The organism is Pseudomonas frederiksbergensis (assembly GCF_001952935.1).
GTDB classification, from domain to species: Bacteria; Pseudomonadota; Gammaproteobacteria; order Pseudomonadales; family Pseudomonadaceae; genus Aquipseudomonas; species Aquipseudomonas frederiksbergensis.
Genome location: NZ_CP018319.1, coordinates 4678086 through 4734352 on the forward strand (window position 1 = coordinate 4678086; position 56267 = coordinate 4734352).

At 54.5% G+C, this 56267-nt stretch carries 56 protein-coding genes, 5 pseudogenes and 1 riboswitch (2 of these 62 cut by a window edge); of the genes and pseudogenes, 33 read left to right on the plus strand and 28 right to left on the minus strand.

Annotation, left to right across the window (positions count from 1 at the left end; all coding sequences use genetic code 11):
• Window positions 1-2176 carry the 5' portion of a cation-transporting P-type ATPase gene (locus PFAS1_RS21840; RefSeq protein WP_156886741.1) on the minus strand. It extends 557 nt beyond the left edge of the window, so the window shows 2176 of its 2733 coding nt (coding positions 1-2176); the start codon lies at window positions 2174-2176; its stop codon lies beyond the left edge, outside the window.
• A gap of 839 nt (window positions 2177-3015) precedes the next feature.
• On the opposite strand from PFAS1_RS21840, the gene nhaA reads away from it, so the two are divergent.
• The 5 genes from nhaA to PFAS1_RS21870 all read left to right on the plus strand — a co-directional run bounded on the left by nhaA (window position 3016) and on the right by PFAS1_RS21870 (window position 9529).
• The gene (nhaA, locus tag PFAS1_RS21850) at window positions 3016-4209 is read left to right on the plus strand and encodes a Na+/H+ antiporter NhaA (protein ID WP_076030471.1); all 1194 of its coding nucleotides are present in this window, start codon (window positions 3016-3018) and stop codon (window positions 4207-4209) included.
• A gap of 163 nt (window positions 4210-4372) precedes the next feature.
• On the plus strand, window positions 4373-5827 hold the full coding sequence (locus PFAS1_RS21855; protein WP_076030472.1) for a TrkH family potassium uptake protein: 1455 nt from the start codon (window positions 4373-4375) through the stop codon (window positions 5825-5827).
• Window positions 5828-6071: 244 nt separating this feature from the next.
• Window positions 6072-7025, plus strand: a complete 954-nt coding sequence (locus tag PFAS1_RS21860; RefSeq protein WP_076030473.1) for a TAXI family TRAP transporter solute-binding subunit — start codon at window positions 6072-6074, stop codon at window positions 7023-7025.
• An 81-nt stretch (window positions 7026-7106) separates the two neighbouring features.
• Window positions 7107-9134 carry a TRAP transporter permease gene (locus PFAS1_RS21865; protein ID WP_076030474.1) on the plus strand — a complete coding sequence of 676 codons (2028 nt, stop codon included), beginning with the start codon at window positions 7107-7109 and terminating at the stop codon, window positions 9132-9134.
• Complete coding sequence (locus PFAS1_RS21870) at window positions 9131-9529, plus strand: DUF1850 domain-containing protein (RefSeq protein ID WP_076030475.1); 399 nt, start codon at window positions 9131-9133, stop codon at window positions 9527-9529. Before PFAS1_RS21865 ends, PFAS1_RS21870 begins: the two co-directional genes overlap by 4 nt.
• 67 nt (window positions 9530-9596) lie before the next feature.
• Here the strand turns inward: PFAS1_RS21870 and dctM are convergent, their stop codons facing one another.
• From dctM to PFAS1_RS21895, 5 genes and pseudogenes are all read right to left on the minus strand, one after another.
• Entirely contained in the window at window positions 9597-10880 is a 1284-nt protein-coding gene (dctM, locus tag PFAS1_RS21875) for a C4-dicarboxylate TRAP transporter large permease protein DctM (RefSeq protein ID WP_076030476.1), read from the minus strand.
• Window positions 10877-11509 (minus strand): TRAP transporter small permease, encoded by a 633-nt coding sequence (locus PFAS1_RS21880; protein ID WP_076030477.1) that lies wholly within the window; start codon window positions 11507-11509, stop codon window positions 10877-10879. Before PFAS1_RS21880 ends, dctM begins: the two co-directional genes overlap by 4 nt.
• 67 nt (window positions 11510-11576) lie before the next feature.
• Window positions 11577-12572: a TRAP transporter substrate-binding protein gene (locus PFAS1_RS21885; protein WP_076030478.1), complete on the minus strand. Its 996-nt coding sequence runs from the start codon at window positions 12570-12572 to the stop codon at window positions 11577-11579.
• Window positions 12573-12892: 320 nt separating this feature from the next.
• Window positions 12893-13204 (minus strand): annotated as a pseudogene (locus PFAS1_RS21890) (DUF190 domain-containing protein).
• A gap of 153 nt (window positions 13205-13357) precedes the next feature.
• Window positions 13358-14260 carry a universal stress protein gene (locus PFAS1_RS21895; RefSeq protein WP_076030479.1) on the minus strand — a complete coding sequence of 301 codons (903 nt, stop codon included), beginning with the start codon at window positions 14258-14260 and terminating at the stop codon, window positions 13358-13360.
• 352 nt (window positions 14261-14612) lie between these two features.
• On the opposite strand from PFAS1_RS21895, the gene PFAS1_RS21900 reads away from it, so the two are divergent.
• The 11 genes from PFAS1_RS21900 (at window position 14613) to arsJ (ending at window position 24771) form a co-directional block, all read left to right on the plus strand.
• Window positions 14613-15587: a TerC family protein gene (locus PFAS1_RS21900; RefSeq protein WP_076030480.1), complete on the plus strand. Its 975-nt coding sequence runs from the start codon at window positions 14613-14615 to the stop codon at window positions 15585-15587.
• Between the two features lie 316 nt (window positions 15588-15903).
• Window positions 15904-17289 (plus strand): NfeD family protein, encoded by a 1386-nt coding sequence (locus PFAS1_RS21905; RefSeq protein ID WP_076030481.1) that lies wholly within the window; start codon window positions 15904-15906, stop codon window positions 17287-17289.
• Window positions 17290-17292: 3 nt separating this feature from the next.
• Entirely contained in the window at window positions 17293-18051 is a 759-nt protein-coding gene (locus PFAS1_RS21910; protein ID WP_076030482.1) for a slipin family protein, read from the plus strand.
• Window positions 18052-18895: 844 nt separating this feature from the next.
• Window positions 18896-19309: an arsenate reductase ArsC gene (locus tag PFAS1_RS21920; RefSeq protein ID WP_076030484.1), complete on the plus strand. Its 414-nt coding sequence runs from the start codon at window positions 18896-18898 to the stop codon at window positions 19307-19309.
• A 9-nt stretch (window positions 19310-19318) separates the two neighbouring features.
• The gene (locus PFAS1_RS21925; protein ID WP_010455862.1) at window positions 19319-19690 is read left to right on the plus strand and encodes a metalloregulator ArsR/SmtB family transcription factor; all 372 of its coding nucleotides are present in this window, start codon (window positions 19319-19321) and stop codon (window positions 19688-19690) included.
• Between the two features lie 27 nt (window positions 19691-19717).
• Window positions 19718-20188 (plus strand): arsenate reductase ArsC, encoded by a 471-nt coding sequence (locus PFAS1_RS21930; protein WP_076030485.1) that lies wholly within the window; start codon window positions 19718-19720, stop codon window positions 20186-20188.
• A 17-nt stretch (window positions 20189-20205) separates the two neighbouring features.
• Window positions 20206-21279, plus strand: coding sequence for an ACR3 family arsenite efflux transporter (gene arsB / locus PFAS1_RS21935; RefSeq protein ID WP_076030486.1), 1074 nt, complete (start codon window positions 20206-20208; stop codon window positions 21277-21279).
• On the plus strand, window positions 21272-21988 hold the full coding sequence (gene arsH, locus PFAS1_RS21940; protein WP_076030487.1) for an arsenical resistance protein ArsH: 717 nt from the start codon (window positions 21272-21274) through the stop codon (window positions 21986-21988). Before arsB ends, arsH begins: the two co-directional genes overlap by 8 nt.
• Window positions 21989-22000: 12 nt before the next feature.
• Complete coding sequence (locus PFAS1_RS21945; protein WP_076030488.1) at window positions 22001-22513, plus strand: cyclin-dependent kinase inhibitor 3 family protein; 513 nt, start codon at window positions 22001-22003, stop codon at window positions 22511-22513.
• Window positions 22514-22536: 23 nt separating this feature from the next.
• Window positions 22537-23541: an ArsJ-associated glyceraldehyde-3-phosphate dehydrogenase gene (locus PFAS1_RS21950; protein WP_076030489.1), complete on the plus strand. Its 1005-nt coding sequence runs from the start codon at window positions 22537-22539 to the stop codon at window positions 23539-23541.
• A 9-nt stretch (window positions 23542-23550) separates the two neighbouring features.
• Window positions 23551-24771: an organoarsenical effux MFS transporter ArsJ gene (arsJ, locus tag PFAS1_RS21955; protein ID WP_076030490.1), complete on the plus strand. Its 1221-nt coding sequence runs from the start codon at window positions 23551-23553 to the stop codon at window positions 24769-24771.
• A gap of 516 nt (window positions 24772-25287) precedes the next feature.
• Here the strand turns inward: arsJ and PFAS1_RS21960 are convergent.
• The 5 genes and pseudogenes from PFAS1_RS21960 to PFAS1_RS21980 form a co-directional block, all read right to left on the minus strand.
• Window positions 25288-25530: a thioredoxin family protein gene (locus PFAS1_RS21960; protein WP_076030491.1), complete on the minus strand. Its 243-nt coding sequence runs from the start codon at window positions 25528-25530 to the stop codon at window positions 25288-25290.
• 22 nt (window positions 25531-25552) lie between these two features.
• A complete protein-coding gene (locus PFAS1_RS21965; protein WP_076030492.1) occupies window positions 25553-26995 on the minus strand; it encodes a permease in 1443 nt (480 codons plus the stop codon).
• A gap of 22 nt (window positions 26996-27017) precedes the next feature.
• A complete protein-coding gene (locus PFAS1_RS29575) occupies window positions 27018-27212 on the minus strand; it encodes a cation transporting ATPase C-terminal domain-containing protein (protein ID WP_232252280.1) in 195 nt (64 codons plus the stop codon).
• Window positions 27213-27367: 155 nt separating this feature from the next.
• Window positions 27368-28446: pseudogene (locus PFAS1_RS21975) on the minus strand (ArsO family NAD(P)H-dependent flavin-containing monooxygenase).
• A 142-nt stretch (window positions 28447-28588) separates the two neighbouring features.
• Window positions 28589-29221 (minus strand): Crp/Fnr family transcriptional regulator, encoded by a 633-nt coding sequence (locus PFAS1_RS21980; protein ID WP_076030494.1) that lies wholly within the window; start codon window positions 29219-29221, stop codon window positions 28589-28591.
• A gap of 71 nt (window positions 29222-29292) precedes the next feature.
• Between PFAS1_RS21980 and PFAS1_RS21985 the strand changes: the two genes are divergently transcribed.
• Complete coding sequence (locus tag PFAS1_RS21985; RefSeq protein WP_076030495.1) at window positions 29293-29829, plus strand: aspartate carbamoyltransferase; 537 nt, start codon at window positions 29293-29295, stop codon at window positions 29827-29829.
• Window positions 29830-29860: 31 nt separating this feature from the next.
• On the opposite strand, the gene chrA is transcribed toward PFAS1_RS21985, so the two are convergent.
• Entirely contained in the window at window positions 29861-31066 is a 1206-nt protein-coding gene (gene chrA, locus PFAS1_RS21990; RefSeq protein WP_156886742.1) for a chromate efflux transporter, read from the minus strand.
• 273 nt (window positions 31067-31339) lie between these two features.
• A riboswitch (Fluoride riboswitch) is annotated at window positions 31340-31401 on the plus strand.
• A 142-nt stretch (window positions 31402-31543) separates the two neighbouring features.
• Here chrA and crcB point away from each other — a divergent pair.
• From crcB to PFAS1_RS22005, 4 genes and pseudogenes are all read left to right on the plus strand, one after another.
• Window positions 31544-31927 (plus strand): fluoride efflux transporter CrcB, encoded by a 384-nt coding sequence (gene crcB / locus PFAS1_RS21995; protein WP_076030497.1) that lies wholly within the window; start codon window positions 31544-31546, stop codon window positions 31925-31927.
• Between the two features lie 10 nt (window positions 31928-31937).
• A complete protein-coding gene (locus PFAS1_RS22000) occupies window positions 31938-32261 on the plus strand; it encodes a DUF190 domain-containing protein (RefSeq protein ID WP_076030498.1) in 324 nt (107 codons plus the stop codon).
• 34 nt (window positions 32262-32295) lie between these two features.
• A pseudogene (locus PFAS1_RS30000) lies at window positions 32296-32412 on the plus strand (inorganic diphosphatase); the annotation flags it as partial.
• Between the two features lie 33 nt (window positions 32413-32445).
• Entirely contained in the window at window positions 32446-33063 is a 618-nt protein-coding gene (locus PFAS1_RS22005) for a class I SAM-dependent methyltransferase (RefSeq protein WP_076031571.1), read from the plus strand.
• Between the two features lie 257 nt (window positions 33064-33320).
• Here PFAS1_RS22005 and PFAS1_RS22015 read toward each other — a convergent pair whose 3' ends face one another.
• Entirely contained in the window at window positions 33321-33641 is a 321-nt protein-coding gene (locus PFAS1_RS22015; RefSeq protein WP_076030499.1) for a hypothetical protein, read from the minus strand.
• Between the two features lie 29 nt (window positions 33642-33670).
• On the opposite strand from PFAS1_RS22015, the gene PFAS1_RS29580 reads away from it, so the two are divergent.
• Window positions 33671-34135, plus strand: coding sequence for a hypothetical protein (locus tag PFAS1_RS29580; protein WP_156886743.1), 465 nt, complete (start codon window positions 33671-33673; stop codon window positions 34133-34135).
• Window positions 34136-34174: 39 nt separating this feature from the next.
• On the opposite strand, the gene PFAS1_RS22020 is transcribed toward PFAS1_RS29580, so the two are convergent.
• From PFAS1_RS22020 to PFAS1_RS22055, 9 genes and pseudogenes are all read right to left on the minus strand, one after another.
• Window positions 34175-34555, minus strand: coding sequence for a rhodanese-like domain-containing protein (locus PFAS1_RS22020; RefSeq protein ID WP_076031572.1), 381 nt, complete (start codon window positions 34553-34555; stop codon window positions 34175-34177).
• A gap of 130 nt (window positions 34556-34685) precedes the next feature.
• Window positions 34686-35330: a peroxiredoxin gene (locus PFAS1_RS22025; RefSeq protein ID WP_076030500.1), complete on the minus strand. Its 645-nt coding sequence runs from the start codon at window positions 35328-35330 to the stop codon at window positions 34686-34688.
• A 150-nt stretch (window positions 35331-35480) separates the two neighbouring features.
• Window positions 35481-35921 (minus strand): group II truncated hemoglobin, encoded by a 441-nt coding sequence (locus PFAS1_RS22030; RefSeq protein ID WP_076030501.1) that lies wholly within the window; start codon window positions 35919-35921, stop codon window positions 35481-35483.
• Window positions 35922-35932: 11 nt separating this feature from the next.
• A pseudogene (locus PFAS1_RS30240) lies at window positions 35933-36219 on the minus strand (cyd operon YbgE family protein).
• On the minus strand, window positions 36216-36338 hold the full coding sequence (cydX, locus tag PFAS1_RS22040) for a cytochrome bd-I oxidase subunit CydX (protein ID WP_076030502.1): 123 nt from the start codon (window positions 36336-36338) through the stop codon (window positions 36216-36218). Before cydX ends, PFAS1_RS30240 begins: the two are co-directional and overlap by 4 nt.
• Window positions 36339-36360: 22 nt before the next feature.
• Entirely contained in the window at window positions 36361-37497 is a 1137-nt protein-coding gene (gene cydB, locus PFAS1_RS22045) for a cytochrome d ubiquinol oxidase subunit II (RefSeq protein ID WP_076030503.1), read from the minus strand.
• On the minus strand, window positions 37490-39061 hold the full coding sequence (locus tag PFAS1_RS22050) for a cytochrome ubiquinol oxidase subunit I (protein ID WP_076030504.1): 1572 nt from the start codon (window positions 39059-39061) through the stop codon (window positions 37490-37492). Before PFAS1_RS22050 ends, cydB begins: the two co-directional genes overlap by 8 nt.
• Window positions 39058-39234 (minus strand): cytochrome oxidase putative small subunit CydP, encoded by a 177-nt coding sequence (gene cydP / locus PFAS1_RS29770; protein WP_198044921.1) that lies wholly within the window; start codon window positions 39232-39234, stop codon window positions 39058-39060. The genes PFAS1_RS22050 and cydP overlap by 4 nt, the downstream gene beginning before the upstream one ends.
• Before the next feature lie 170 nt (window positions 39235-39404).
• Window positions 39405-40730, minus strand: a complete 1326-nt coding sequence (locus PFAS1_RS22055; RefSeq protein WP_076030505.1) for a sigma-54 interaction domain-containing protein — start codon at window positions 40728-40730, stop codon at window positions 39405-39407.
• Window positions 40731-40967: 237 nt separating this feature from the next.
• On the opposite strand from PFAS1_RS22055, the gene PFAS1_RS22060 reads away from it, so the two are divergent.
• The 9 genes and pseudogenes from PFAS1_RS22060 to PFAS1_RS22100 all read left to right on the plus strand — a co-directional run bounded on the left by PFAS1_RS22060 (window position 40968) and on the right by PFAS1_RS22100 (window position 47912).
• Window positions 40968-41846, plus strand: coding sequence for an MBL fold metallo-hydrolase (locus PFAS1_RS22060; RefSeq protein ID WP_076030506.1), 879 nt, complete (start codon window positions 40968-40970; stop codon window positions 41844-41846).
• A gap of 52 nt (window positions 41847-41898) precedes the next feature.
• Complete coding sequence (locus PFAS1_RS22065) at window positions 41899-43569, plus strand: bifunctional protein tyrosine phosphatase family protein/NAD(P)/FAD-dependent oxidoreductase (protein WP_076030507.1); 1671 nt, start codon at window positions 41899-41901, stop codon at window positions 43567-43569.
• 28 nt (window positions 43570-43597) lie between these two features.
• Window positions 43598-44401: a sulfite exporter TauE/SafE family protein gene (locus PFAS1_RS22070; protein ID WP_076030508.1), complete on the plus strand. Its 804-nt coding sequence runs from the start codon at window positions 43598-43600 to the stop codon at window positions 44399-44401.
• 179 nt (window positions 44402-44580) lie between these two features.
• Window positions 44581-45072 carry an OsmC family protein gene (locus tag PFAS1_RS22075; protein ID WP_076030509.1) on the plus strand — a complete coding sequence of 164 codons (492 nt, stop codon included), beginning with the start codon at window positions 44581-44583 and terminating at the stop codon, window positions 45070-45072.
• Between the two features lie 68 nt (window positions 45073-45140).
• A complete protein-coding gene (locus PFAS1_RS22080) occupies window positions 45141-45581 on the plus strand; it encodes a YeeE/YedE family protein (protein ID WP_076030510.1) in 441 nt (146 codons plus the stop codon).
• Entirely contained in the window at window positions 45578-45997 is a 420-nt protein-coding gene (locus tag PFAS1_RS22085) for a DUF6691 family protein (RefSeq protein WP_076030511.1), read from the plus strand. The genes PFAS1_RS22080 and PFAS1_RS22085 overlap by 4 nt, the downstream gene beginning before the upstream one ends.
• Before the next feature lie 13 nt (window positions 45998-46010).
• Window positions 46011-46199: a YgaP family membrane protein gene (locus PFAS1_RS22090; protein ID WP_047229595.1), complete on the plus strand. Its 189-nt coding sequence runs from the start codon at window positions 46011-46013 to the stop codon at window positions 46197-46199.
• Between the two features lie 136 nt (window positions 46200-46335).
• Window positions 46336-47194 (plus strand): annotated as a pseudogene (locus tag PFAS1_RS22095) (MBL fold metallo-hydrolase).
• Between the two features lie 229 nt (window positions 47195-47423).
• A complete protein-coding gene (locus tag PFAS1_RS22100) occupies window positions 47424-47912 on the plus strand; it encodes a Tll0287-like domain-containing protein (protein WP_156886769.1) in 489 nt (162 codons plus the stop codon).
• A 216-nt stretch (window positions 47913-48128) separates the two neighbouring features.
• On the opposite strand, the gene PFAS1_RS22105 is transcribed toward PFAS1_RS22100, so the two are convergent.
• Together PFAS1_RS22105 and PFAS1_RS22110 are read right to left on the minus strand one after the other, a co-directional pair.
• Complete coding sequence (locus PFAS1_RS22105; protein WP_076030513.1) at window positions 48129-49580, minus strand: tyrosine-type recombinase/integrase; 1452 nt, start codon at window positions 49578-49580, stop codon at window positions 48129-48131.
• 773 nt (window positions 49581-50353) lie between these two features.
• Entirely contained in the window at window positions 50354-50620 is a 267-nt protein-coding gene (locus PFAS1_RS22110; RefSeq protein ID WP_076030514.1) for a hypothetical protein, read from the minus strand.
• A 521-nt stretch (window positions 50621-51141) separates the two neighbouring features.
• Between PFAS1_RS22110 and PFAS1_RS22115 the strand changes: the two genes are divergently transcribed.
• Window positions 51142-51372, plus strand: a complete 231-nt coding sequence (locus PFAS1_RS22115; protein WP_076030515.1) for a hypothetical protein — start codon at window positions 51142-51144, stop codon at window positions 51370-51372.
• Between the two features lie 540 nt (window positions 51373-51912).
• Here the strand turns inward: PFAS1_RS22115 and PFAS1_RS22120 are convergent.
• From PFAS1_RS22120 to PFAS1_RS22130, 3 genes are all read right to left on the minus strand, one after another.
• On the minus strand, window positions 51913-52926 hold the full coding sequence (locus tag PFAS1_RS22120) for an isocitrate dehydrogenase (RefSeq protein ID WP_076030516.1): 1014 nt from the start codon (window positions 52924-52926) through the stop codon (window positions 51913-51915).
• A 343-nt stretch (window positions 52927-53269) separates the two neighbouring features.
• On the minus strand, window positions 53270-54031 hold the full coding sequence (locus PFAS1_RS22125) for a YoaK family protein (protein WP_076030517.1): 762 nt from the start codon (window positions 54029-54031) through the stop codon (window positions 53270-53272).
• Window positions 54032-54289: 258 nt separating this feature from the next.
• Entirely contained in the window at window positions 54290-55534 is a 1245-nt protein-coding gene (locus PFAS1_RS22130) for a malic enzyme-like NAD(P)-binding protein (protein ID WP_076030518.1), read from the minus strand.
• A gap of 200 nt (window positions 55535-55734) precedes the next feature.
• Here PFAS1_RS22130 and PFAS1_RS22135 point away from each other — a divergent pair, with 200 nt between their 5' ends.
• Window positions 55735-56049 (plus strand): hypothetical protein, encoded by a 315-nt coding sequence (locus tag PFAS1_RS22135; protein ID WP_056744497.1) that lies wholly within the window; start codon window positions 55735-55737, stop codon window positions 56047-56049.
• A 210-nt stretch (window positions 56050-56259) separates the two neighbouring features.
• Here PFAS1_RS22135 and PFAS1_RS22140 read toward each other — a convergent pair whose 3' ends face one another.
• Window positions 56260-56267, minus strand: partial view of a hypothetical protein gene (locus tag PFAS1_RS22140; protein ID WP_046047630.1) — the 3' end only. Its footprint extends 223 nt past the window's final position; 8 of the gene's 231 nt are visible here — the last part of the coding sequence; its start codon lies beyond the right edge, outside the window; its stop codon occupies window positions 56260-56262.

The window sequence follows — 56267 nt, forward strand, 5'->3', positions numbered from 1 at the left end:
GCGCGACGATGATGGTCATGGTCTCGCCCGCGTTGGTAGGCAGCGTCCAGCTCAGCACTTTCTTGATATTGTCGTAGACCGTCCGGCCTTCGCGCACCGCCGCCACGATGGACGCGAAGTTGTCATCTGCCAGCACCAAGTCTGCGGCTTCCTTGGCGGCTTCACTGCCTTTTCCACCCATGGCGATACCGGCATCGGCACGCTTTAGCGCTGGTGCGTCGTTAACGCCATCGCCGGTCATGGCCACTGTCATGCCGTTCGATTGCAGCAGCATTACCAGCCTGAGCTTATGTTCAGGGCTGGTGCGAGCAAAGATATTGACGTCCTTTACCGCTTCCTTGAGGGCTGCATCGTTCATTGCGTCCAGGTCAACGCCAGTCAGTACCTTGTCGGGATTTTGCAGGCCAATCTGGCGGCCGATAGCGGCGGCGGTGCCTCCATGATCGCCAGTGATCATTTTTACAACAATGCCCGCCTCTTGGCATTGCTGAACTGCCTTTATCGTCTCGGGTCTAGGCGGATCAATCAGTCCGACCATGCCCAGAAAGGTTAACTTCCCTTGCACGTCCCCAAACTCCAACACGGTGTGCTCAGGCCGAACCGATCTTACTGCAAACGCCAATACGCGCTGCCCTTTGGCCGCAATGGTGTTTGCCTGTTCGTGCCAGTAGTCCGCGTTTAGCGGCTCAGTCCCGCCAGCGCTTACAAGCTGCTGCGTGCTCATGGCCAGTATTTGCTCTGGCGCGCCCTTCACATAGATAGAGGCATGTCGATTATGGTTGTGATGCAGAGTCGCCATAAAGCGATGTTTGGCGTCAAACGGAATGGCATCGGTGCGGGGCCAGGCTCGGTGATCTTCATCGCGATCGATTCCGGTTTTCCCGGAAAATGCCAGCAAGGCACCCTCCATCGGGTCTCCCTCCACCTTCCATAAGTCCTCATGCCGGCACAGCACGGCATCGTTGCACAGGCCGGCTGCTCGCCCCAGTTCTGCCAACGCGGGGTGAGTCGATACATCGACTGGCAGATCGGCAAGGTTAATGCTTCCCACTGGCTGATAACCTGCGCCATCGACCGTGAAGATGAGATCGTTCGTTACTACCGATGCCACCATCATCTCATTGCGGGTAAGTGTGCCGGTCTTATCAGTGCAGATAACGGATACCGAACCCAGCGTTTCGATGGCCGGCAGGCGACGCACAATGGCATTGCGGCGTGCCATCGCCCTGACGCCGACAGCCAGCGTGATGGTCAGGACGGCGGGCAACCCTTCAGGTATCGCCGCTACTGACATCCCGACCACGACCATAAATATCTCGGTGAACTCGTAGTGCCCGACATAATGGCCGAACACGAGCAACAGCCCGCCAATTAACAAGATTAAGATCGTCAGCCAGCGCGCCAATACGTTCATTTGCTGGACCAGCGGAGTGGTCAGCGTTTCTACTTCTGCAAGCAGCGTGCTGATGCGTCCGATTTCAGCTGCTGCGGCGGTAGCCACTACAACTCCTGTTGCTTGTCCGCAAGCCACGAGCGTGCCGCTGAACGCCATGCAAGTCCGATCACCCAAGGCTGATTCGAGACCCACTGGATCGGTATGTTTTTCTACGGGTACGGATTCACCGGTAAGTATGGCTTCTTGAATCTGTAGTCTGTTCGCGTGTAACAGGCGTAAATCAGCAGGTACTTTATCTCCGGCCTCCAGCAACACGATATCGCCCGGTACTAGCTTCTCGCCTGCAACGTTCAAGCGTTCGCCTGCGCGAATCACCGCTGCGTGCGGTGCCAGCATCTGCCGGATAGCGTCCATGGCTTTTTCCGCTTTGCCTTCCTGGACGTAGCCAATGATTGCGTTTGCAATAACCACTGCAAGAATCACCACTGTATCCCACAGGTGTTGCAGCATCGCGGTAATTGCAGCGGAACCTAGAAGCACGTAAATCAGAATGTTGTGAAATTGCAGCAAAAACTTCAGCCACGCAGGTCGCCGTGCTGCTTCTGGCAGACGGTTGAAACCCGTGCAGGCAAGCCGGGCTTGAACTTCGGTAGCCTCCAGTCCGACGTGTTCATTGACCTTAAGCAGGCTCGTTACCTGATCTGCAGGAAGGGTGTGCCAGGCCACGGAATGCGTGGAAGTGGGTGATTGCTCAGTTGTTGCGTCGGCCACCGCCTTCATCAATGAGTATCTCCTGTGCGCACAGCTCGACTGAAAGGGGCTGAGATGGTCGTGGGCGGGCATGGGTATAGCAGAATGCTTAAAATAGTCGTTGGATGTTCTTACATGCTCTCTAGTATCCAGTTGATACGAACTAAAAGATCCATGCAAACAACAGCTTGATGATTATTGACCCAAATCAGATTTTTAACGGTCGGTAGTGTGACAAAATGTTTTAATGGGTAATCTGTGCTCTAGGTTTTTTGTCATCAATGGTGCGGCTTCCTAATATTGCTCGGAGTAGGGGGGTATATAAAATATTGAATTCTGCAGTTTTGCGTCAGTCTCATCCATTAAACATGTGACGTGCAGCTGCAATACTTTGATATTTCATTACTTTACAGTCCGCATATGGGTTGCACTCAAAGTAAGAGGCCGACGATACGGAACTCCCCCATCTTGACTGTACTGCTATCGACCGAGGTCTCTTCCAGCTCCTCTGGTGCTTCTGGTAACCGGAAATCAAACTGAGCCCCGTACCGGGCAGATGGAGCCAGAACGCCTTGCGCGACTGTAGATTGTCGAAACTGAGTCCATCTCAAGTGGCTGGTCTGCTGTGACAACCATTTCTGCCGGCCCGTCCCATCGCACATCCAGCTCCTTTGCTTTGAAGGAGGGTGGGTGGTATGGATATTGTTACTCGTGCTGCGCTGGCTAGTCCCCAATCCAGAGCGTCGAGAGTGGTACGTGAATATTTGGTTGCAGCGGTGAGCGTTAACTGTTTCAGGCTGTTTAATGCAGCCATGTTTATCTAGGCCAGCTGTTAATATATTACCTTTTAAGTGATCCCAAGGACGTTGATGACCAAGCAGCAAGCTACAGTCGAAACCCCTAGAGCTGCCGCAATTCTGGCCCGCTTCCTATCGTCGGAATCCGCGGGAGGTCTTGTGCTGATTGGGGCAGCGCTGGCAGCTTTGATTGTTGCTAACTCCCCTCTATCCCAGGGGTATTTTGCAGTCCTGCACACGGCCTGGTTGGGCATGTCTGTTGCGCACTGGGTGAATGATGGACTGATGGCGATCTTCTTCCTGATGGTCGGCCTCGAGATCAAACGAGAAGTGCTGGCGGGCGGGCTTTCCACCTGGGGCCAGCGCGCTTTACCGGGATTTGGTGCCTTAGGCGGCATGGTTGTCCCTGCGCTGATCTACATCGCAATCAACTGGGGTCATCCTGAGACCTTGGGTGGGTGGGCCATACCCGCCGCTACCGACATCGCATTTGCCTTGGGTGTCTTATCGCTGCTGGGCAAGCGAGTTCCGATTTCACTGAAGGTATTCCTCGCCGCTTTAGCGATAATTGACGATCTCGGCGCGGTCGTGATCATTGCCTTTTTCTATACATCGGGCCTTTCCATGCCGATGTTGCTGGCATCACTTGCGACTCTAGTCATTCTTATCGCAATGAATCGATTGGGCGTAAGACGGCTGCTCCCGTATCTCCTGGTCGGGGGCGTGCTGTGGTTCTTCGTGCTGCAATCGGGTGTGCATGCCACCTTGGCGGGCGTCGCACTGGCAATGTGCATTCCCATGGGCAAGCCGGAAGAAGAAGCACGTTCCCCATTGATGTTCCTCGAAGAGAAGCTGCACTCATGGGTAGCATTTGCTGTAGTGCCTATATTTGGCTTAGCCAACGCAGGTGTTTCATTGGCCGGTATTTCCATGGAAAACCTGGTCGACCCCGTTCCGCTGGGTGTCGCGCTGGGTCTGTTGGTCGGCAAACAGGTCGGTATTTTTCTGTCGGCTGCGCTGGCTATTCGTTTTGGCCTGGCCAAATTGCCGGAAGGGAGTAGTTGGATACAACTTTATGGCGTAGCGCTCTTGTGTGGCATTGGCTTCACCATGAGCTTGTTCATTGGCAATCTGGCGTTCCCTGGATCGCCTCATTTGGTCGATGAAGTCAAAGTCGGGGTATTGATCGGTTCGATTCTGGCTGCGATTGGTGGCGTCACCGTTCTGCGCCGCTGCAGCGCCCAAGCGAGTGCCGTAGCCAAGTAATCTCGCCTGAGAGGACCGCAGTATTTCTCGAAGCAAAGAAATACTTCGGTTTAGTAACCTGCGTCAGTGAGCAAGATTCCTGTCAAAATTTTACGCAAAAATTACGGGGGAGATGAGGGGGTGTATCTGATACTGCGCGGCGTTGATTTGGCAGGCTACTTTTATGTCCCTCGCAGCAATGCGGCTCATCGGCTTCATCCTAGGCATTTTTCTGATCACGCTGGCCGTAAGCATGGCTATTCCCATGATTACGCTGGTGGCCTTCGAGCGCAGCGACGATCTGTCGGCCTTTCTCTGGTCGAGTTTGATTACCTTCATCAGCGGCCTTCTTTTGATCGTGCGTGGACGCCCTGATACTGGCCAGCTCCGTCCGAGAGATATGTACCTGTTGACGACTGGCAGTTGGGTGGTGGTGTGTACCTTCGCCGCGTTGCCAATGGTGTTCATCAGTCACATCAGTTACACCGACGCTTTCTTCGAAACGATGTCCGGCATCACAACCACGGGCTCAACTGTCCTGAGTGGTTTGGATACCGCTTCACCAGGATTGTTGATCTGGCGCTCGATGCTGCACTGGCTGGGTGGTATCGGCTTCATCGGCATGGCTGTGGCGATCCTTCCACTGTTGCGAGTGGGTGGCATGCGTCTTTTCCAGACAGAGTCCTCAGACTGGTCGGAGAAAGTGACTCCGCGTTCCCATGTGGCGGCTAAATACATCCTTTTGCTTTATGTGGGGCTGACCGGTTTCGGCGCGCTGGCGCTCTGGATCGTGGGGATGACGCCGTTTGAAGCGGTCAACCACGCAATGTCGTTGATCTCTACTGGGGGATTCTCGACGTCGGACGCTTCACTTGGGCACTGGGCGCAGCCCGCGATTCACTGGGTAGCCGTGGTTATCATGATTCTGGGTAGCCTGCCTTTTACCTTGTACGTCGCGACATTGCGGGGCAATCGGCGTGCGTTACTGAAGGATCACCAGGTACGCGGATTTCTTGGATTCTTGATGGTCACCTGGCTGGCTGTGGGTACATGGCTATGCTTTCACAGCGACTACGTTTGGTGGGATGCATTTCGTATTGTGGCGGTCAACGTGACCTCCGTCGTCACGACCACAGGAGTTGCAGTTGGCGATTACACACTATGGGGTAGTTTTGCCGTTCTGTTGTTCTTCTATCTGACGTTTGTCGGCGGATGCTCAGGCTCGACGGCTGGCGGACTGAAAATTTTCCGCTTCCAAGTTGCTGCAGCCCTACTCGTGAGTAGTTTGAAGCAGTTGATCCATCCTCGAGCCGTGATTCAGAAGAAGTACAACGGCCACCCCATTGACGAGGAGATCTTGCGCTCACTTTTAACCTTCTCATTTTTCTTCACCATCACCATTGCCATAATCGCCTTAGGGCTGGCTCTGATCGGGCTGGACTGGACGACTGCTTTAAGTGGCGCCGCTACTGCAGTATGCAACGTTGGACCGGGCCTGGGCTCGATCATCGGGCCTGCCGGTAACTTCTCATCACTACCTGATGCAGCAAAATGGTTACTGACCATTGGCATGTTACTGGGGCGGTTGGAAATCCTAACCGTGCTGGTACTTGTTACGCCGGTCTTTTGGAAGTATTAGCCCACCTATTGTGAGTTTGAGACTGGGGAAGTCTCCAATGTGGTGTGGCCCCTGTGAGGAAAATGCCAGTCAGCTTAGCTGACTGGCATTTTTTGGGGGGGTGAGAATCCCGATTAGGCGTCATCGCAGCGACCGATTGAGAAGCCCAAAATTGTTAGGCACCCTCAGCTTCCCACTCAAGGCGCTGGTTTCGACTACAGTAGAAAGACTCTGCATAAAGCCATAACAAGACGGAGAATTTTCCATGCGAGTAAACAAACGCTTTAACCTCTTTGCAGCCACCGCTGCGTTGACAGTCTCGTGCGCAGCTAACGCCGCCCCTGTGTTCATAAACATCCTTACAGGTGGTACTAGCGGGGTCTATTACCCCATTGGGGTTGGGCTGTCACAGATATACAGCGATGGAATACCGGGGGCGAAGACTTCTGTCCAAGCGACCAAAGCCTCAGTGGAAAATCTCAACCTTTTACAAGCTGGTCGTGGGGAGCTCGCTCTGGCGCTTGGGGACTCTGTGGCTGATGCAAAAAACGGCGTGGAAGATGCCGGATTTAAGGCCCCGCTGACAAAGTTGCGAGCAATTGCAGGAGCCTATCCGAACTACATTCAAATTGTTGCGAACAAAGAGTCCGGCATCAAAACCTTAGCGGATCTGAAAGGGAAAACCATCTCCGTCGGCGCCCCCAAGTCCGGTACCGAGCTGAACGCGCGTGCGATCTTCAGAGCTGCGGGATTGACGTACGAAGACATGAGCAAAGTCCAATACCTACCCTTTGCGGAGTCGGTCGAGCTGATCAAAAACCGTCAGTTAGATGCGACGCTTCAGTCCTCGGGGTTAGGAATGGCGGCCATCCGCGACCTTTCCTCAACCATGCCATTGAACTACGTCTCCATCCCTCCTGATGTGGTTTCGAAAATCGGCAATGCTGCGTATCAGCCTGCACAAATTCCAGCCAATACCTATGACGGACAGCCCGAATCAGTGCCTACGGTGGCGATCACTAATATTTTGGTGACGCGCGAGGACGTCTCGGATGACGTTGCCTACCAGATGACTAAGCTGATGTTCGAAAACCTCACTCGCTTAGGTAATTCTCACTCAGCCGCCAAGGACATCAAGTTGCAAAACGCTGCCAAGAATCTGCCCATCCCACTTCACCCTGGCGCCGAGCGCTACTACAAGGAAGCTGGAGCGCTGTAATCCAAAAGTGCGCCACGGGGATGGTCGCTAGAGCGATAGAGCGGTTCGTACCCTTCTATGTAGTTTTGAGGCAGATACCCAATGAGCGAAGATCATCATGGCATAGCCGCCAACCCACGCGACTGGCCTAAGACGCTGTTCTACGTGGCGTTGTTGTTTTCAGTTTTCCAGATTGTCACCGCTGCGTTTGCGCCTGTTTCCAGCCAGGTGCTGCGCGCGGTGCACGTTGGTTTCCTGCTGTGGGTGGTGTTTCTGAGTTACCCGGCGTATGGCAGAGCACGTCCTTGGCAGCCGTTGGCCTGGATATTGAGCCTCGCCGGGATTACCACTGCCTTGTATCAATGGTTCTTCGAGGCGGATTTGATCCAGCGTTCAGGTGACCTGACATCTGCAGACATGGTGGTTGGGCTGGTATTGATCGCATTGGTGTTTGAGGCGGCTCGTCGGGTGATGGGGATCGCGTTGCCTGTCATCTGTGGACTGTTTTTGGCATACGGTCTATTGGGTGAATACCTGCCAGGCGACCTGGCACATCGAGGCTACGGATTCGATCAAATCGTCAACCAGTTGTCATTCGGCACCGAGGGGCTCTACGGCACACCAACCTACGTTTCCGCTACCTATATTTTCCTGTTCATTTTGTTCGGTTCCTTTCTCGAACAGGCGGGCATGATCAAATTGTTCACTGACTTCGCGATGGGACTGTTTGGCCACAAACTCGGGGGGCCGGCAAAAGTATCGGTCGCGTCATCGGCTTTGATGGGGACGATTACAGGTTCCGGCATTGCCAACGTTGTCACGACCGGACAGTTCACGATTCCATTGATGAAGCGCTTCGGCTACAAGGCAGCATTTGCTGGCGGCGTAGAGGCGACTTCGAGCATGGGCAGCCAGCTGATGCCACCTGTGATGGGAGCTGTGGCCTTCATTATGGCGGAAACAATTAATGTCCCGTTTGTAGAGATCGCCAAAGCTGCGTTAATTCCAGCCATCCTGTATTTCGGTTCGGTGTTCTGGATGGTTCACCTTGAGGCAAAACGCTCCGACCTTAAGGGGTTACCCAAAGACCAATGCCCCAGCGCATGGGGTGCGGTAAAGGAAAGCTGGTATTTGCTGATTCCGCTTTTTGTCCTGGTCTACCTGCTGTTTTCGGGACGTACCCCCCTATTCTCCGGAATGGTGGGTCTGGCGCTAACAGCCATCGTTATTCTCGGTTCGGCAATCATTCTTCGGGTGTCCAGTTTCGCGTTGCGATGTGCTTTTTGGATCGCTCTTGGTGTCCTCTGCGTCGGTTTTTTCCAGCTGGGTATCGGCGTGATCTTTGCGGTGATCGCCACGTTAGTGGTCATCTGCTGGTTCATCCAGGGAGGACGAGAAACCCTGAGTATTTGCCTGCACGCTTTGGTCGAAGGTGCTCATCATGCTGTGCCGGTCGGGATTGCTTGCGCTCTAGTGGGAATCATCATCGGAGTAGTGTCATTGACGGGCATAGCCTCGACCTTCGCCGGTTACATACTGGCCATTGGCAGGGATAACTTGTTGTTGTCACTCATACTGACGATGGTTACCTGCCTGGTGTTGGGTATGGGTATCCCGACGATTCCCAACTACATCATCACCAGTTCGATTGCAGCACCCGCTTTGCTTGAGTTGGGTGTGCCGCTGATCGTGTCGCACATGTTCGTTTTCTATTTCGGAATTCTTGCAGACCTTACCCCACCGGTTGCCTTGGCATGCTTTGCCGCAGCGCCCATTGCCAAGGAAACAGGATTCAAGATCAGTCTGTGGGCGGTTCGTATTGCACTGGCTGGCTTTGTCATTCCTTTCATGGCGGTCTATAACCCTGCGCTCATGATGCAAGGCGACAATTTGTGGATGACGGCCTATATGTTGGTGAAGACGGTGTTGGCCGTAGGCCTTTGGGGAATGGCGTCCACAGGCTATCTGCAACAGAAGATGCCGATTTGGGAGCGTCTATTGAGTTTCGCCGCAGGTGCCTTGTTGGTCGTTGCGCTGCCGTTGACCGACGAAATCGGTTTCGTGCTGGGTGTGTTGATAATACTTCAGCATGTCTGGCGGTCTCGTCATGTCGGACCGGCCATAGCATGATTGGCTTGTGCCTGGGTTTGGCCGGCGTCGCCTGGGCCGAACTCCCTGTTTCAAGCTTTACACTGGCTTGGAATCACACAATTGAAAAAATTCGTTGGGAAGAAGACTACCGCGTCTCGGAACAGGGACTTGTGCTCACCGAAGCCAGGGTCAAAGGGAATGGCGCAGGCATGGAAATTCCCCCTGGGGCCAGTTTGGAAAAAGGCAGTTGGCACTATCAACGCCACCTGCCGCCCATGCAACCGTTGAACCTGGGACGTACCCCGCAAGCAGGTGACTACCAGCTATGCTTCGATCAGCAATGTCATGAGATGAGCGAGTGGCTGGGACCACCTGTCAGCAATCCGTCCTCAGTGGAGCTATGGAGTTGCGTGACGGACTCAGAACAACAATAAGTGGCCAGAAGCACAAACGTGAAAGCCCTGTCCGGATACGAACGTCCAGTACCCGGACAGGCAGGCATCAACTCATGCCCAGCCAGTTTGGCAAAGCCAGGGAGATCCAAGGCACGTAGGTAATCAGAATCAGGAACAGGAGCAGAATCATCAGCCACGGCATGGCGGCTCTGATGGTTGCCGGCAGTGTCATACCCGTCACAGCAGAGGTCACGAACAGGTTCAGGCCCACAGGTGGAGTGATCAAGCCGATTTCCAGATTCACCACCATAATGATGCCCAGGTGAATGGGATCGATACCCAGCTTCATGGCGATGGGAAAGAGGATCGGTGCCAGGATCAGGATGATGGCAGAGGGTTCCATAAAGGCCCCTGCAATCAACAGCACAATGTTCACCACCAGCAGGAACATCACCGGTGTCAGCCCCGCTTCAATCACCCACGCGGTGATCTGTTGCGGTAGCTGCTCAGTGGTCAAAACGTGCGCGAAGAGCATGGCGTTGGCAATAATGAACATCAGCATGATGCTCAGCTTGGCCGAGTCCAGCAGGACTTTTGGTGTATCGCGAAACGTCAGGTCTTTGTAGACGAACAAGGCGATGAAGGCCGAGTACACGGCCGCCACCGCCGCAGCTTCGGTCGGGGTAAACATCCCGGAGTAGATACCTCCCAAGATGATGAACATCAGCAGTAGACCCCAGATCGCCTTGCGTGCCGTGCTAAGCCATTCACGGAACGTCGCGCGCGGCATGGCGGGCAGCTTTTTCTTCACGGCGACGATGTAGATCGCAACCATCAACGCCAGCCCCAGCAGCAGGCCTGGTAACACGCCAGCCATAAACAGTTTGCCGACAGACGTTTCGGTCGCGGCTGCGTAGACCACCATGACGATCGAGGGTGGAATCAGGATACCCAAGGTCCCGGCGTTACAGACGATCCCCGCACCGAAGGCCTGCGGATAACCGGAGCGGACCATGCCGGCAATGGCAATTGAACCCACCGCGGCGACAGTGGCCGGGCTCGATCCGGAAAGGGCAGCGAACAACATGCACGCCAACACGGCAGCGATAGCCAGACCACCACGGATATGGCCGACACAGGCATTGGCAAAGTCAATCAGCCGCCGAGCTACGCCACCGGTGGTCATGAAGGCCCCCGCGAGCAGAAAGAACGGGATGGCCAGCAGCGTGTAGTGCTCGGACGTCTCGAACAGTTTGATCGCCAGAGAGCGCACAGAGTCAGGACTGAAGAAAACGATGGTCAGTGAGCCCGCCAACCCCAGGGAGATAGCAATGGGAACGCCGATCAACATCAGCACGAACAGCGATGCAAACAGGAAGGCAATGGTCATGACTTGTCATCCTCGTGTTCGGTCAGTTTCATCGCATCTGCGGCTTCATCGGCCAGGCCCAGGCCGGTCTGCCTGTTCTGAAGGATGCGCACGAGAATTTCCGCGAAACGGATGAAGACCAAGGCGAACCCTACGGGGACGATCAACCCGATGTGCCATTGCATGATCCCGTACTGGCCCAGGTCTTCGGCACCTATGCGCGCAATCATCAGGGTCTGGATCCACCCGAAACTGGCAATGCTGAGCAGTCCGGCATAAGTCAGGCAGAAAAGACAGGCGATGATGCCAATGAACCGTTGCATCGGTTTGCTGGCCAGCCTGACCAGCGCGTCGACGCCGATATGGCCTGCCGTGCGCACGCCGTACGACAATCCGAAAAATATCAGCCAGCCAAACAAGGCCTTGGTCAGTGAGGTGCTCCAGGTCATCGCCTGGGCCATTCCCATGACCCCGTCGCCGATGGCGAACAGCGATTCGCTGGCGCCTTCCCAGCTCTCGGCGAGGCTGTAGAACAGGGTGTAGAGATTGTTGAGGACAACGTAGACGAATGTTACCAACGTCATGGCGGCCAGCAGGAAGACGATGAAGCCTTCCTCGAAGTGTTCCCAGATGCGCCGAAGAGCATTCATGGATGGCATCTCCTGTAGCGGATGACAGGCAGGTGCTGCCAGGACGGCAACACCTGTCGTCCACCGATCATTGGGCCTGGTTGGCAGCTTCAGCAGCAGTGATCAGCTCGGCGCCGATATCGCCTTCGAACTTCTTCCACACGGGCTTCATCGCGACACGCCACTGGTCGCGCTGCTCAGGCGTCAGGGAGATGATCTCGGTGGTTTTGGCCGCAATGATGCTCTGCTTGGCGTTCTGATTCAGCTGCTCGGCCTCTTTGTTCACATGGGCGGTGACTTCGACGAGGATCTTGTCCAGCTCGCCACGAAGTTCCGGCGATAAACCGCTCCAGAACTTGGTGTTGGTGATTAGCATGTAGTCCAGTACACCGTGGTTGGATTCGGTGATGTACTTCTGCACTTCATGCATTTTCTGGCTGTAGATGTTCGAGTAAGGATTCTCCGCGCCGTTGACGACACCAGTCTGCAAGCCTTGATAAACCTCGGCGAAGCTCATCTTGCGCGGATTGGCGCGTATGACCTTGAACTGCTCCTCGAGCACTGCAGAGGCCTGCACCCGGAACTTCAGGCCACGGGCATCACCCGGCACTCGTAGCGCTTTGTTCGCGGACAGTTGTTTCATCCCGTTGTGCCAATAGGCCAGTCCTGTGATGTTTTTGTCTTCCATGGACTTGAGCAGCCCCTGGCCCTGCGGGCTCAGTTGGAAGCGGTCAACAGCGGTGATGTCATCAAACAGGAAAGGCAGGTCGAACAGTTGAACGGTCTTGGTGTAGTGCTCGAACTTGGCCAGCGACGGTGCAATCATCTGTACGTCCCCGAGCAGTAAGGCCTCCATCTCTTTGCCATCGCCAAACAACGAGGAGTTGGGGTAGACCTCGACTTTGACCTTGCCGGGCAAGCGTTCTTCCACCAGTTTCTTGAACAACAGGGCGCCCTGACCTTTGGGAGTCTGCTCTGCAACGACGTGGGAGAATTTTATAATTACCGGGTCTGCAGCCATGGCCGTGCTCATGGTGCCAAGGGCAAGGGCGCAGGCGACTGCTTTCCACATAGGTTTGAACATTGGGGGGATTCCTCTTGTTTTCGTTTTTCGTACAGTTCCATGCTCTGAAAAACATGTGCACGGCGGACAAGAGCAAGTCTAGGCAGAAAATTACCATTTGGAGGGTGATGACTGAATGTAGTTAGAAGCTTGTAGGTAAGAGGGTATTACCTCCGGCAACACCCTCTTACAATATTAATGCTTAGGACGATTGCGCTAAGGGTAAGCGGTGTGTGGTGTTTAAGAGTCATCTATACCGATGACACACTCATTATCGATCGCGCCACCAGCAGGGCATCTACGCTCATGTTCATCGCTTCAGATTTAAGAGGGAATATAGATCAGTTGGCCTTTTTGCCGACGACGCCCATTTCGATTGGGGTCTTAATAAAAAACACGGAAATTTCCTCGGCCTCCAATCGCTTGAGCAATGTTCCCGGACTCGTCCTCGGTGATGGCAATGCGAATTTCCGTAGATCCGTCAGTTCAAAGAAATGGGAGGAGTGCTAGTGACCGGTGTGCCCAAAACCCTCGATACCTGTAGATAGGGTCGCGCCACGGAGCCCCATATCTTTGGCCAAATCAACGATCCAGTCGCCAAGGATTTTTCCCTGATAACGACGGTTGTTGGCGTTAATGCGGTTTTGATCCAGGCTACCGGAAATCGTTGACCTACCTGAATACTCGGTAAATCGATGGTCTTATGCGTGTCTTCACAGACCGCCTAAGGGTCAGCTGAAGTCAGCAGCTTGAGTCAAAACCACATCAGCACCAACAGCCGGCTGCGATAGTGGCGGTTTTTTTCTTCAGTCATCCGCTTCTCCCTTGATGGCCAAAACGCTGCAAGGCACCTGATACAGAACATGCTCCGTGGTACTGCCAACCAGCTTGTCCACCCCTTTGTGATGGGTATTTCCCATTACGAAGACATCGGCTCGAGTATGAGTGGCAAAGTCGGCCATTGCTTTGGTTGGGGGTCCTGCAATGAAGTGTTGTCGCTCAGGTGGCACGCCGTGGCGTCCAGCCAAGGCAATAAAGCACTTTTCGAGTGACCGGCGCACGTCGTTGCTGAAGCCTGGCATCGTCACGGCGCCAGCACCAGCATCAGAGAAATGTGTGTGTGTCAGTTCATAGGCATACAGCATGTGCAATTCAGCATCACATTGCGTCGCCAGTTCGTTCGCCGCCTGAATGACGCTGTCGTTGATTCCGCTGATCTGACCCTGTGGATGCGATGGATCAACCGCCGCCACTATCACCCGAGGCAGCGGACACCTGACTTCGCTGACCAGATGTATGGGGGTCGGACATTCACGTAACAACTGCCAATCCAAAGGCGTGACGAATACGCGTTTGAGCGCTGATTCATGATGTACGTCCTTGATGATCAGGTCCGGCTGCATTTCAGCCACATGCCCAAGGATTGCTTGCAGCGGGTCACGGGTCAATGCAACTTCGGTGGTCACATTGATGCCCTTCCTGCGCATGAGTTCGGCCTCATCCGTCAACCACTGCAGGTTCTCCTGCCGGCAACTCTCACGAAGTTGTTCACTGTTGCTCATTAACCGCATAAGGTCGAAGTCTTCGATGAACACCGCGATATGCAGCGCTGCGCCTGTGGCATCGGCCAGTGCGATTGCCCGCTCCATCGCCGGCGAGTGACGCATGGTCGGACCTGCGATCAGAAAGAGTCGTTGATACTGCCTCATGTGACACCTCCAAACGTTCTGGGTTATTCGCTAGCGCCCCCAGCACTTTCGCGTGTCCCACCATTGGCGATCTTTTATCGCCTCAACTACCTGGATCGACACTATCAATATACGCCAGCATTACCGGCTTCTCAGATTCCAGACCTTTCGAAGGGTGTAGCAGATCGTTCATCGAGATCGAGTAAGAGGCGGGATTGTTGGCGCGCGCCATGCTCCTCGCCTGGGCCTCGCACCCTGAATCAATACTTCGTAAAAAACGAACTATTCGCAACGAATAAACGATTTTTGTTGTGGTAACAGGCTCGCTAGCATGACTCCTCCAGCCTATTGCTGCTTCATGCGGAGACAGTAAATGACCGCCATCAGCGTCGGCCAATCCTGGATGTGGGCCGCCTTCATCGTGTTCGTCCTTGCCATGCTGGCGCTTGATCTGTTCGTCTTCGGCGGACGCAAGGCGCATCGTGTTTCAGTGCGCGAAGCGCTGGCCTGGGTCATCGCCTGGGCCAGTTTGGCGTTGGTCTTCGCCGTCCTGCTCTGGTGGTATTTGCGCAGCATGTTCGGCGCCGAAGTGGCCCAGCGTACAACGCTCGAATTCCTGACGGGCTACCTGATCGAGCAGTCGCTGTCGATCGACAACATGTTCGTTTTCGTCATGATCTTCGGCTACTTCGCCGTGCCGCCAGAGTTGCAGCGCCGCGTCCTGCTCTATGGCGTGCTTGGCGCCATCGTCATGCGTGCCGGTATGATTTTCGCCGGTGTCTGGCTGGTGCAGGAGTTTGCCTGGCTACTCTATGTCTTTGGTGCTTTCCTCGTCATCACCGGCATCAAGATGCTGATCTTCGCCAACCAGCAGCCAGACCTCGAAAAGAACCCTTTGCTGCGCTGGCTGCGTAGCCATCTTCGCATCACCGATGGCTTTCATGGCGAGCGCTTCTTCGTGCGCCAGAACGGCCTGCGCTGGGCGACGCCGATGTTCCTGGTGCTGGTACTGATTGAGGCCAGCGACCTGGTCTTCGCGGTGGATAGCATCCCGGCTATCTTCGCCGTCACCACCGACCCCTTCATCGTGTTCACCTCCAACATCTTCGCCATCATGGGCTTGCGCGCACTGTATTTTCTGCTTGCCGACATGGCCGACCGCTTCCACTTGCTCAAATATGGCCTGGCCATCGTCCTGGTGTTCATCGGCGGCAAGATGCTGGTCGCGCCGTGGTGGCACGTGCCGATCCAATGGTCGTTGACCACAGTCGGCGGCATCATATTGATTTCGGTGCTGTTGAGCCTGGCTTTGACGAAGAGCAAAACACGGGTTACGGGAGAACAATGATGAATCAGAGATGTTGGCGCTGATGCGGTTTTGACCCAGGCTACCGGAAATCGTTGACCTACCTGAATACTCGGTAATCGATGGTCTTATGCGTGTTTTCACAGACCGCCTAAGGGTCAGCTGAAGTCAGCAGCTTGGGTCAAAACCGCACCAACATATATAGATCCGACATCTAGCTAATATCCTATCGGTCGATGCTCGACTCAACATCGTCAGGAGTAGCTGTATCGCCGCCGCGCCTGCATCGCCCATGACTGACTCAACTACGCTTTAAGTGAAGGTTGCAGGCTGCCGAACCCGCAATCAGGAGGGTCCCATGAACAGTCGCTGGTGGTGCCGCCTATTTCTACTGATGATACTGGTCGGGTTGCCGATGGGGTCAGTGACGGCTGCGGGCAGCATCGTGGTCCTGACGGTCAACGATGCCATTGGCCCGGCCAATGCCGACTACGTCGTGCGCGGCCTGACGCGTGCGGAGACCGAGGGCGCACAGTTGGTGGTCATCAAGCTCGACACACCGGGCGGGCTGGACACTTCGATGCGCTTGATCATCAAGGCGATTCTGGCCAGCCCTCTGCCGGTGGCCAGTTTCGTCGCCCCCAGTGGCGCACGTGCGGCCAGCGCCGGCACCTATATCCTATATGCCAGCCACATTGCCGCCATGACCCCGGGCACCAATCTAGGCGCCGCTACGCCGGTGCAGATCGGCGGCCTGCCCGGGACCGCGCCAGATCCACCGCGCCCACCAGCCGCACCTACCACCGACAAAAACTCACCGCCCGAGCCGCTGGATACCCTGACTCGCAAACAGATCAACGATGCGGCGGCTTACATCCGCGGCCTAGCGCAACTGCGCGGACGTAACGCCGACTGGGCCGAACAAGCGGTACGTGAATCGCTCAGCCTGTCGGCCGACGAAGCGCTCAAACTCAAGGTGGTCGATTATGTAGCCAATGACGTGGCAGACCTGCTCAAGCAACTGGACGGCAAGAGCCTGAATGTCGCCGGTCAGACGTTGAAGCTGAGTACCGCCGGGGCTGCGCTCAGCGATCATGCGCCTGACTGGCGCACACAACTGCTGGCGGTGATCACCAACCCCAGCGTGGCATTGCTGCTGATCATGTTCGGGGTCTATGGATTGATATTCGAATTCATGAACCCAGGGTCAGGCGTCGGTGGAGTGCTCGGTGGTATCTGCCTGTTGCTGGGGCTGTATGCCCTGCAACTGTTGCCCGTGAATTACGCCGGGGTCGGACTGATTCTGCTAGGGATCGCCTTCATGATCGCCGAGGCGTTTCTACCGAGTTTCGGTGTAATCGGCTTCGGTGGGGTGGTTGCTTTTGTAGTCGGCGCAGTGATTTTGATGGACACCGATGTGCCGGGTTTTGGCATTCCGTTGACGCTGATCATCGGGCTGGCACTGATCAGCGCCCTGTTGCTGATGACTCTGGTCGGCATGGCGCTCAAGGCCCGACGCCGCGCCCTGGTCAGCGGTGATGCGGGCCTAGTCGGCAGTCTGGTCACGGTGACGGGGCTGCTTCCGGGCCTACCGATGAGCGGCTGGGTGCAACTGCAGGGCGAAAAATGGCAAGTTCAGAGCCGCTCGCCCCTGCACCTGGGCGAACAGGTCCGGGTGGTGGCGCGCACAGGCGTGATGCTAGAAGTCATTGCGCCGGATGAAACGCCACCGCGAGGAGGTTGATCCATGTTCGTCGAATTGGGTTTTGGCGCGCTGCTAGCCCTGCTCCTTGTGTTGGTGTTCTCGGCCGTCCGGATTCTGCGCGAATACGAGCGCGGGGTGGTTTTCCAACTCGGGCGCTTCTGGCGGGTCAAGGGGCCGGGATTGATTCTGTTGATTCCGATGGTGCAACAGATGGTTCGCGTGGATTTGCGCACCGTGGTGCTCGATGTGCCAACACAGGATGTGATCACCCGCGACAACGTCTCGGTCAAGGTTAATGCAGTGCTCTACTTCCGGGTTCTCGACCCGCAAAAGGCGATCATTCAGATCGAAGACTTCCTTATGGGCACCAGCCAGTTGGCGCAGACCACCCTGCGGGCCGTGCTCGGCAAGCACGAACTTGACGAGCTACTCTCCGGGCGCGAGCGGCTCAACACCGACATCCAGCAAGTGCTCGATGCCCAGACTGATGCCTGGGGAATCAAGGTGGCGAACGTCGAGATAAAACACGTCGACCTCAATGAGTCGATGATCCGCGCCATCGCCAAGCAAGCCGAGGCTGAGCGTGAACGGCGGGCCAAGGTGATACACGCCGAAGGTGAATTGCAGGCTTCGGAGAAACTTATGCAGGCCGCCGAGATGCTTGGGCGCCAGCCTGGTGCCATGCAGCTGCGCTATATGCAAACACTGGGAGCGATCGCCGGGGACAAAAGCTCGAGCATTGTATTTCCGTTGCCAATTGAGTTTTTGAAAGGAATGGCCGATTTGTCGCAAAAAAAATGACCGACACCGGTGTAGCATCAGTCGATGCGGCAGCTCGATCGTCGTGTCGTTTATCATGATGTCACGCTCTCGGCAGATCGCCCCGAAGCCTGAGTGCGGTTCTTTTTGAAAGCCTAAGCGTCAGGTGGTTGCTCGAAATGAGCTATCGCTGGGACACAACGTAATTAGCGTGTTGTGCACCGACCGGTTGAATCCACAGTTGAAAGCAGTCTTTGTGAACGACCGTCATGGGCGTTCTCTGCTGGTGATTATCAGGAAGTGTGCAGTCAAGTCCGATGCAAGTTGCTGGTCAGGTCGAATGCAGGCGAGTGCGCAAGTCTGTGCAATTACCAAGGGGGACTTGAGCGCCGTCTCGTCGTCTGACTTGACTCTGCCATCCCGTCTGGGCCGTACCAATTTCCTTGAATCGCTTGGCCGGATCCCGTGTGCTTTGGAATCACTCCGTTGCTCTGATCTTTCAAAAAAGCCTCCCAAGTCGACCGTCGTCCATTTGGTAGCAAGCGCAGGTTTTTCGTACTGACTCGCGAAGCTCGCAAATAACCTAGTCAGTAAAGCGGCAGGAATCGTCAGTTTTTTCATTCGTATGCCTCCTGGTGGGTGGAACAGGAGTGAAGCTATCTTTGTGTGAATGACATGAATATTACAAAAAACGTATATATATTCTCCTAAATATTTCTGAAAACGTCCTGCCAACTGAATCCCTATTCAGCTTGAAATTCAGGGTTTTTAAAGGATACTTTTCGGCAGGAATTAGGACCCTGCCGAATTATTCCGAAGTGGGAGCTTTATCTTGTATACGGAAAAACATATATTCTATAAGCCGTATATGAATTGAGGTTTCACCATGACCAGCAAAGCCCGTGTCCTGTTCGTCTGTACTGCCAACGCTGCACGCTCCCAGTTGGCCCAAGCGTTGCTGAGGCATACCGATTCGGAGCATTTCGAGGCGTTCAGCGCCGGCACAACTCCGACTCAGGTCGATCCACGCACCTTCGAGGCGCTTTCACACATCGGTGTGAGCGCCGAAGGATTACGTAGCAAGTCGATTGACGAGTTCCGTGGTGAGCGTTTCGATTACGTCATCACCTTGTGTGATAAAGCCGCAGCGGAATGCCTGTCTTTACCTGGAGCGGGCGAGGCATTGGCCTGGAGTTTTGAGGACCCGGTCACCAGCACCAAACCCGATGCCTTCCGTCACACCCTTCACGAAATTCATGAGCGCATCAAGATGTTCGTCTTGGTCAAAAACAAACACTGAGAAAACGATATGGCTGACCATCTGACACCGACCACTGTTTTCAAATGCCTGGCTGACGACACTCGGGTCCGCACGATGATGCTCATCACCCGTGAAGGAGAGCTTTGTGTTTGCGAACTGACCTGCGCGTTGAACGAGAGTCAGCCAAAAATCTCCAGGCACTTGGCGCAACTGCGTACTTGCGGCCTGCTGTCGGACCGTCGGCAAGGCCAATGGGTGTATTACCGACTGCACCCGAATCTCCCGGATTGGGTTCATCAAGTACTGACTACCGTGCTGGAAAGCAACAAGCACTGGTTGAGCCCTGATGCCAAACGCCTTGATGAAATGGGTGACCGTCCTGAACGGGCAGCCGTGTGCTGTGAAAGCAAAATCGCCTGATTCCGCCTTCGACTACGAGATCGCTCGATGAAAATCCTGTTCCTCTGCACGGCCAATAGCTGCCGCAGCATCCTTTGTGAAGCGGTCTTCAATCACTTGGCACCGCAAGGCATGAAAGCTTACAGCGCGGGCAGTCAGCCCAAAGGTGAAGTGCATCCGCTGAGTCTCAAGTCGTTGGAAAACGCTGGTATGTCGACGCTCGGGCTGTTCAGTAAGTCCAGCGATGTCCATGTGAGCTTGGCACCTGATTTCGTCATCACGGTGTGCGACAAGGCTGCCGGTGAGGCCTGTCCGGTATTTTTCGGGCCGGCCACCAAGGCGCACTGGGGCCTGGCTGACCCTTCGGAATACCAAGGAACTGAAGAAGAGATCGAGGCAGCTTTTGAAGCCACTTTGGAGCAGATCAAAACCCGTATTGAAGCCTTCCTGGCAATACCGCTTTCCCAACTGAGTGCCGAACAGCTCAAGGCTGAGCTGGCCCTGATTGGCACGCTGTAACCACAGGAGCAATGATCATGAGTAACAGCCGCCTTTCCTTCCTGGACCGATACCTGACGCTGTGGATTTTCCTCGCCATGGCGTTGGGTATCGGCTTGGGAAGCCTGTTCGAAGGCTGGCCGCAGTGGCTGAACAGTCTTTCCGTGGGCACAACCAACATACCCATCGCGATTGGCTTGATCGTGATGATGTATCCGCCTCTGGCCAAGGTTCGTTATGAGGAACTGCCTGAAGTCTTCAAGGACAAGCGCATTCTCGTTTTGTCTTTGGTCCAGAATTGGGTCATCGGCCCGGTGTTGATGTTCGCACTGGCGATCATCTTCTTGCGGGACCAGCCGGAATACATGACGGGCCTGATCTTGATCGGCTTGGCTCGTTGCATCGCGATGGTGCTGGTCTGGAATCAGATCGCAGGTGGCAACAATCAGTACGTCGCCGGATTGGTGGCGTTCAACAGCATCTTCCAGATCCTGTTTTTCAGCGTGTATGCCTGGATCTTTCTGGGGCTGTTGCCGCCGCTGTTCGGGCTGGAAGGCAGTGTGATTGAGACCAGCTTTGTCAGCATTGCCGAGTCGGTCCTGATCTACCTGGGTGTGCCGTTCCTGGCAGGCTTCCTGACCCGCAAGATCCTCATTGCCCGTAAAGGTGAAGCTTGGTTTCAGGAGCGCTTCATTCCAAAGATCAGCCCGCTGACACTGGTGGCACTGTTGTTGACCATCGTGGCCATGTTCAGCCTCAAGGGTGATGTGGTGCTGCAATTGCCGCTGGATGTATTGCGTATCGCGATCCCTCTGACGATCTACTTCGTGGTGATGTTTTTCATCAGCTTCTGGATGGGCAAATTGCTCAAGGCTGACTATCCGCGCACCACCGCACTGGCTTTCACAGCCGCGAGCAACAACTTCGAACTGGCGATTGCCGTGGCCATTGCCACCTTCGGCCTGGCTTCCCCGGTCGCTTTCGCCACGGTGATTGGTCCGCTGGTGGAAGTACCGGTTCTGATTTCCCTGGTCGGTGTGGCCCTTTGGCTGAAACGCCGCTGGTTCGATGAATCCAAGAGCGCCATTGCGCAGGACAAAGACTATGTTTGATGACCACATCCCCCAACTCGATACCGAACTGGTCGATCTCCCATCGACTGACAAGCTGGGCATCGAGAAGACCTCTATCCATAAGCCACGCATTTTGCTGCTGTACGGATCGACCCGTGAGCGCTCCTTCAGTCGCCTGATGGTTGAGGAGGCCGCTCGACTGCTGGAACACTTCGGCGCCGAGGCGCGGATTTTCAATCCGTCAGGTTTGCCGCTGCCAGATGACGCACCCGACGATCATCCCTGTGTGAAGGAACTGCGCGAGTTGATGCTGTGGTCCGAGGGGCAAGTCTGGTGCTCTCCAGAACGTCACGGTTCCATGAGCGCAGTGTTCAAGGCTCAGATCGACTGGGTGCCACTGGCCATGGGCGCGGTACGCCCGACCCAGGGCAAAACCCTCGCCGTCATGCAGGTGTGCGGTGGCTCGCAGTCGTTCAACGTGGTCAATCAGCTGCGCGTGCTGGGACGTTGGATGCGCATGTTCACCATCCCCAACCAATCATCTGTGCCGAAGGCCTATATGGAATTCGACGACAACGGTCGGATGAAGCCTTCTCCGTTCTACGACCGCGTCGTTGATGTGATGGAAGAGTTGGTGAAATTCACACTGCTGCTTCGTGACCGCCAGGACTATCTGGTCGATCGTTACTCCGAGCGCAAGGAGTCGGCGGAAGAACTCATGAAACGTGTCAATCAGCGCTCCATTTGAGGATTTTTCACCGTGCAACAACACCCTTATTCCGTACTGCCGCTGGCTCAGTTCAATGGCCAATTGATCTTCACCCCGTGCCCAGGCACGAAGGGCACCAGGCCTTTCGAGGCGTTGCAAACACTTAAGGATGCGGGCGCATCGGCGTTGCTGACGCTGATGCCGACCGAGGAGTTGCTTCAAAACGAGATCGACCTGCTGCCCGAAGAGTGCCAAATGCTCGGCATCGAGTGGTTTCACCTGCCCGTAGAAGACGATCAAGCGCCTGGCGAAGCATTCAAAGCCGCATGGGAACAGCATCATCCGCGACTCCAGCAGCTGCTGACCGAAGGGAAAACTATTGCTATCCATTGCAAGGGCGGCTCGGGTCGTACGGGCTTGGTCGCCGCTCAATTATTGATCGAGAGCGGTATGCCATTCAGCGATGCCATCCGCGATGTTCAGTCGTTGCGTCCACGCGCCATTCAGCATCCTGCCCACATTGAATACATCGGCCAGTTCGACACCCAGTCGAACTCCCACTGACAACAGATACAGAGCACAACAACATGACTATCAAAGTTGGCATCAATGGTTTCGGTCGGATCGGTCGCCTCGCGCTGCGAGCAGCTTGGGGCTGGCCAGAATTCGAATTCGTGCAGATCAACGATCCAGCGGGTGACGCGGCGACCCATGCGCACCTGCTGAACTTCGACTCGGTGCATGGCCGTTGGAATTACCAGGCCGACTCCGAGGGCGACAGCATCGTCATCGACGGCAAACGAATCAAGGTGACGGCCAACAAGGCGATTGCCGACACTGATTGGTCGGGTTGCGATCTGGTGATTGAAGCCAGCGGCAAGATGAAGACGGTCGCGGTGCTTCAGGCTTACCTCGACCAAGGTGTGAAGCGGGTTGTGGTCAGTGCGCCAGTGAAAGAGAAGGGCGCGTTGAACGTCGTCATGGGCGTCAACCATCAGCTGTTCAAACCGGCTGAACATCGCATCGTTACCGCCGCTTCGTGCACCACTAACTGTCTAGCGCCCGTGGTGAAAGTCATCCACGAAAAACTGGGCATTCGTCATGGCTCGATCACCACCATCCACGACCTGACCAACACCCAAAGCATTCTCGATCAGCCACACAAGGATTTGCGGCGTGCACGTGCATCCGGGATGAGTTTGATTCCGACCAGCACCGGCTCGGCCACAGCCATTGCCGAAATCTTCCCAGAGCTGCGTGGGCGCCTGAATGGTCACGCCGTACGCGTGCCGCTGGCCAACGCTTCGTTGACTGACTGCGTCTTTGAAGTCGAGCGTGCCACCACTGTCGAGGAGGTGAATCAACTCCTCAAGAGCGCCTCCGAGAACGAGCTGAAAGACATCCTCGGTTTTGAGGAGCGTCCGTTGGTGTCCATCGACTACCGCACCGACCCGCGCTCATCGATCATCGATGCACTGTCGACGATGGTGATCAATGGCACTCAAGTGAAGATCTATGCCTGGTACGACAACGAATGGGGCTATGCCAACCGCACTGTCGAACTGGCCAAAATGGTTGGTCTGGCAATCTAAGGAGCGGTCATGAAAGCGTTGTCAGCCCTCGCTCCGGAAGTGCGGCAGTACTTGCTCGTCACGGGCAACTATTGGGCCTTCACCCTCACCGACGGCGCCTTGCGTATGTTGGTGGTGCTGCATTTTCACGCGCTGGGCTACAGCCCTCTTCAAATCGCGGCGTTGTTCCTGTTCTACGAACTTTTTGGCGTGATCACCAATCTTGTGGGTGGCTACCTCGGCGCTCGGCTGGGGCTGAACCGAACCATGAACATCGGGCTGGGCATCCAGGTCGCGGCGCTTCTGATGCTGACGGTTCCTGTCGCCTGGCTAACCATCCCATGGGTGATGGGTGCTCAGGCGCTGTCGGGGATTGCCAAAGACCTGAACAAGATGAGCGCCAAAAGCTCCATCAAGCTTCTGGTTCCGGATGGGCAACAGGGAAAGCTCTACCAGTGGGTGGCGATCCTCACTGGCTCGAAGAATGCACTCAAGGGAGTCGGCTTCTTTCTTGGCGGAGCCTTGCTGGCACTCATCGGCTTCAAAGGCGCCTTACTGGCCATGGCGGGTGTCCTGGCGCTGATCTGGATCAGCAGCGTGATCCTGTTGAAAAAGGACCTGGGCAAAGCCAAAGCCAAGCCCAAGTTTCGCGACATCCTGTCCAAGAGCCGGGCGATCAATATCCTCTCAGCGGCGCGGATGTTCCTGTTCGGCGCCCGCGATGTCTGGTTTGTGGTGGCCTTGCCGGTGTACCTGAGCAGCGTGTTCGGCTGGGACTTCTGGAAGGTGGGTGGCTTCCTTGCGGCGTGGGTGATCGGCTACGGCATCGTGCAGTCGTTTGCGCCCAACATCACTGGCAAGAAACGCGGCCACGTACCGGATGGTCGGGCGGCGTTTCTGTGGGCCATTGCACTGGCGGGGCAGCCTGCGGCAATCGCTCTCGGGCTGAACACCGGGCTGTCGCAACAGGCGGTGCTGTTGGGTGGATTAATGGTCTTTGGCGCGTTGTTCGCGGTGAATTCGTCGCTGCACAGCTACCTGATCGTGTCCTACGCCAAGGAAGATGGCGTGTCACTGGATGTGGGTTTTTATTACATGTCCAACGCCATGGGACGCCTGATAGGCACGGTGCTGTCCGGGTGGGTTTATCAGGTGTATGGGCTGGAAGCGTGCTTGTGGATATCGAGCGCATTCGTTCTGCTCGCAGCACTGATTTCTATCGGGCTGCCAAGGCATGCCGAGGCGATATGAACCCATCAGGCAGGATGCGGTGAGCGTCATCGCGCCACTCGAGTGTGGGAAGGGCTGGCAATGCCTGAACCAGCAAAAATCGAAGGCGCGTCATGAGCAAGTATAGCGACCTGCCTACACTGTCTTTCGGGGTGATTGCCGGCAGAGTTTGGCAGCCTGATTAGCCGCGAAGATAAGCGAGCATCCTTGGTGGTGAAAGAGGGCAGCGACTGTCCAGCCAACAGCCAAGGACTGCTGAAGGACATCCTCCTTCAGCGCATAAACGACTGTATGGCCAGTGTTCAGCTTTACGCTTCTGCGGAAGATGTCAGGCAAGGCTCCCCTCAACAGTCAGCGGTATACACAAAGGTTGACTGCCGTCTGCCTCAGGCGGACTGATCGGCGAGGAAGGCCACGATCCCAGAGACTGCGCTCCGTGCTGTTCGTGTGACCCTGATCAGCGCGGCAGATGCCGGGCCAGTCAACACTACATAGTGGAAGTGTTGAGATCGTTCAGCTGTTTCGGCTTTGACAATATCATTGCGTAGTCGAAATCCAGGCCTGGATATCCGCAACAGTCGGAATCTTCCCGCTGCTTACAACCTTCTCGTTGATCACCAGAGCCGGCGTGGCGAGGATGTCATAAGTCATCATCTTGCCCATATCGGTGATCTTTTCGAATTCGGCTTCGATATTTAGATTCTGCGTGGCTTGACGGGCTACGGCCTCCAGCTTCTTGCAGTTGGCGCACCCTGAACCCAGGATTTTGATGTTCAGCATTGGAAGCTCCTTGGTGTGTAAGTCAGCTTGCTGTTTGTTTACGTTGATAACGGATCAGTTGGTAAATTGCGCCAGTTATGGCGAGCGAAGCGGCCATTCCTGCACCAAGGATCAGCCAGTTGGTGCCATCGACCCAGGCACCATAGAGAAGGCCTGCCACGATGCTGAACGAAGCGACAAACCCAACGTAGGCTGCGGTCTTCTTGCGACCAATCACCGCCGCCACCATGAGCATGCTCTGCAAGCTAAGTTCAGGATCCGCCATCAGGTAGGCCAGGAGCGGACCAGGATGCATACCGAGATCAAGGAACATGCGGGCGACGGGCACTTCTACCAAGGTTGGGAAGTACATGAACACGCCGAACCCTACCGCTATGGCATTGGCGAGCACTGTGTTGCTGCCTGCAAGGCTTTCAATCCACTCGGGTTGAATAACCTGGCGAACCATGCCGACAATGAATACTCCCACCACCAGCACGACAAATATCTGCTTGACGAAGCGCCAGGCTTCCCACAGCCAGCCTTGCCAGTCTTCGGCTGGCAGTTTTCGGGCAAAGTACCAAACAGACAATAGGGTCAATGCGACACCGAACACACGACCCGTGAAGGTAAAGGTTAATGTGCCAGGTTCTGGCGTCAGTCGCATTGACGCGATCAGCAAGGTACTAGCGGTCAGACCCAGCGCAACCCATGTCCAGTTGTTGGCACCTTCAGTGATGTTATCCAGACCACGCTTGGCCGTGGCGGCAATCATCAGGAGTAGGGCGATGAGAACAGACCCTTGGAAGCTCACGCCTTCTTCTCCTTTACTGGCGTCGTATGGAACCCAGTCAAACAAGGTGTCCTGCCACGCCTGGGGCCAGAAAAGCGGGACTTTGAAACTGATCAAATCTGCGGTCAGGGGCCACAGTTTCAAGGTGCCCGCAATCAGCAATGCCACCAAAGATAGCAGTACGCCCAGTGCAGGCCGGGAAACGTGGGCCTTCTCTGCGAACAGGGCATCCGCCTGTGCGTCGTGGGTCAGGTCGTCTTTCCAGAATAGGGTAGCCATCAGCAAGCCAATACCGATGCCGAAGATCAGGCAGAGGATCAGACGGGCGATTGCAAACTCCGCTCCCAGAATGCTGCCGGTATAGGCCAGGGCCATGATGTTTCCTGCGGGAGCAAAAAACAGAAAGGTGATCGCCGGGCCGATACCTGCTCCTTTGCGGTAAACGCCCGCGAACAAAGGAACAATCGTGCATGAACAGACGGCTATCAGCGATCCAGCAAGTGCCGCCGCCGGGTAGGAAACGTAGACAGGTGCATGTCGACCTAGCCAGTGAGTGATACTGGCTTTCGGAATAAGTGCTGTCATGGCCCCGGCAATAAAAAACGCCGGCAACAGGCAAAGAAGGACGTGGGCCGCCAAGTAGGAAGCTAGACTGCCGGCTCCGCCATTGAATAGCTTGAGTACGAGGTCCATGGAGAGCCCTCAATCCTTAGCGTTAAGGCCAGCTTTTATGGTATCCGCTGGGCGTTGACCGGGTTTGACTTCGATCAGTTGCACGCAGAAAAACTTTACGTAATTCGCTGGACCACAGCACGGCGCTGCCCATTGCAAAGCAGATCACCCACTGAGCTGGAGTCAAGGGTGTGGTGATGAAAGCCCGATTCAGGGGCGCCTCCAAGGTGGCTATCACGATCAACCGGAATCGCTGCGACCATCGCCGCCGAAATGGCAATCAGGGCCTCATACACACCAAACCAGTGCGGCTACTGCTAAGAGGCGGGGATTGCGCTCAGGCCCGCGCACGATCATTTCGCTCATGTCCACTACTCGTATGATGTAGGTGCATTAGTCCACGGACGGATCGCCAAGAAAGGTTGCGATCTCATTGACTGTGCTGCGTGCTGTGCGTGTTACACCGATCAGCGTGGCGGAAGCCGAACCTGTCCACTCGCCATAGCCCACCAGCCATAGTCTTGGCTCTTGGATCGAGTGAGTGCCGTTGACCTCAACACGGCCTTCGGAGTTGATCACCCCCAGCGTATCCAGATGCTGTAGGGCTGGTCTGAATCCGGTGCACCAAATCACCACGTCCACCGCAGATTCGGAACCGTCGACCCAAATCACGCCGTTGCGAGTGAAACGTTCAAAAGGGCGTGCAGACTTGAGGACGTCGCGCTCACGGGCTTCGACAACTGGCGGCACCATGACAATGTCCCCCAATCCGCCGACGGGCTGGTCGATGACGCGGCCCTCCTGCTGAGCTTTCAAGCGCTGAGTGGCACGCTCGAATAGTACCCGTCCATCCACTTCATCAGGCAAAAACACCGGCTCGGTAGGGGTTACCCAAGTGGTCTCAGCGACCTTGGATACTTCTGCTAAAATCTGTGCTCCTGAATTACCGCCACCTACCACCAAAACCTTCTTGCCAGCAAACGCTTGTGCTTCGACATAATGCGCGGAGTGCAGTTGCCGACCAGCGAATAGCTCGGCATTAGGGTAGTGAGGGATGTACGGATTACTCCAGGTGCCGGTAGCGCTGATTACAACCTTGGCATCCCAATACTTGTCGTCAGAACTTACTCGTAAGCCAGATTCTGTACGTTCCACAGTAGCGACCCGAACTGGGCGCTTAACCGGAAATTGGTAGCGCTGCTCATATTGGTTGAGGTAGTCGACCACATGATTTCGTGTTGGGTAACCCTCTTGCGGGGGGGCATCATCCAGCCAGGGATCGAACTCCAAGTGGCCGGGGAGAATAGACGTAGCGAATTCCAGCCGTGTCGCCAGGCACCACCGGGTTCTTCCTCCGCATCGAGGATAACGAATGAAAGTTGAGTTCGGCGTAGGAAATATGCGACCGCCAAGGCTGACTGGCCCCCACCGATAATGACTACGTCTAGCTGGTCACTGAGCGAATGAGTCATCGGAATGAACCCTGGATCGATGCAAGAGGGTCATCATTGTAGCGATTCAATTATGACTCCAACTGATCTAGCTCAGATTAAGAGGGGATGGCTGTCACCGTCTATTGCCTCGCTCTCCATGTCCTCAATTGGTCACCGCAGGTCAAGGTTTGATAGTCAAATGATTGCCTTCGACTTTAAGACGACCTTCGTTCTGCATGCGTCTCAACGCCCTGTATAGAGCCTCGTGAGTCAAGCCCAGATCTTTTGCCCAAGACTTGCGCGACTGACTGAGCGTCACGACGCCGTCGGAACCCTCGGTTTCAATGTAATGGGTGATACGGTCAGTCGCGCTATGCAGGCACAGCCTTTCGCATTGAGCGCGTAGCTTTTGGATTTCCTTGGTTAGTTCTGACTGCCAGGCTTTGCGAAATGCAGGCACATCTTCCAAGGCCGCGCGAAACGCTACGAGCGGAAACAGCAGCAAAGTGGTGGACTCGGTGGCTATACCGTCACAGTGGTAAGCGCGGCTGTCGAGACTGGCCTCCGCAATGAAGCCTCCGCATGAGCGTTGCAAGACCACTTCGAGGCCATTGCGGCCTAGCCGAACCAGGCGCGCTTCGCCAGAGATCACAAGATAAACATGACGAATCGGGTCTCCAATCAGAAAGAGCGTCTCGCGAGTATCGGTAACCACCCGCTTGGCCGACACACGCAGTGTCTCTGGGATGAGAGCCGCTGATGGTTGGGCGGCGATCAAAGCCGGCCAGTCCAATGCGTCAATTACGTTCTTCATATGATTAGGATCATACCCATGGAAGATCGTCACATCATAGGATCGATGTAACGTCAATTCGGAGAAAAATCATGCGCAAAATCGCTATTACTTTGGGCGTCATCGTTGCTTTCGCCGGAAGCGCTTTTGCCCAAACTATGGATCACTCTAAAATGAACCATGCCGCTCATATGACGACGATGGCCGACGCGCAGCGCGAAGCAGAAGTATCCCAACGCGGCGAAAAGGTAATGCCATTTAGCCTTGCAGCAACGACCCACATCTTTACGAAAAACGCCGAAGGCGGGATGCAGCGAGTTGTGGCCAAGAAGTCCACCGACGCCGACCAAGTGAAGTTAGTTCGCGAACACCTGCTAGAGATCCGCAAGCAGTTTCTGAATGGCGACTTCTCAGGCCCTTCCCGCATCCATGGCGACGACATGCCTGGTCTAGCCGATCTGAAAACCGCTAGACCAGGACAAATCTCCATCGTTTACCAGGATGTTGAGGGCGGCGCAGAGTTGATCTACAAAACGTCGGATGCCAGCTTGGTGACGGCCTTGCACCAGTGGTTTGACGCCCAACTTTCCGACCATGGTAAGGATGCTATGGAAGGGCATTCCAAGTAGACGAGAAAGCCCTACGGAATTTAAAAGACTGTCAAAGCATGACACTCAGCAACCATCCGGCTGCACCACCACCGATCACCACCAACCATGGCGGTTGCTTCCAAAACATCAGAGCGACTAGGCACACCAACGCCAAACCGAAGTCCTGTGGCTTAAGGATCGTGCTCGTCCATACAGGCTGATAAAGCGCCGCCAGAAGCAAACCAACCACCGCCGCATTGATCCCAAGCAACGCCGCTTGGATATGTACGCTGCGCCGCAGTTGCTCCCAAAACGGTAGCGTACCAACGATCAATAGAAACGACGGCAGAAAAATGGCTAGCAAACAAATCAACCCGCCGACCCAGCCAGAGGGCTCGACGCTCATCGAAGCACCAAGAAATGCAGAGAACGTCAAAAGCGGCCCAGGAACAGCCTGTGTTGCACCATACCCGGCAAGAAAGGTTTCATTGCTGACCCAGCCTGAAGGCACTACTTCTGCCTGCAACAATGGCAACACCACATGACCTCCACCAAATACCAGAGACCCGGCGCGATAAAATGCATCTACCATGGAGAGCGTCTGATTGAGTAGCATCTGGCTCATTATCGGTAAGCCGACCAGCAAAGCGAAGAACAGTGATAACCAGAACAAACCTGCTCGGTAACCGACCTTTATGGGCAGTGGATCATGTTCGGCGGCGCGAGCTGGTTTGAATAAAAGCAAGCCGGCAAAAGCAGCTACAACAATTGAGCCGATCTGCCCCCATGCAGACGGAACCAACAGCACCACACACGTCGTAATCGCCATGATCGTGATACGCAACGCATCTGGGCATAGATTCCGTGCCATTCCCCATACGGCTTGAGCGACCACCGCAACGGCAACGACTTTCAGGCCGTGCAGTACGCCAGGCGTGATGATATCGCTGTAGTTGGAAATACCTAACGCAAACAGGATGAGGAGGATGGCCGAGGGCAACGTGAAACCCGCCCAGGCGGCCAGCGCCCCAGAGTAGCCCGAACGAGAGAGTCCCAGCGCCATACCAACCTGACTACTCGCGGGGCCTGGCAAGAACTGGCAAAGTGCGACCAAGTCAGCATAGCTACGCTCAGTGAGCCATTGCCGGCGCGTGACGAACTCATCGCGGAAATACCCCAAGTGTGCGATGGGGCCGCCAAATGAGGTCAGTCCCAGGCGCAAAAAGATGAGGAATATAAAAAACGGTCGACGGTCACCCTTGCTGTTTATGTTCATGCACATGCGTTCCGCATTTAATTAGACATTTATGACGATGAGGAAAAGAAGACTGCAAACGGATCTGCGTCTACGAAAGCCGAGGGTGGTAAAAAGTCGTGAACCTTCATGTTGTGGTTTTCTCTCGCGATTTGCGCCGCGTAGACTAGGGCTCGGTAGAGATACACCTCGAATCTGGGCGCCATCATAGCGCTCGATAGAGGTGTCAAAACTCATTAAGCCAGTTCATACGAACTCGTTGTACCTTGAAAGTCTTACAGTTGCTGCTATAGGATGAAAACAGGAGATGGCATTCCTCCTTTAACCGCCTTTGTGCTGATGATGCCTACGTGAACCCTGGACAGGGTGCGTAGGTGTGTCTCCCTGTCCTCCAATTTAGGACAGGATCGTGACTCAAAACCTCATATCAGCTCCCTCTCTTAGTGCGCGGTTATCCGCACCTCCTCGGCTACATCAGCCCAGAGGAGACATGCAACCATGCTGAAATCACTTCTAGTCATTGCTGTAGGCGCATCAGTGGGTGCTTGGTTGCGTTGGCTTTTGGGCATGAAGTTAAACGCCCTGTTTCCCACGATTCCGCCAGGCACTGTGGTCGCGAACATGGTCGGTGGCTACATCATTGGCCTAGCCATCGCGTTTTTGGCCACATCCCCCTCCCTAAGCCCTGAATGGCGCCTGCTGATCATCACGGGTTTCTGTGGCGGACTGACCACCTTTTCCACGTTTTCCGCCGAGACAGTTGCCCTGATTCAGGAGGGCAGATTGCTGTGGGCACTCGGCTCGGTTTCATTGCACGTCGTGGGCTCGTTGGCGATGACCGCCGCCGGGCTTCTGTCCTATCAAATGATCGGCACGCGCTGAGGAAATGAAAATGAAAGGTTTTCTGGTGATTTTCTTTACCCAACAGAACCGTCGTTATCAGGGAAAGATGCTTGGCGACTGGATTGTTGATGTGGCTAAAGAGATGGGGCTGCGTGGCGCGACCTTGTCTACGGGCATTGAGGGTTTTGGGCACACTGGTCGGCTGCACTCCTCGCACTTTTTTGAGCTGGCGGATCAGCCTACGGAGATTCGCATGGCTATTACCGAGGATGAATCTGAAAGGTTGTTCAACAGGTTGGAGGTTGAGGATATTTCTGTGTTTTACATAAAAACTCCAATCGAGATGGGCACTGTCGGAAAAAAGACCAGCTAGCCTGAAACGTTCCTATACCCTTGGAGGTGCGAAATTGAGCTATGCGGGTATGTCAGCTGGTAACTCGATCCCCGATGACTTTTTCACCGTTATCAAGATCCCTGCAAACCACTCTCCGACCACGAGCAAGGTGGATAGGCGCTCAGCCCGGCGCGGTTTGTAAAGACAACTCGGAGAGATGACCGTGCAATCCAAGGATCACTGGGAAAATGTCTACACAACCAAAGCCGCCGATGAGGTGAGTTGGTTTCAAGAGCATGCCGCGCTCTCGCTGAAGTTGATTCAAGAGGCGGGCCTACCGCTTACGGCGTCGATCATTGATGTTGGCGGTGGCGCATCAACGCTGGTTGATGATCTTTTAGCTAGCGGCTATGAAAATGTGACGGTTCTCGATCTTTCTGGTGCCGCGCTGGCTACGGCAAAGGCCAGGCTCGGCGCTCGCGCAGCTGATGTGCAGTGGTTAGACGCTAATATCCTCGACGCCGAGTTAGGTTTGAACACCTACGACCTGTGGCACGACAGGGCAGTATTCCATTTTCTAACCAGCGAACAAGAGCGCTGCGCTTACGTCCGGGCGGTACTAAGGGCAGTCAAGCCTGGAGGTCTGGTTATAGTGGCAACCTTCGCGGAGGACGGGCCCAGCAAATGCAGCGGGTTACCGGTTATGCGTTACGACGCAAAGGAGCTTCACGCGGAGTTTGGTGAGCCGTTTGTACTGCTTGGACATGAAAAGGAGTCGCACCATACACCTGGTGGCAATGAACAGAAGTTCGTTTACTGCTTTTGCCGCAAGCTAGCCTGATGACCATTCGTTTTAGATGATCGTTTTTATGATGAGGAAGACGGTCTCATAGCCAACGGCGAACCTTTGCTTGAAAGGCCAAGAAGTCAACGCCAAACAAGTCCGCCAATGCACGCTCCTCGGGGGTGATCTGGAACCGGTACGCAATGGGTTCTCCACCACAGAACTCGATTGTAGGTTCGCGAGCAGGGCGCACGATCAATGAATAGGAGAAAGTAGTGCTGACTACGCCGTTCACGCGCCGCCTGAGCAACCGATCAATCATCGCCATCGCACTTGACCTCTTTCTTGTACTCATCTCGCTTGGCTTCGATCTTGACCTTGCAACCGCGCTCCCAGAATTCGTCTTTCCACTCACCGCGCCGCCAACTGGCGCCACGGCCATTCGGGCATTTGATCTCTTCCTTGTATTCATCGTCTTTGGATTCGATCTTTACCTTGCATGGCCCGTCTCTGTACTCGTCCTTCCACTCGCCACCCTCGCGTCCGCCTCGCCAGTGGTCCGCTGACGCTGGCGTCAACATGACTGAGCCCATTGCAGCCACCACCCACATACCAAGCATGGGTCTCACGCTCATCTCACCACCTCTGCAATAAAAGACACTACGTGGCCAAGCTTTCCCGTCGCCCACCGTATCAGCGTCTTGATCGTAACGGTGTGCCTGCAGGTGATACGACAACGATCTCCGGCGAATTCTCCTATAGCGAGAAAAAACAGTGTGCTAATCGTCGGAATGGAAAAATTGCAGGTATAGGGCTGCGGTTATGCGGCCCTCCTATGATTTTCGACTTCGGCGTCGGCGCCAACACACAGGCATCACTTAGATGCGCTGGTACAAATTCAGCCTCTGTACTTATTAAAACGCAGATAAAGCCTGGCTCTATATTCGAGAGATGCACTACTTATCTAGACCATTCTTCATCTATTCGATTGAGCACCTCCTGCTATCCAGTCAACGTGGTGGGCTATTTTTCGCAGCGCTGCGAAAAAACAGCAATTTTCTGCATAGAGCCGAACCACTGGCGATTCGATTTTTTGTCAGGATTAACGCGCGACTTTCTCTTGCCTTGAATAGCACCATTAGCACTGAATCTACTTGAACATAAGATGTTAATCGAAGGTTGGCAGGTGCGGGACTGCAATTGGCTTTTCTGCACTAATCCAGGCATCAAATCCGCCGGTGATCGACTTAACATGCAGGTAGCCCATATTGTTCATTGACGCGGCCGTAAGTGCGGCACGGCCACTTGTCTTGCAGTAGAGCATAACTTTAAGTTCTCGAGAACTGAGGATGCTGTCGTTAGTAAGTTCAAACTCCAGCATGCCGCGCGACGCGTGTATCGCACCTGAAATATGTCCAGCAGCATACTCATCCGCTTCACGCACATCGATAAGCACATCTGCATCCTGGATAGCCTGGTCTGCGTCTTTGATGGTGACTTCTTCGATCAGTGCTTTTGCCTCAGTTACTAGGTCATGGGCAGTTTTCATCATGATACTTTTAAAAATCCAATTAAGTGAGGTGATTACTTCTGCTTGGTGAGACAGCATTGGAAAACCATCTGGACATAGATACGCACCAGACGATTATTCCGTCTATTACAAGAAAGCTCCGAAGAAGTTACAGCGACTTGGTCGAGTAGTACCAATCAATCGTATCGTAACCTTCGGCGGCACGATTTTCGGCGGCCTCGGCAGTCTTCGGTGGCGGTACGATGACCGGTAAGCCAGGGCACCAGTTTTCGGGCGTAGCAATACCATTCGCATCCGATGTTTGCATGGCCGTTAACAGCCGTACGAACTCTTCAATGCTGCGGCCATTGCTCATTGGGTAGTAGACCATCGCACGCAAAATGCCTTTTGGATCGATGAAGAAAGTTGCACGCACTGCTTGGGTGTCGGCTGCTCCAGGATGGATCATGCCGTACGCTCTAGCGACATCCATCTTGATATCTTCGATAATCGGAAACGGGATGCTGACGCCAAATTTTTCTTTAATATTGCGCACCCAAGCCAGATGCGAGAATAGGCTGTCGATCGAAAGGCCAAGCAATTCGCAATCCATCTTGGCAAATCGCGGGGCTGCGTTGGCAAAACCAATGAACTCTGTAGTACAGACCGGCGTAAAATCGGCTGGATGGGAGAACAAGATAAGCCACTTGCCCTTATAGTGATCCAATGTCCGATCACCATGAGTAGTTCTGACGTTGAAGGCGGGTGCTGGCTCATTGAGACGCGGAAAACTCGACTGTTGGACAATATCCATTGCGAAAACCTCTTGGGCTTAGTATTGCAATAATGATGACTATCAGAAAGTTCAGACTGAAGAACATCACTTAAACTGCTCTCATAAGGAGCAGGTAAAAACCAATTAAAAATATTGCGATTGTGCGGATGCTGAAAATAGACGCGACGTTCAGACGGGTGTCGCAATACCTGCACTTTGCCCATCAGTATTAATCATATGATCGGCCATTTCGGAAAACATACGTTGCAGCTTGCTATTTAGCGCTATGTCATTCACCTGCTCATCAATTGCCTGACGCATGCACAGCATCCATTCGTTGCGTTCAACAATACTGACTGCAAAGGGCGCATGTCGCATGCGCAGACGCGGGTGGCCGCGCTCCAGTTGGAACAATGGCGGGCCGCCAAACCAGCCGCTGAGGAACTTAAATAGACTGTCAGCGCTGTCGGCGAGACTCGATGGATGCATCAGGCGCACCACTCGCGCTTCAGATAGCGTATCCATCAACTCGTAAAAGCGGTTGACGAGTTTACGGATGCCTGATTCACCCCCTAACTGGAGATAAGTACTGGTGCTGTCCTTATATCGGACACTCAAGAGTTCAGTCATGTCGTCGGTCCTCAATGTAGAAACTTTACCCAGCCAGCAAGTGCAAGTGCCGCAAAGCAGGTCCAGCCTGAGAAAAGCCAACGCCAGACGAGCATCCGCGGGACAAAACCCACACCTCTCACGAAGGCCACACTCATGGCCGCAAACAATGCAGTAGCCAGCACATGGTCAGCTTTCCCATCGGGGGCTGCCATCATGGGGGATAGAGCGTACATGCGAGCATGATCGCTACAGCGATAAGCAAACTCAGCAAATTAATTTGTGAGGATGGTGGGGCGTTAGCGACACGCGGCATCATGTCCGCGTCTCGTCATTGTCGCTTAAGGCTCGGCCGCCTTCGTTCTCGCCCCACATCGCATTCAATATAGCCAGTAGCAATGCAAAACCGACTCCCAGCATCCAGGCGAAATACCACATAGTCTTTACTCCTTTGCTGGCACTAGTAGGCTGAATGTTCGTTGGCTTTGATGTGTGCGACGGTGACCTTGCCCCGCATAACGCGATACGCCCACGAGGTGTAAATCACGATCAGTGGCATGAAGATCAACGTGGCCCAGAACATAATGGCCAGGCTTAAATGACTGGAGATGCTGTCCCACACGGTAAGACTTGCCGCAGGCACTGTTGATGACGGCATGATGAATGGAAACATCGATACACCCGCCGTGCTGATGACTGCGATTACCGCAAGCGATGAGGCAACAAACGCCGAAAGTGTGCGACACATCATCAGCAACATGGCGGCACCTGCTGCGCTAACCAATCCCAGTACGGGCAACAGCCACAACAAAGGATAATGACCATAGTTGGCCATCCAGGCGCCCGCTTCGCGCACCACAGACTTGTTGAGAATATCGGGCAGTCCGGCGGTATCAACGACTGACGTGATGCGATAACCGTCTATGGATTGCAACCAGATACCGGCAACGATGAATGAGCACACCAGCACAATCGCCGCGCCAACAGCGCCTTTGATTGCCCTCGCCTGGATAACACCTTCAGTGCGATGTGCCAGATAAGCGCCGCCCTGCAGGGTGATCATTGCACTACTGACAACGCCGGTCAGAAGCGCAAAGGGATTCAGCAGTTGCCAGAAACTGCCGGTATAAGTCGACACCAGAAGATCGTTGAAGTGGAACGGTACACCTTGCAACAGGTTGCCGAACGCGATCCCGAACACCAGGGGCGGCACGGCCCCACCCACAAAAAGTCCCCAATCCCAAGTGCTGCGCCAAGTGGAGTTGTGAATCTTGCTGCGATAGTCAAAACCTACCGGGCGGAAGAACAGCGCCCATAGGACCAGAATCATCGCCCAATAGAATCCGCTGAATGCGGTGGCATATACCACAGGCCACGCCGCGAATAATGCGCCGCCCGCAGTGATGAACCAAACCTGATTCCCATCCCAGTGCGGACCAACGGTGTTGATAACAACGCGCCGTTCCAGGTCATTGCGGCCAACAAAGGGCAGCAGCGTGCCAACCCCCATATCGTGACCGTCCATGATGGCGAAGCCGATCAGCAGCACGCCGACCAGCGCCCACCAGATAATTTTCAGGGTGAAGTAATCAAGCATGGTGGAGTTCCTTCAAATGGGCGTCGTGAACATAACGGCCTGTACCGAGGCTGCCAGGACCTTGACGGGCAAACTTGACCATCAGGAACATTTCAACCACCAGCAGCACGGTGTAGAAAACGATGAATCCCGCCAGCGAGCCATAGAGGTTGTTGACGCTGAGGGTGGAAACACTCATGTGGGTCGGCAGGACGCCGTAGATGGTCCATGGCTGACGGCCGTATTCAGCGACGAACCAGCCCAGCTCGCAGGCAATCCATGGTGCAGGCAGCATGCAAAGTGCCCAACGCAGTAACCAGCGGCTTCGCGTGCAGGTCGACTTCAAGGTGCTCCAGAAGGCAAGCCCGAAGAGCATAAGCATGGCAAAGCCAAGGCCGACCATGATCCGGAACGCCCAGAACATAGGTGTCACGCGCGGTACGGTATCGTTTACGGCCTTTTCGATAATGGCCGGCGTAGCCTGGTTAACGTCTTCGACATACTTTTTAAGCAGCAGGCCAAAGCCCAGATCGGCTTTGTATTCTTCGAATGTCTGGAAAGCCACCGAATCGCTGCGATTGGCCCTGAGGGCCTCAAGCGCATTGACGGCGGTTACGCCGCGGAGAATTCGAGCGCGGTTTTTTTCTTTAATGTCATGTATGCCTGGAATTTGCATGCTGACTGACCGGGTGCCAATCAAGCCCATCACCCAGGGCACTTCAACTTCCCAGTTATTTTTGGACTCGGCTTCGTTGATGCTGGCCACCAATGTCAGGCCCGCTGGCGCAGGCTTTGTTTCCCACATCGCCTCCATGGCTGCCAGCTTGGTTTGCTGCGCTTCACCCACCGTGTAACCCGACTCATCACCCAGCACGATCACGCTTAGCACTGATGCCAGACCGAAGGCGGCCGCCACCCGGAAGCTGCGCTTGGCAAACTCGACATCACGATTCTTGAGCAAATACCAACTGGAAATCGACAGCACAAACATCGAGCCGGTGACGTAACCTGCGGAGACGGTGTGCACAAACTTGGCCTGCGCAACCGGGTTGAAAACGACCGCCCAAAAATCAACCATCTCCATGCGCATGGTGATGTAACTGAACTCTGACCCCACCGGATTCTGCATCCATCCATTGGCGATCAAAATCCACAATGCTGAAAGGTTTGTACCAATCGCCATCAGTAGCGTGACCAGCAAATGGTGCTCTTTCTTCAGACGATCCCAACCAAAGAAAAACAGGCCGATCATGGTCGATTCAAGAAAGAACGCCATCAAGCCTTCAATGGCCAGCGGAGCACCGAAGATGTCGCCGACGTAGTGCGAGTAATACGCCCAGTTGGTGCCGAACTGAAATTCCAGGGTGATACCCGTAGTCACCCCGAGGGCGAAATTGATGCCGAACAGCTTGCCCCAGAAGCGCGTCATGTCTTTCCAGATGACATTACCGGTCATCACATAGACGCTTTCCATGATGACCAGCAGCCACACCATGCCAACCGTGAGCGGTACAAAAAGAAAGTGGTAAAGCGCAGTGGCTGCAAACTGCAGCCGAGACAAATCCACCAGTTGTTCTGAAATCACTTGCTTGCCCCTTGAGTCGAGGTGGGTACACCGAACCTGTCGCCGATGGTGTTCGAGTCGACGCTGACGTGCGAATCCCGGATGAACAGCCACCACAGCACTGTCAGCACCAGTAGCTTGATCAGTACTGCTGTGAGCAGATGGCGTCGCAGTCGTTTGTCGGAAATGGTCATGACTATGCAGTTAGCACACGGCATGCCAAGGGGGATTTGTTATTTTTATCGTTTAATATCAGCTGCTTAAGTATTAACCTGCCAAGGCAGTGGATGCCTTGGCAGATTAATACGCTGCCAATCTGCCAGAGTGGCAGTCATTGGCAGTCGTGCGGCGTGAGCGCTAGCGACTAGGCCAAACCTTGTTCTTTCAGTCGTCTGTACAAAGTACGCTCGCTAATCCCCATGTGCTTGGCCAGCTCACTGCGGGTACCTTTAAAAGTAGCGAGTGCCTGTACCAGCGTGCTGCCGTCGAAAGGGGTGGAAGTCGAGGACTGAGGAGGCATCACGACGCAAGCCTGGGGTAAATGTATGGAGCGGATCACTCCATCGTCAGCGAACAGACTGGCTCTTTCTAGAACATTGCGTAATTCACGGATATTGCCGGGCCAGGAAAACCGCTGCAATTGTGTCAGAGCATCCGCATCTATCGTCAGCCGGCGCTTGCCTGTACCGGCACGTTGTAGAAATGAATTCACAAGCAAACCAATGTCTTCAACTCGGTTACGCAAGGGGGGTAACTGAATTGGAAAGGCGCTGATGCGGTAGTACAGGTCCTGCCTGAACTCACCTCTCTCCATCATTTTTTCCAGTGGTTTGTGGGTCGCAGCAATTAACCTGAAGTTGGCGTGAAGGGTCTCGACACTGCCGACACGGCGATAGGTGCCCGATTCGATCAGGCGCAACAGTTTCACCTGCATTGCCAGCGGAACATCGCCAATCTCATCAAGGAACAACGTGCCACCCTGGGCCGTTTCGACCAAACCAGGCTTGCGCGTGGTGGCACCGGTGAATGCTCCTTTTTCATGGCCGAACAGCTCGCTCTCAAACAACGTTTCGGTCAATCCTGAGCAATCTACGACTACAAAGGGTCCAGTGGCCCGCTCGCTGGTTTCATGTACCGCGCGAGCGAACAACTCTTTGCCCGTACCGGACTCGCCTAACAGCAGAACTGGCAGCATTGAAGGTGCGACCCGCTGCAGCTCAGACAGGGCGAGGTTGAAGGCTGGTGAACAGCCCACCATCCCCTCGTTGCTGGGTCGCGCTGAGGCGCTTCGGACCAGAGTGAGACGCTCCACATAGGCAGTAATAACTCCGTGCTCGTCTAGAATCGGGCGCAATTCGACGTCGACATGCTCAGGACCGCGAGGCGTGTGGTGAATGTGCAAAACACGATCCGGCCCGCGCATTTCCTGCGCCTTTTTCATCGGACAATTCTCACCCGCCTGATCACAAGGGACATCGTAATGGTGTGAGATTTGATAACACTTATGACCGATAAAGGGTTTGTCAGCGCTGCCAAACTGCCGCTGATAGGCAGTGTTGGCAGCCAGGATGTTGTACTCCGGATCGAGCACGATCATCGGCTGTGGTTCGTGTTCAAGAAACGAAACAAGTGACTGCACTTGATCCGGGTGTGGGAGTGAGTTGTCTGAGGTGAGCAGGATGGTCTTCATGGTGGCTCCTGAGAATCCAACCATCCTGTTGTGGCACTGCCACCTCTGTCAACAGGCACTGCCATTGGCAGTGGATTTGGGTAGGCGTAGAAAAAAGCCAACCTCAATTGAATAATTAAACTTAATAAAATCAAATAGATAAGATTATATTTCTGTATGAATTTGGCTTGGCAGACTTATTGCTATGTCAGTCCTTAGTGTGAGCGGCTCGATAGAAGCCCCCTAAGGAGACAGGTCATGAGCATAAAACTTCACGTCGAAGGATTCTTCGATTCTGCTACCAATACCGTCAGCTACCTTGTGCTGGATGAAGCGACCAACCACTGTGCTTTAGTAGACAGCGTACTTGACTACGACCCTAAATCCGGCCACACCGCCACAACGTCTGCCGACAAGTTGATTGCGAGGGTGAACGAACTCAATGCGAGGGTCGACTGGATTCTTGAGACCCACGTCCACGCAGACCACCTGACGGCCGCGCCATACCTGAAGGAAAAGCTCGGTGGAAAAATAGGGATCGGCAGCCAGATTTCGACGGTGCAAGAGGTGTTCGGCACTCTGTTCAATACAGGTCGTGATATGGCCCGCGATGGAAGCCAGTTCGATCACCTGTTCGTTAATGACGAACTGTTCGCCATTGGCACGCTGCAATGCCATGCGCTCCATACACCGGGCCATACACCATCCTGTATGACTTATGTGATCAGCGATGGGACCGAAACGGCTGCATTCGTCGGCGATACATTGTTTATGCCGGACTACGGTACTGCACGCTGTGATTTTCCAGGTGGCGATGCGCGTACGTTGTTCCAGTCAATCAACAAGGTGCTGAGTCTGCCGGCCAATACCTTGCTGTACATGTGCCACGACTACCAGCCTGGTGGCCGCGAGGTGCAGTTCGTCAGTACCGTTGCAGACCAACGCGCGCACAACGTTCATGTGCGTAATGGGATCAGTGAGGAGGAGTTTGTGGCGATGCGCACAAAGCGTGATGCATCGATGGACATGCCAACGCTGATCCTGCCATCGGTTCAGGTCAACATGCGAGCCGGGCACTTGCCTGAGCCTGAAGCGAACGGGACGCGCTACCTGAAAATCCCGCTCAACGTCGCCTGACGTTGCCTCCCCCAAAAAACCTATAAGAAAAATACCAATAACGGAGACCTTTATGGACATTCGCTGCCTTGCGCCTGGACTGTCGGTATCAGAACAGATTTTTCCCAACCAATTGGCTGAACTAAAAGAAGCCGGTTTTCGCGCCATTGTGTGTAACCGTCCCGATGGCGAAGGCGGCGATCAACCCTTGTTTGCCGAAATCAAACGTACGGCCCAAGCGAACGGTATTGAGGCGCACTACCTTCCCGCTGAATCAGGCAAAGTCACAGACGAGCAAGGTATTGCCTTCGGCAAGCTACTTGAAACGCTTCCAAAACCGGTATTGGCCTATTGCCGTTCCGGCATGCGCTCGACAACGATGTGGGCACTGTCACAAGCCGGCCAACAGCCCCTGCCACACATCGTCGAGACCGCCAAAAAAGCCGGGTTCGATATGAAAGGTGTCATTCGCCGGATTGCGAATCAGGGGCGCACGCCTGTCGAAGTTGCTGAGGCGCTGCATACCGTGGTCATCATCGGTGGCGGTGCGGCGGGTATCGCGACTGCATCCAGTTTGCTGACACGAGAACCCGGACTCGACATTGCCATCATCGACCCGGCAGATGTGCACTACTACCAGCCAGGCTGGACACTTGTCGGCGGCGGTGTCTTCGACGCCTCCCAAACTGCCCATACGATGGGCACGACCATCCCCCGCGGCGTGCACTGGATCAAGTCGGCGGTTGCCGCTTTCGAACCCGAGAGAAATGCCGTCATTCTTGATGGATGCAGAGTCGTCAAGTACGAGCAACTGATCGTGTGCCCTGGCCTGAAGCTCAATTGGCATGCCATCGAGGGCTTGTCGGACACCCTGGGCCGTAACGGCGTGACTTCAAACTACCTGTATCACCTTGCCCCTTATACGTGGGAAATGGTGCAGCAACTGCGTGGTGGCCGAGCCATTTTCACGCAACCGCCCATGCCGATCAAATGTGCCGGGGCGCCGCAAAAAGCAATGTACCTGTCAGCCGATCATTGGAAACGCACCGGTGTATTGGACAACGTCGAGATCGAGTTTTGCAGCGCCGGCGCGGTGCTGTTCGGAGTTCCCGATTATGTGCCAGCACTGATGGAATACATCACTGCCTATGGTATCGACCTGAATTTCGGCAACACCCTCACCAGCGTGAATGGACCCGCGCGGACTGCAACGTTCAACCGCGTCAATCCGGATGGCAGCGCCCATCTTGTTACGCGCGACTTCGATCTACTTCATGTGGTGCCACCGCAGATTGCGCCGGATTTCGTTCGGGTCAGCCCTCTCGCTGACGCGGCTGGCTGGATTGATGTCGACCCCGCCACGTTGCGCCATAAAACCTGGGTCAATATTCACGCGCTGGGAGACGCCGCCAACTCCAGCAACGCCAAAACCGCGGCAGCAGCACGCAAGCAGGCGCCAGTCGTTGCCCATAATGTGTTGGCTGCAATGGGTAAAGCGAAAGGCAGCGCCCATTACGACGGTTACGGCTCCTGCCCGCTGACGGTTGAACGCGGCAAGATCGTATTGGCTGAATTCACCTATGGTGGCAAGGTCGCCCCCAGCTTCCCGTCCTGGCTGATTGACGGTACCCGGCCATCGAGGCTGGCATGGCTTCTCAAGGAGCGAATTCTTCCACCGCTGTACTGGAAGGGAATGCTCAAGGGCCGTGAGTGGATGGCGAAACCTGAGCTGGCCGACCTATGAAATCAGACTTGAAGGCAAGGAGACTGGGATGATAGTGGTCTTGCTGCTCGGCCTTACTGTAGGAGTCATTCTGGCGCTGACCGGCGCCGGCGGAGGAATACTGGCTGTTCCCTTGCTGGTGTTTGGAGTGGGCCTGAGCATGGCTGAAGCAGGGCCAATTGGCTTACTGGCTGTCGGTTTAGCCGCGACCCTGGGTGCCGTAATGGGACTTAAAAACGGCACCGTCCGCTATAAAGCGGCGCTTTTGATCGCAGGAGCGGGGATCGTCTGCTCTCCGCTTGGCCTTTGGTTGGCGCAGCGCACACCTAACCGTCCGCTGACGATCATCTTTGCCTTTGTCCTGATGTACGTAGCGTTCCGGGTGTTTCAACGTTCATTGCCTTCTTTCGCTGAGTCAAAGACCCCAGTCATGAACAAACCACCACCTTGTCTATTGGACGCAAATCGCGGAAAGCTAAACTGGACTGCACCCTGTGCATGGGCGCTCACCGTTTCCGGCATTGTCGCGGGAGGGCTTTCTGGTTTGCTCGGCGTGGGCGGTGGCTTTGTGATGGTGCCGGCGCTCCAGCGTTACACCAATCTGACAGCGCAGTCGGTGCTTGCAACGTCTCTGGCCGTTATTGCACTGGTTTCAATTTCAGGCGTTGCTGCAAGTTCGGCAGCTGGGCACTTACAGTGGGCAGTTGCCATTCCGTTTTCCATTGGAGCATTAGCCGGCATGATCTGCGGGCGCTTGGTCGCTGCCAAGCTGTCGGGGCCAAACTTACAAAAAGGGTTTGCCATTGTATCTGCGGTGGTTGCGGTGGCCTTGCTGGTAAAAGCTATTCAGTAGATCAAGTGGGCGGAGGACTTACCCGCCTGTTGACAGCTGTCCTGGAAGCCTGACTACCAGATCCGGCCGCAATGGTTCTTCTGCTGGTATTTATCTCGGCCGCCCCACTGATCCACTTCCTGGCCCGCTCCTGCGGAGCTGGATTGAACCTACCGTCAAATGAACGAAGGATTGAATTGATGAATGACAACACTCGTGTGAGTTTGCGTTTGGAGCAACAACATGACTATCGCTGCACGCTGCATTTCGAAGAAGGTGCGCCGACCCTGACGGTGGATGAGCCACCACCACTGGGTGAGGCTGTTGGTCCCAGCCCGGTGGAGCTGCTGCTCGGTGCGGTTGCTAACTGTCTGACTAACAGTCTGCTGTTCGCCCTGCGTAAGTACAAGCAGGATGCCGAGCCGCTTTCGTGCAAGGCCAGTGCCGAGGTCGGACGCAATGCCGAAAATCGCCTAAGGGTGCTCCATATAGGCATTGAGCTGCAGTTAGGTAAATCAGCTGCCAAGCTGGAGCACTTACCACGCATTCTTGGCCAATTCGAAAGCTTTTGCACCGTTACACAGAGCGTAGCGCAAGGCATCCCAGTCCAAATACGAGTCATAGACTCCGAAGGGCTGGTACTAAAAGGCGATCTGCATGCTTCCACTGAACCCGCTGCGACAGGGGCGTGAAAACTTGCTCCCGCAGCATTGGCAGTCATCCAAACCCTGTACCAACAATTTTGCGCCGGAGAAGCTTCATGAATGTCGACTGGCTCAACTTCACGCCCTGGTCATCCCTTGCAGGCGGCGCATTGATTGGCTTGGCGGCCAGTCTATTCGTCGTCGTTAACGGGCGTATCGCAGGCATCAGCGGTCTGATCGGCAGTTTTTTACAGCGTGGGAGCGAGGGGGTGAGTGAGAAAGCACTTTTTCTCCTGGGCCTGCTCATCGCGCCGCTTCTATGGGGCTTGTTCGCCACGCTGCCGCAGATTGAGTTCCAAAGTGGCTGGTTCGGATTGATCGTCGCCGGTGTATTGGTGGGCATCGGCACACGATACGGTTCAGGTTGCACCAGTGGCCATGGGGTGTGCGGCATATCGCGCCTTTCGCCGCGATCAATGGTCGCCACTGTGTGTTTCATGTTCAGTGGTTTCGTCACAGTGTTTGTCTTGCGTCATCTTCTGGGGGGGTGGACATGATCAAACTGAGTGCATTCATTGCTGGTCTGCTGTTCGGCTTAGGTCTGCTTCTGGCAGGCATGGCCAACCCGAGCAAAGTACTCGCGTTCCTGGATTTAACTGGTGCTTGGGACCCTTCCTTGGCGTTGGTCATGGTCGGGGCAATTGGCATAGCCGTTGGCCCGCTAACCTGGGCGCGACAACAATCCAGTTCGCTGCTGGGAAGGCCAATGCAGCTACCGATCAAACGTGAGTTGGACCCGCGCTTGATTGGCGGGAGCTTGTTGTTCGGCATCGGCTGGGGAATAGCGGGCATCTGTCCTGGCCCCGCAGTGGCAATTCTGCTGACAGGACGCTGGCAAGTGATCGTATTCATGTTGGCCATGCTGGCCGGCATGTTGTTGTTTACTGCGCTGGAGACCCGGCGCAGCCATTGATCGGGAGATCGCCATGAAAGCGAACATTGGAACCATTGACCGTAGCCTGCGCATTGTCGCCGGTCTGCTTCTCATTGGCCTCAGTCTGTCCGGTGTGATCGGCGTGTGGGGTTGGATAGGTTTAGTGCCGCTGGCCACTGGCATTTTCCGTTTCTGCCCTGTCTATACGTTGCTAGGCATCAAAACCTGTAACCGTTGCTGAGCGACAACCGTTGCACACTAGCGGGTGCCTGAAGGTGCCCGTGGTGGTTTAGGTACGCAGCGCTGATCACGGTTCCTTACCAAAGCCCGTTGATAGATCAGCACTCCACTTCGTATATCGAAAAGAGAATTCCATCATGAAACCACATGTAGAAGCTTTTTTTGACTCCGCTACGTATACCTACAGCTATGTTGTCAGTGACCCGACTACAGGGCACTGCGCCATTATCGACTCTGTGCTCGATTACGATCCCGCATCAGGTCACACCTCTTGCAAAAGCACGGAACTTTTAATTACCTACGTGCGTGAGCAAACCCTTACGGTGGAGTGGTTATTAGAAACCCATGTACATGCCGACCATCTTTCCGCAGCGCAGTATCTAAAGCGCCAGTTGGGTGGCCAACTGGCCATCGGCGATCAGATCACGGTGGTTCAGAATACTTTTAGTAAGTTGTTCAACGTTGGCAGCGAGTTTGCCACTGATGCTCGTCAATTCGACCGGCTGCTTAAAGACGGTGAGCGCTTTTTGGTCGGAGGAATTGAAGCGCGCGCCATCCACACACCAAGACAAACGCCTGCATGACCTATCTAATCGGTGATGCTGGTTTTGTCGGCGATACGCTGTTCATGCCTGATTACGGCACTGCCCGATGCGACTTTCCCGGTGGCGATGCGAGAAAGCTTTTCCAGTCCATTCAAAAGTTGTTCGAGTTGCCCGACGATACCCGTTTGTTATGTGCCATGACTACAAGGCCCCGGGTCGAGATAACTACCGCAATGAAACAACCATTGCTGAGCAACGGGCTCATAACGTCCATGTGCATAAGGGCTCCAGCGAAGCAGATTTCGTTGCTATGCGCCAAGCGCGGGATGCCACCTTGGGCATGCCGACACTTATCCTGCCATCCGTGCAAGTGAACATGCGGGCCGGTCAGTTGCCTCCAGCTGAAGGAAATGGCACTTGCTACCTGAAAAATCCTCTTAACGTGTTCTGAGTTGCCGACGTTCATTGACTCACTTAAACAATTGGCATGCACTAATGCCGTCGCCACCTGACAAGGGAAGTTGCACGTTTTAGATCGTGGTTCAACACCCCGCCAAGGCCATATTTGTTAACCCCAACAGTTTGATCGATGAAAGTACAAGGAGATTGATATGTGGATGGTAACGATTTTTCTGAGCGGAGCATTGAGTGTTGGAGCGTATGCTGACGGCCTCGAAAAGATGACTGCTGAAGGGGCAACTCTTATTCCCCCCTTCCAGCAGCATCTTATGGACACCGTGAAGTCAGCTATGCAAACAGGTGGACCAGTTAACGCCGTTGAGGCTTGCCAGTTGCTCGCACCGCAAATTGCTGATCAGCACAGTCAAACACCGTGGGTTGTGGGTCGGACAGCATTAAAGGTTCGAAATCCGGATAACGTACCAGATGCTTGGGAAAAGCAGGTTCTTGAGCAATTTGTTAAGCGCGCTGCGGCAGGTGAAGCATTATCTGGTTTAGCGTATTCGGAAATCGTAAAGGGTGAATTCCGAATGATGAAGGCTATCTCCACAGGTGAAGCGTGTTTAGGATGCCATGGTAAGGAGATAAAACCGGAACTGGCTGCGGTAATAGATCAACGCTACCCGCAGGATAACGCCCGCGGCTTTGCTCTAGGAGAGCTGCGCGGTGCGTTTACTCTACGCCGAATCATAGAGACAGCAAATGATTAACTCAGGAACGCAAAAAAATCAGAATATACCAATTCTGTGTGAGCGGTATTTCTGTTAAACCGACAACATCCGATCCTTAAGCCGGGTACTAGAGCAGTTCAATTTTTATTAGACCCCTACATCATGCAGTCTGTCACCTTTGTTCATCGCGACTTTAAGGTCACAACATCGGTTGTTGCGGATGTTAAATTCCGAGGAGCGCTGGGTGCAACCGCCCTATGAGGGTGTCCGCGTGTCTGCCGTCGCGTAAGTTGGGAAAGACAACATCGACTCGTTTGGCGCGTGCTCATAGGTTGAGGACAGCACGGCACTGAGCCGATCGCCCAACAGGTTCCAGGCGCGTTTCTTCTCTTCGGCATAGTCGTGATGCAGGTAATGGCGCCTCACTCGCGAGCCTGCCAGCACATGGTTTTGGCAGCGGTCGATGACGTCCAGGTTGACCCCCAAGGCCTGCATCATGGTCGCGCCGGTGCGGCGCAGGTCATGTGGCGTCCAGTCGCCGTTCTGGCCATCGGCAAGGACCAGGGTGTCGTCGTGACACCGTCTTGAGAGGGCTTTGCGGTTTTTGAACCGGGCTTGGCGATCGCCGACCTGTTTACTCACCACCTTTACGTCCACATGCCCATCATCCTGCTTGTTCGGAAAGCACCACTGGGAATCTCCCGTCAGGGTCTTGAGTTCCTGAAAGAAATGCAGGGAAAAGGGGGAGAGGAAGATATGGTCCTGTTTCTTGCCCCGGGTGCCTTTGACGTTTTCACTGGGGAGGAACCACGTTTGCCGGTCCAGGTCGACATTTTTCCATTCGGCCTGCAGCAACTCGCCAATGCGGCACAAAGTACCCAAGCTGATCCAGAGCGCGAGCTGGGTTTCCTTTTTTAACGGCCGAATGCCCTCGTATTTTTGCCCGGCGGGGAGGGCATTGTAATCGGCCGTCATTTGCTGGAAGCGGTTGTGCAGTTCTAACAGCTCCGCCGGGGAAAGGATGCGGCTTCTTTCGGCCTCGTAGTCGGCCGGGATCAGGGGGGAGATGTCGACCAGTTCCGTCGGGTCGCCCTCGACCAATAAGGCCCGCCAGGGCTGGCGCTTTCTGGCCCAGCTGAACATCTGGGTGAGGTCGGCGAAGAAACTGATGGCTTGTCGGTGAGCGCCGCGGCTAAGGACTGCCCGGATCAATGCCCGAACATCGTGCTCGGAAACACTGCTTACTGACGTCTTGCCGAGTGCAGGGTAAAGGTCCTTAGTAAAACGTCGACGCAACTCAGCATTGCCGTCTTTGCGCGCGACGCCATCCACCAGCCAAGCCTTGGCCAGATCCTGGACGGTAAGCGTTTGCACCTTCGTCGTTTTTACTTGTTCGGCCTCTAGGTTAGCTGCGGCGTATGCCTGTGCCTTGGCGGTTTTCTTTTGCTCGTTGGGATTGATCTGCTCATCAATGAGTGCCCGGGCCTGGTTACGGGCCTTACGGATGTCCGTCAGGGATTTGCGCGGCCAGGTTCCGCAGGCGTACTCTTTGTTCTGGTCACCCCAGCGATACCGATAGAAAAAGCTGATCGACACGCCGTCCTTGCGGACTGAGATTCGACCAGCCAGATTGCCATCCTCCCTGAGGATCCGGCCGGCGTCATTGGCGGTCAGCGACTCGAGTTCTTTGATGGTGATTTTGGCCATGAAACGGACTCCCCCCACTTTTACCCCCACAAAAACGTCGGCTCTTGATGGACGTTCCTGGACTCTCGTAGAGCCGAACACCGCTGGAGCTCAAGTAAATACTAGCTTAGAAAAATCCAGAGTAAAATTTTGGAGTCTTTCAAGAAGTATGAAAAAGGAGATGGGGTGCTAGGGGTCGAGTGTTCGAATCACTCCGTCCCGACCATATAATTCAAAGGGTTGCGAGATTTTATCTCGCGACCCTTTTTTATTTTTGGACGTTTTTACCCCCACAAAACGACTGGCTCTAGGTAGAAACTTCACGATATCCATACAGCTTTACACCCCCGCATCTGATGGCTTTCTCGGCCCCAGTGCGCTGGCCGAGGCGATGGCGGCGGCTGAGCAATGGATCGACAGTCAGCTCCATTAGAGCGAAACCGATCGTCATTCCCAAACCACATGATGATGCTCGTATCAGCCCTGCAGGTTTCCGGTTATCCATGGGGGAAGCTGCCAGGCGCCAAAGCTGGCGTGTGAGATATGGGCAGCTTTTCTTTATGCACAGAAACTGACCCGATGCCGCTCCTCGACGGCCGGCCGGAGGGCAGCTTCTTCCCGCTTCGCGCAGATTATGAGCGCTCCATGGGAGTTCCATTGTTGGTGATCAATGGCCGTGGGCTTGATTGGAGAGAATATTTAAAGTACTCCCCTGCAAGTAATCGGCGTTAAGCGTCTTGAAGCAGTTAATACCCTACGCTAATAGTTATTTTTAGCATTATGTAGGAAACCCTCTATTCGGTTTTTAGTGTTGATACAAATGTAGCCAGCAAAGGATCTTTTTCAGCATTTTGCTTGTGCCTGCCGATGAAAATCCACTCGTCCTCTGTCCAAAGAATTCGTGTTGTTTTAGGTGCTTTGCAGTCAAAAACAACCTGATAGATTTTTGTTTCTCGCTGCTGGACGACGACGCATTGCTCAAGGCAAACCAACAATCGCTGCCCGGGCTCTAGTGTCGGCACATTGAGCGGGACACACATATTAATTTCTGTTTTTCGCATGATGACTTTCGTCCTTAAAATTCAGAAACCGTACGCGGTAAATCAAAAGCAAAGGCGATCCGTTGCGGTGAGGGACTCGTCTCATGTCTTTGAACATGACGTCCTATGTGCACTTCAAGGTGCAATCATTACGGTGAAGTAGTCACTTTGAACCCGTACAGGCAATTACCTCCAGGGTGTGGAGCTGATAGCTCATTGCTGATCGTGAGAGCTTTTTGGGTTCGGTTTTGTTCTCGATCTGGCCGTCAGAGCTTTATCACTTGACGCTTACCCGCAAGGTTGTGGGCTTTCAAAGACAAAACATTGGGTGGGAGCGCTCAGGCCGGCGTACCTCATAGAGTTCAGTGGTTCTGTTCATGACTAGCCTCCGAGGGTTCATATGTGCATAATATTATCATGCAGTGATAATAGAAAGGCAATCTGCTCGACCTTGCCTCAGGCAGGAGCGACGTTTTTTGCTCAACTGCCGGGAGGCAAAATCACGCATGAGAACAGAAAGATGTGAGCGCTTGGAGAGCTGCATGAAACGTGAGGACGTAAAAATCAAACACGCTGAAGGCATTCAGTTTGACACCCATTTAATTGCCAATCCGGCCAACACCCAGGAGTGGATCGCCTTCTTTAAAAAGGAAGCAGGAAGAAGCTTTTTCCTGGTCAATGACAATGAAGAAATTGAACCCTTCCGACACCTTGATGATTTGATTAATGAGCTGCGTGAAATCGGTATCAAGGTGGCTGAAATTCATTTTTGAATTCTTTTTTCTTGGAGTGTCGTCATGTCTGTCAGGGTCGAACATCTGTCTAGTCAGAGTGAAGATCTATGGTCCGTGTGTGTAGGTGCCCGGCGAATTCAGTTCCGCAATGAGCAGGGTGCAAAGGACTTTGCGGCAAAGCTGAAAGAGCGTATAGAAGCTCCACATATATACCCGTATGCAGTGCCGGCAACCGGCGACAGAAACTGCAGTAAGTAATTAAATGTGTTGCCCTTGTTTTATTATAAAGATTGAAACATAACAAAAAATAACAAGATTCCCTGCTTGAGGGTGATGCAAGACTCGACGAGTTATAAGTCCCAATCAGAGGAACACCAGGAGATTTTTTAATCGGTTGGCCTGTCTTCCTGTTGCGAAGGGGCGCCAGTGATTCCTGGGCTTTTTTGCCTGGGGTCGGTGCTGATGGGTAAAGATCTACCCCTCTTGGGCATTTTGATTTCTCTTCAATCAAAGAGGGGCGGTAGGCGTGGCGCAGGATATAAAAACGCCAGCTCTGACTGAGCTGGCGATTACGTTTATCTAGTCACGCAAGTAGGCCACCAAGGCGTCAGCGAAGGACTCAGTCTTTCCGGTTCCCCCCATATCCGGTGTCACCTGATCGCAGGCGGTTTTCAAAACAACGCGGATAGCGGTACGAATGCGTGTCCCCTTGTCCACCATGCCCAGATAATCAAGCATGTCCGCGGCAGCCAACAACAATGCACAAGGGTTCGCGATGTTCTTGCCAGCGATGTCCGGTGCCGAGCCGTGGACCGCTTCGAAGATGGCCGCATCGGCGCCGATATTAGACCCGGGCGCCAAGCCCAATCCACCCACCAGGCCTGCGCACAAGTCTGAAAGGATGTCACCAAACAAGTTGGTGGTGACAATGACATCGAATTGATGGGGATTCATTACCAGCTGCATACAGGCGTTATCGACGATCATTTCGTGGAATTCGATTTCCGGATAATCCGCAGCGACCTCACGCGCAACCTCAAGAAACAAACCGGAGCAAGACTTTATGATGTTGGCCTTGTGCACCGCGGTAACTTTCTTGCGGCCTTTGCTACGAGCCAGCTCGAACGCGTATCGCACGATGCGTTCGGAGGCTGTGCGTGTTACGCGAATACTCGCCAAAGCGACTTCGCCGTCTTCTGAAATACTCTGTCCTTCGGGTAAGTAAGCCCCCTCGGTATTTTCGCGCACTGTGATGATGTCGATATCTTCGAAGCGCGAACGGGTCCCCGGGAAACTGATCGCTGGTCGGACATTGGCGTAGAGGTCGAAATGGCGGCGAAGGTGAACGTTGATCGATGAGAACCCACGGCCAATCGGTGTCGTCAGAGGGCCTTTAAGTGCGATGCCATGTTTGGCGATCGTATCGATAGAGGCGGGTGGCATCAGCTGTCCATGTTGCTGCAACGCCTCCAGGCCGGCCTCAACGAAGTCGTAGCGAAGATTGCAGTCAAGGGCGTCGAGTACGCGTAGCGTCGCTTGCATGATCTCGGGGCCGATGCCGTCGCCCTTGATGATTGCGATTGTTCTGCTCATGGTCTCTTCCTTAACAGAGCTTTGTCAGCCTGCTGTATTGATTGGGTCATTGAGACTGGTGTCACGAGTCTGCTGATAGGCATTGACTGTTGGACGGCTTTCACCGCGCCAGTGTGCTGTGTTTCATCCTCCGCGCCGTGACTGCGCAGGTCATCGCGGATCAAATGACGGGCGTCCTGAGACGGGTGTCAGATCTCGCGCCGCACAGAACTACTCGAGGATGCTGCTGCTACGGGGCGAGCTACCGGATCAAGCGTGCTGTCACTGCTCCACCGAATATGCGCATAACATTAACATACAATGTTAATATTTGCGGTAGGCGCGCTCAGCAAAAGTCATTGGCTCACTTTCGCATGACGCGGCGGACAAAAAGCTTGGCGTCATCAAAGGCAGGCACGATTGCCAGCGTCACCAGAACCATCGCGAGCGGTACCGTTGAGATGTAACCAATGTGCTTGAACCCAAATGCCCCCATCACGCCGCCGAAGAAAAAATTCAGCGCCAGCAGTATCAGTATTTTGAGCCGGGTCCGATTGGCGAGAACTTTTGGGTGTGTTGATGTGCTGGCGGCATTCCAGTAAAAGAGTTTTCCCAACTCAATTCCGATGTCCGTGATGATGCCGGTGATGTGTGTCGTTCGGATTTCGGCTTTTGAAATTTTGGTGATCACCGCGTTTTGTAGCCCCATGATGAAGCACAGGAGCATCACGGTGACTGACACGAACAAACCATCCACGGTGGATAGTTGGGCGCCCAGAAAGCCAAAGCAGATAAGCAGAAAGGCCTCGACCAAAAGTGGCACTGCAAACTCACTGTGCATCCGTCTGCGTCGGGAGTAATTGACCATGACCGCAGAGCACGCAGCCCCAACCAGAAAAGACAACAATGCGCCGGCGCCACTAAGTACCAGGTCGTAGGCTCCCAGCACACTGTTGTCTGCCATCGAAGAGACGATGCCCGTCATGTGTGAGGTGTACTGATGCACTGCCAGGAAACCGCCAGCGTTGATTGCTCCCGCGACGAAGGCCAAGGCAAAGCCAAGATGTCGGTTTGCGGCGGTGGTACGCCTTCGCCCGGTGAGACTCCTGACATATTTGATCGGCATTTATTCACCCTTGTCTCAAGGGTATGAGGCGCAAAAAAGCCAACCGATTATGTATGTCTGATATCACCAGGTCCTCGCAATTTAGACGGGGCTGCTCGTTGAGTGTTGAAGCCGTTGGCTGTTGTTTCTACTGGTCGGTGAACAGGATCGCCTGCTGGAGCAGCAGACGGTGCAACGACTGGATAGTCCCAAGTGCGGCAGCTGCCAACCGTGCAATAGGTTGTGCAGCTGCGGCACTTCTGCATGATTGACGTCAGCTTAAAGCGGGTAGTGCGCCGGGTAATGCAGCTTCGCAGCGCCGGTGTCGATAGCGGCCTTGGCCACCGCGCCGGCTATTGCACCGAGCAGGCGAGCATCGAGCGCTTTGGGGAGGATGTAATCGCGGCCAAACTCAAGTTTATCGACGTTGAATGCTTGCAGCACTTGCACCGGTGTCGGCTCTTTGGCCAATTGGCGCAGTGCTTCCACCGCCGCAATTTTCATCGCTTCGTTGATCCGGGTTGCGCGAACATCCAGCGTCCCGCGGAAAATGAACGGAAAGCCCAGAACGTTATTGACCTGGTTAGGGTAATCAGAGCGACCGGTCGCCATGATCAGGTCATCACGTGTGGCCATGGCCAGCTCGTAGCTGATTTCAGGGTCCGGGTTCGAGCAGGCAAACACGATCGGGTTAGGTGCCATCGCTGCCAATGCTTCTGCCGGGAGGAGATTGGCTCCAGACAGGCCGACAAACACGTCAGCACCGGTCATGGCTTCCATCAGCGTACGAGGGCCACCGTCGTTAACGAACTGTGCTTTGTATTGATTGAGGCCTTCCCGAGCGGAGTGGATAACACCGACACGATCGACCATGTATAGGTTGCTTTTTTGAGCGCCGAGACTAAGCAGCAGGCGCATGCAAGCAGTGGCAGCTGCACCGGCGCCGAGGCAGACAATTCTCGCATTACCCAGGGTTTTGCCCTGAATCTCAAGTGCATTGAGCATGCCGGCGGCAGTGACGATGGCCGTACCGTGTTGGTCGTCATGGAAGACTGGGATGCTGCACTGTTCGATCAGTGCTTCTTCGATTTCAAAACACTCAGGCGCTTTGATGTCTTCCAGGTTGATGCCACCAAAGGTGTCGGCAATGCGCACGACGGTCTCAATAAAGGCCTGGGAGCTCTCGGCATTGACTTCGATATCGATCGAATCGATTCCGGCGAAACGCTTGAACAGCAATGCTTTGCCTTCCATGACCGGCTTGCTGGCCAAGGGGCCTAGATTGCCGAGGCCCAGAATGGCCGTGCCGTTGGTGATCACGGCCACCAGATTGCCTTTACCGGTGAAGCGGTAAACATTCTCTGGATTCTTCGCAATTTCGCGTACAGGCTCCGCTACGCCTGGGCTGTAGGCCAGTGCGAGTTGGGCGGCTGTGTCGGCAGGCTTGGTCAGCGCGATGCTGATTTTTCCTGGGGTTGGGAATTCGTGGTAATCCAGTGCAGCCTTCTTGAAGTCGGTAGTCATGCGATCACCTAATTAGATGTTGATTACAATCACATGCTAACACTATTATAATGATAGGCAACGAGGTCCTGACCCACAGACCAGGATCCAATTGCCAGTTGCGCGCTGCTGATGAAGGGGTTTATCAGCCAGCGGACCCACTCTATTGGCCCTAAGACTTCAGGGCGGGCCTGTATCTGTTGGTCAATAGAGATCCTCCTATGCTTGAACCCGTATTAGGCCACCTCGTGTGGCCATTTTTTTGCGCGCTCGAATGTCCCCAGCGTCAAGACGCTGAGGTGATGGACGTGGCTCAAATGAACGCGGTGATCAAAATAGCGGGGGGCGAAAGGGGAGCAGGCCATGACAAAGGCGCTGAGAGAGGTTTAGCCGGCCATCAACTAACAGGCAACAGTTCAGGTGTTGTGCTGAGCTGTCTTTCGATGCGGTCCATCTTCAAGGTGTTTGGTGTTCTGTTCCTGTTAGCCAAACGTCGAGCCTGTCCAATGGAAGGAAATGACCTGGGTCTGCGTTGATCAGTGGTCTTGACTGTGAGAGGCGTGGTGGGTTCGCGGGAAGGCATGGGGTGCGTCGATTCTTTCTTTGAGTGTGGCGGCATAGTCCTTTGCTCCCTGCTCAGTCCGAAATTGGCAGCGGCTACCGAAACAAACAGACCAAAGCGCTTCGCTCTGACCGGACAGATACTCGACTATTACTGACAGGGTCAAACTCTCTAAGTGGAACAATCAGAAAT

Coding starts and splice junctions, on each gene's coding strand:
- PFAS1_RS22070 (WP_076030508.1), top strand. CDS start 43,598: ATGATAGTGGTCTTGCTGCTCGGCCTTACTGTAGGAGTCATTCTGGCG.
- PFAS1_RS22055 (WP_076030505.1), bottom strand. CDS start 40,730: ATGAAGACCATCCTGCTCACCTCAGACAACTCACTCCCACACCCGGAT.
- PFAS1_RS21920 (WP_076030484.1), top strand. CDS start 18,896: ATGACCAGCAAAGCCCGTGTCCTGTTCGTCTGTACTGCCAACGCTGCA.
- PFAS1_RS22020 (WP_076031572.1), bottom strand. CDS start 34,555: ATGAAAACTGCCCATGACCTAGTAACTGAGGCAAAAGCACTGATCGAA.
- PFAS1_RS21985 (WP_076030495.1), top strand. CDS start 29,293: ATGCGCAAAATCGCTATTACTTTGGGCGTCATCGTTGCTTTCGCCGGA.
- PFAS1_RS22025 (WP_076030500.1), bottom strand. CDS start 35,330: ATGGATATTGTCCAACAGTCGAGTTTTCCGCGTCTCAATGAGCCAGCA.
- crcB (WP_076030497.1), top strand. CDS start 31,544: ATGCTGAAATCACTTCTAGTCATTGCTGTAGGCGCATCAGTGGGTGCT.
- PFAS1_RS22125 (WP_076030517.1), bottom strand. CDS start 54,031: ATGCCGATCAAATATGTCAGGAGTCTCACCGGGCGAAGGCGTACCACC.
- arsJ (WP_076030490.1), top strand. CDS start 23,551: ATGAAAGCGTTGTCAGCCCTCGCTCCGGAAGTGCGGCAGTACTTGCTC.
- PFAS1_RS21980 (WP_076030494.1), bottom strand. CDS start 29,221: ATGAAGAACGTAATTGACGCATTGGACTGGCCGGCTTTGATCGCCGCC.
- nhaA (WP_076030471.1), top strand. CDS start 3,016: ATGACCAAGCAGCAAGCTACAGTCGAAACCCCTAGAGCTGCCGCAATT.
- PFAS1_RS22015 (WP_076030499.1), bottom strand. CDS start 33,641: ATGAGCGTGAGACCCATGCTTGGTATGTGGGTGGTGGCTGCAATGGGC.
- PFAS1_RS22000 (WP_076030498.1), top strand. CDS start 31,938: ATGAAAGGTTTTCTGGTGATTTTCTTTACCCAACAGAACCGTCGTTAT.
- cydB (WP_076030503.1), bottom strand. CDS start 37,497: ATGCTTGATTACTTCACCCTGAAAATTATCTGGTGGGCGCTGGTCGGC.
- PFAS1_RS22065 (WP_076030507.1), top strand. CDS start 41,899: ATGGACATTCGCTGCCTTGCGCCTGGACTGTCGGTATCAGAACAGATT.
- chrA (WP_156886742.1), bottom strand. CDS start 31,066: ATGAACATAAACAGCAAGGGTGACCGTCGACCGTTTTTTATATTCCTC.
- arsB (WP_076030486.1), top strand. CDS start 20,206: ATGAGTAACAGCCGCCTTTCCTTCCTGGACCGATACCTGACGCTGTGG.
- PFAS1_RS22080 (WP_076030510.1), top strand. CDS start 45,141: ATGAATGTCGACTGGCTCAACTTCACGCCCTGGTCATCCCTTGCAGGC.
- arsH (WP_076030487.1), top strand. CDS start 21,272: ATGTTTGATGACCACATCCCCCAACTCGATACCGAACTGGTCGATCTC.
- cydX (WP_076030502.1), bottom strand. CDS start 36,338: ATGTGGTATTTCGCCTGGATGCTGGGAGTCGGTTTTGCATTGCTACTG.
- PFAS1_RS22120 (WP_076030516.1), bottom strand. CDS start 52,926: ATGAGCAGAACAATCGCAATCATCAAGGGCGACGGCATCGGCCCCGAG.
- PFAS1_RS22115 (WP_076030515.1), top strand. CDS start 51,142: ATGAAACGTGAGGACGTAAAAATCAAACACGCTGAAGGCATTCAGTTT.
- PFAS1_RS21855 (WP_076030472.1), top strand. CDS start 4,373: ATGTCCCTCGCAGCAATGCGGCTCATCGGCTTCATCCTAGGCATTTTT.
- PFAS1_RS21930 (WP_076030485.1), top strand. CDS start 19,718: ATGAAAATCCTGTTCCTCTGCACGGCCAATAGCTGCCGCAGCATCCTT.
- PFAS1_RS22105 (WP_076030513.1), bottom strand. CDS start 49,580: ATGGCCAAAATCACCATCAAAGAACTCGAGTCGCTGACCGCCAATGAC.
- PFAS1_RS22090 (WP_047229595.1), top strand. CDS start 46,011: ATGAAAGCGAACATTGGAACCATTGACCGTAGCCTGCGCATTGTCGCC.
- PFAS1_RS21960 (WP_076030491.1), bottom strand. CDS start 25,530: ATGCTGAACATCAAAATCCTGGGTTCAGGGTGCGCCAACTGCAAGAAG.
- cydP (WP_198044921.1), bottom strand. CDS start 39,234: ATGACCATTTCCGACAAACGACTGCGACGCCATCTGCTCACAGCAGTA.
- PFAS1_RS21905 (WP_076030481.1), top strand. CDS start 15,904: ATGAACAGTCGCTGGTGGTGCCGCCTATTTCTACTGATGATACTGGTC.
- PFAS1_RS22100 (WP_156886769.1), top strand. CDS start 47,424: ATGACTGCTGAAGGGGCAACTCTTATTCCCCCCTTCCAGCAGCATCTT.
- PFAS1_RS21910 (WP_076030482.1), top strand. CDS start 17,293: ATGTTCGTCGAATTGGGTTTTGGCGCGCTGCTAGCCCTGCTCCTTGTG.
- PFAS1_RS21925 (WP_010455862.1), top strand. CDS start 19,319: ATGGCTGACCATCTGACACCGACCACTGTTTTCAAATGCCTGGCTGAC.
- PFAS1_RS21865 (WP_076030474.1), top strand. CDS start 7,107: ATGAGCGAAGATCATCATGGCATAGCCGCCAACCCACGCGACTGGCCT.
- PFAS1_RS21900 (WP_076030480.1), top strand. CDS start 14,613: ATGACCGCCATCAGCGTCGGCCAATCCTGGATGTGGGCCGCCTTCATC.
- PFAS1_RS21885 (WP_076030478.1), bottom strand. CDS start 12,572: ATGTTCAAACCTATGTGGAAAGCAGTCGCCTGCGCCCTTGCCCTTGGC.
- PFAS1_RS21950 (WP_076030489.1), top strand. CDS start 22,537: ATGACTATCAAAGTTGGCATCAATGGTTTCGGTCGGATCGGTCGCCTC.
- PFAS1_RS21965 (WP_076030492.1), bottom strand. CDS start 26,995: ATGGACCTCGTACTCAAGCTATTCAATGGCGGAGCCGGCAGTCTAGCT.
- PFAS1_RS21880 (WP_076030477.1), bottom strand. CDS start 11,509: ATGAATGCTCTTCGGCGCATCTGGGAACACTTCGAGGAAGGCTTCATC.
- PFAS1_RS22130 (WP_076030518.1), bottom strand. CDS start 55,534: ATGACTACCGACTTCAAGAAGGCTGCACTGGATTACCACGAATTCCCA.
- PFAS1_RS22135 (WP_056744497.1), top strand. CDS start 55,735: ATGCTTGAACCCGTATTAGGCCACCTCGTGTGGCCATTTTTTTGCGCG.
- PFAS1_RS21870 (WP_076030475.1), top strand. CDS start 9,131: ATGATTGGCTTGTGCCTGGGTTTGGCCGGCGTCGCCTGGGCCGAACTC.
- PFAS1_RS22030 (WP_076030501.1), bottom strand. CDS start 35,921: ATGACTGAACTCTTGAGTGTCCGATATAAGGACAGCACCAGTACTTAT.
- dctM (WP_076030476.1), bottom strand. CDS start 10,880: ATGACCATTGCCTTCCTGTTTGCATCGCTGTTCGTGCTGATGTTGATC.
- PFAS1_RS21860 (WP_076030473.1), top strand. CDS start 6,072: ATGCGAGTAAACAAACGCTTTAACCTCTTTGCAGCCACCGCTGCGTTG.
- PFAS1_RS22085 (WP_076030511.1), top strand. CDS start 45,578: ATGATCAAACTGAGTGCATTCATTGCTGGTCTGCTGTTCGGCTTAGGT.
- PFAS1_RS22110 (WP_076030514.1), bottom strand. CDS start 50,620: ATGCGAAAAACAGAAATTAATATGTGTGTCCCGCTCAATGTGCCGACA.
- PFAS1_RS22075 (WP_076030509.1), top strand. CDS start 44,581: ATGAATGACAACACTCGTGTGAGTTTGCGTTTGGAGCAACAACATGAC.
- PFAS1_RS21895 (WP_076030479.1), bottom strand. CDS start 14,260: ATGAGGCAGTATCAACGACTCTTTCTGATCGCAGGTCCGACCATGCGT.
- PFAS1_RS22060 (WP_076030506.1), top strand. CDS start 40,968: ATGAGCATAAAACTTCACGTCGAAGGATTCTTCGATTCTGCTACCAAT.